This is a genomic window from Curtobacterium sp. MCBA15_005, from assembly GCF_001864855.1.
Classification (GTDB): Bacteria; Actinomycetota; Actinomycetes; order Actinomycetales; family Microbacteriaceae; genus Curtobacterium; species Curtobacterium flaccumfaciens.
In genome coordinates this window covers 57672-114240 of the sequence record NZ_MJGL01000002.1, presented here as the reverse complement: position 1 = coordinate 114240, position 56569 = coordinate 57672, and the positions used below count along the sequence as shown (strand labels likewise).

Below are 56569 nucleotides of genomic sequence, written 5' to 3'. Positions count from 1 at the left end.
GGCCTCGGCATCCTGCTCGCCTTCTCCTTCTTCGGCATGGGCATCGCCCGTTCGACCGCTCCCGGCGCGATCATCATCCAGTTCTTCGGTGGCATCCACGAGATCTACTTCCCGTACGTGCTGCAGAAGCCGGTCCTGTTCATCGCCGTCATCCTCGGTGGTGGCACCGGCGTGCTGACGAACGTCATCTTCAACTCGGGCCTGACCGCTCCGGCGTCTCCGGGCTCGATCATCGCGGTGCTCGGCAACACGCCCCGTGACAGCTTCGTCGGCGTCATCCTGTCGGTCGTGTTCTCGGCGGCGGTGACGTTCGCGGTCGCCGCGTTCTTCCTCCTCGCCACCCGCAAGCGCGACCGCGCCGCAGGCAACGACGGAGACATGAGCGCCGCCATGGCGAAGCTCCAGGCCAACAAGGGCCGCGACGTCAACGCGGCGACCGCCGGTCTGCTCGGCAACAACTCCCCGGCCAACGAGGAAGAGGCCGAGGCCTCCCTCGGCGGCGTCGGCTCGGCGAGCACGGCGACGGCGACGAAGGTCCAGAACCTGGTCTTCGCCTGCGACGCCGGCATGGGCTCGAGCGCGATGGGCGCCAGTGTCCTGCGCAACAAGATCAAGAAGGCGGGCATCGAAGGGGTCACGGTCTCCAACAAGGCGATCGCGAACCTGTCCGGTGACGAGGACCTGATCATCACGCAGGAAGAACTGACGGACCGCGCGAAGCAGAAGAACCCGAACGCGCAGCACGTGTCGGTCGGCAACTTCATGAACGCTCCGCAGTACGACCAGGTCGTCGAGCAGCTGAAGAACCAGTAACGCCACAACCAGTAACGAAGTGCAGTATCGGAGGGGACGGGGCTGACCCGTCCCCTCCATCTCGTCCTCAACACAAGGAGAACCCCCGATGCCCGTCCTGCAGGAGAGCCAGATCCGCATCCACACCGAGGACACCGCGCCGACCAAGTCGGAAGCGATGAAGGAGGCGGCCGAGATCCTCGAGGCTGCGGGCGCGGTCACGGCCGACTACTACCCGGCCATGCTCGAGCGTGAGAAGAGCGTGTCCACCTACATGGGCAACTTCCTCGCCATCCCGCACGGTACCAACGACGCGAAGGACGCCATCAAGTCGTCCGCCCTGTCGTTCATCCGCTACGCCAGCCCGATCGACTGGGACGGCAACCCCGTGCGCTTCGTCGTCGGCATCGCCGGCGTGAACAACGAGCACCTCGACATCCTGTCGAAGATCGCGATCGTGTTCTCCGACGAGGACGAGGTCCAGAAGCTCACCGACGCCGCCGACACCGCCGCGATCCTGTCGATCCTCGGCGAGGTCAACGAGTGAGCACCAGCACCGCCGTCCACTTCGGCGCCGGCAACATCGGCCGCGGCTTCGTCGGGCTCCTGCTCCACAAGGCCGGGTACGAGGTCGTCTTCGCCGACGTCGCCGCCCCGCTCATCGACGCCCTGGCCGCAGCCGACTCGTACACCGTGCACGAGGTCGGGGCCGGCGCCCAGGACCACGAGGTCACGAACTTCCGCGCACTGAACAGCGCGCAGGACGAGGACGGCGTGGTCGCCGAGATCGCGACCGCAGCGATCGTCACGTGCGCCGTGGGCCCGAACGTCCTGAGGTTCATCGCCCCGGTCATCGCGCGCGCGCTCGTCGCCCGTGACGCGGACGCCGCACCGATCGCCGTCATGGCGTGCGAGAACGCGCTGAACGCCACGGACCGGCTGCGCGAGTTCATCGTCGCTGCCCTGCCCGAGGACGGCCGCGACGCCGCCCTGGCCAAGGCCGTCTTCGCGAACACCGCCGTCGACCGCATCGTGCCCGCACAGCCCGAGGGCGGCGGACTCGACGTCACCGTCGAGACCTACTTCGAGTGGGCCATCGACCGCACGCCGTTCGGTGGGAACGAGCCGGAGATCCCCGGCGCGCACTACGTCGACGGCCTCGCCGCATCGATCGAGCGCAAGCTCTTCACGGTGAACACCGGGCACGCCACCGTCGCGTACCACGGCTTCGTCGCCGGGGCCGACAAGATCTCGGACGCCATCGCGATCCCCGCCGTGCGCTCCGAGCTCGAATCCGTGCTCGCCGAGACGAGCGACCTGCTCATCCGCCGGCACGAGCTCGACCCCGAGGTGCACCGCGCGTACGTGCAGGCGATCATCGGCCGGTTCGAGAACCCGCACCTGCCCGACACGGTGACCCGCGTCGGTCGCCAGCCGCTCCGCAAGCTGTCGCGCGACGAGCGGTTCGTCTCGCCCGCCGCCGCGCTGGCCGAGGACGGCACGGAGCCGACGGCGCTGCTGGACGCGATGGGTGCGGCACTCCGCTTCGACGTCGCGGACGACGAGCAGAGCGTCGAACTGCAGGCGCTGCTGGCGTCGGACGCGTCCGACGCGGACGTCGCCACGCAGATCACCGGTCTCGCTGCGGAGCACCCGCTGCACGCTGCGTTCACCGAGCGGATCCGGTCCGCGCGCGCCTGACGACGTCAGCACGGACGAACGGGAGGCCCGTCACCAGCTGGTGACGGGCCTCCCGTTCGTCCACCGGTCGCGGCTACCAGCCCAGGGCCGTGAGCAGACCGGACACCGTCGTGATCGTGGTGTCGCTGATCGCTCCCACCTGGACCCGACCGGGACGGCCGAGCGCGCGGTCGGCGCGCAGCACGAGGACCGCCGAGACCCCGGTGTCGCTCAGCCGACGGGTGTCCACCGGATCGTGCGCCGCGCCGCGGTCCACGAGCACCACGACCGATCGCCCGATGAGGGTCGGGTCCGGAGCATCGGCGATGGACGCGAGCGCTGCCCGGACGTCCGCCGCACCGTCGGCGGTGGCCCGCCCGACCACGACGAGGGAGTTCTCCGGCGTCGCCGCGAGGACGGCGGCAGGGCCGACGTGCGCCCCCATGTCGTGCACCGTCACGCGTGAGGTGGCCGGTTGCAGGGTGGGGAGTCGTGCGGCGAGCTCGCCACCGGAGTGGTCCGTCGCCTGGACCACCACGCCGAGACGTCCGCCGACCGCATCGGCGAGGAGTGCCGCGACGGTCGTCGTCCCGGTGCCGCCGGCGACCCCGGCGACGAGCACGGTCCGGGCGCGCTGCGCGGCTGCCCGCCGCGAGCCGGGCATGGGCGGCAGCGGAGCCGAGGTCGGGGGTGTGGTGCTCACGCGCCGTCCTCCACGAGGAGCTGGGCGTCGATCGACGCTGCGAAGGCCTGGACGATCGCCACACCGACCTCGCCCGTCGGCCCCCACGGAACCCAGGCCTCGGTCCACCAGACGGGCGCGGCGCGCGTCGCCCACGGGGCGAGTCGTGCGATCTCGGCGGGGTTCTCGACACGCTCGGGCATCTGGACACTCAGGACGGCCCGCCCGCGGTCGTCGACGATCTCGGTGACCACGCGGTCGAGCGTTCGCACCCGCAGATCCGGCGCGATCTGCGCTCCGGCCTCGACCAGTGCGAGCGACGAGGGAGCCGCAGCGGACAGGATGTTCACCTCACGGGGCATCGACGGCTCCCTTCGGGTCGAGCACGGTCGTCTGACCGGCGGGGTCGGCCTGCGCCGGGGCGACGGTCGTCGCCGTGGGGAAGTGGGCGACCTGCACGATGCGCGGGGGCGTCCCGCGTCGGACGAGACGCCCACGGCCGGGCGGGAACTGCTCCGCGTAGACCTTCGGGAACACCTGCCCCTCCGACCGTTCGCCGCTCAGCACGAGCCCGGTCGCACCCGAGTCGCGGATCGACTGGATCACGGTGTCGTACATCGCGCGAGCGGCACCGGCGACGGGCCGCGTGAGCACGACGTGGAGTCCGAGGTCACGCGCCGACGGCAGGTACGGCATGAGGGGCGCGAGCGGGTCGGTGCCGGCCGAGGCGACGATGTCGTAGTCGTCGACGAGCACCACGATGCGGGGCCGTGGTCCGGTGGACGTGCCGGCGGCGCGCTGCTCGAGCTCCGCGGCGATGGCCGCGGCGAGCCCCCGGGCGTCCCGGCCGTTCGCCGCGTGCCCGCCGAGGAAGTCGTCAGGCGTCCCGGCCGCAGCGCTGCCGCGGACGTCCATGAAGGCGAGGACGAGCTCGTCCGGCGTCGAACGTTCCATGAACCCGGCCGCCAGCCCCCGGAGGAGCGCGGTCTTGCCACTGGCCGTGTCACCGAACACCAGCAGGTGCTGGTCGACGGCGGGGTCGAAGGCCACGAAGTCCATCGTGTCCTGGCGGAGTGCGAACGGGACCGTCGTCGGGGTGTCGAGCGGGTCCGGGAGCTCGGCGGGGTCGAACGACTCCGGCAGCAGGCGGATCGGCGCGGCAGCCGGGCCGCCCCAGCTGTCGGCGACCCGCTGCGCGAGGGCGCCGAGCTCGTCGCCGACCACACCGTCCTCCACGTCGTCGAGCACCGGCAGGGCCACCTGGCCGAACAACTCGCCGTCGGTGAGGACTCGACCGGGCTCGCCGGACTTCAGGGTCGCCGCGGCGGCGCGGGCGATCGTGGAGTCTGCCGGGTCGTTGAGGCGCAGTTCGAACCGCTGGCCGATCAGTGGCTGGCTCGCGAGCCGGAGTTCGTTCCACCGGGTGAGCCCGAGGACGACGTGGATGCCGAAGCTGCCGCCGCGCTGGAGCAGGTCGGCGAAGGCGTCCTCGAGCTCCTCGAACTCGGTGCGCATCACGCCGAACCCGTCGACGAGGAGCACCACGTCCGCCGATCCCAGCTCGGGGACACGGCCGGCGGCGTGCCGGGTGCGGAGCATCGCGAGTGAGTCGATGCCGTGGTCGCGGAACACCCGTTCGCGCAGGCGGATCATCGCCTGCAGCTCCTCGACCAGCCGGAGCAGGCGGTTCCGGTCGGCACGCGTGGCGACACCGCCGACGTGCGGGAAGCCCTCGATGCGACCGAGGCCGCCGCCGGCGAGGTCCATCCCGTAGACGCTCACCTGCCGGGGCGTGGTGGTCAGCGCGATCGATGCGGCCAGCGTGCGGAGGAACGTGGTCCGGCCGGATCCGGGTGCTCCGATGACGGCGACGTGTCCGCCGCCCCGCGTGAGGTCCAGCATCCACGGCCGCTGTCGCTGCCGCGCGGGGTCGTCGAGCAGGCCGATCGGCACCGTGACCCCGTTCGGGTCGGAGACGGCGTTGGGGTCGAGGACGGCGCCGAGTGCGAGACGCGTCGGCAGCGGCGGCAGCCACACCGGCGTGGTGTCGCGGTCGCCGCGGTCGAGGCGTTCGACGGCCTCGTCGACGACGCTCCGCCCGACGTCGGGTGCCTCGAGCGTGACCTCACCGGGCGCGTCGTCCTCGGCCGCCAGCGTGTTGTAGACGGGCAGCTCGAACGGCTCGGGGGCGGTGTCCGCGGACGACGTGGTGACGGCCGACGCGGGAGCGGCGTCCTCGACCGGGCCGGACACGTAGCCGGATCGGAACCGCGTGTACACGCTCGTGTCCACCTTGAGGTAGCCGTAGCCGGGCACGGCGGGCAGGTGGAACGCGTCGCCCGTGTCGAGCACGACCTGGCTCTCGGCTTCGGAGAACGTGCGCAGGCCGAGCCGGTAGGACAGGTACGTGTCGAGGCCGCGGAGCTTGCCGGCTTCGATGCGCTGGCTCGACAGCAGCAGGTGCACGCCGATCGATCGTCCGATGCGCCCGATCATGAGGAGCAGGTCGACGAACTCGGGTTCCGCGGTGAGCAGCTCGCCGAACTCGTCGATGACGAGCACGAGGTGCGGCATCGGCGGCAGGTCCGGTCGCTGGGTGCGGAGTTCCCGGTAGTGCGTGATGGAGGGCGCCGATCCGGCGTCGCGCAGCATCTCCTGACGCCGTCGGACCTCGCCGGCGATCGACGCCCGAGCACGCCGGGTGAGCTGCGGGTCGTCGGCGAGGTTGTCGATGAGACCCGCGACGTGCGGGAGGCGGGCGAACGGGGCGAACGCGGCACCGCCCTTGTAGTCGACGAGGATCATCGCGAGGTCCTCCGGCGGGTGCGACACCGCGAGGCCGAGCACGAGGGTGCGGAGCATCTCGCTCTTGCCGGATCCGGTCGCACCGATGCAGATGCCGTGCGGCCCCATGCCGAGCTGCGCCGACTCCTTGAGGTCGAGCAGCAGCGGAGCGCCGAAGTCGTCGACACCGATCGGCACGCGCAGGAAGTCCCGCGGGGCTCGGGGGCGCCAGGTGCGGTCCGGGTCGATCGTGGCGACGTCGTCGACCCCGAGCAGGTCCGAGACGCCGATGGCTGCCGACGACTCGGCACGCTGCTCGGTGTCGGCGGACAGTCGGAGGGGTGCGAGCGCTCGCGCGACGGCGGTGACGAGGGGCGGGGCGACGGGGTCGCAGACGGCGAGCTGGACCGGAGCGGGCTCACCTTCCTCGACGTCGCGGGCGTCGACGATCTCGAGGAGCGTCGTGCGTGCACCGGATCCGGCGCCCGTGCCATGGTCGGCACCCGGGGCGTCCGACCTCGCAGTCACCCGTACCCGGACGTCCGACGGTTCGTGCAGCCGGTCGGCGACGAGGTGCACGACCGTGATCCGGAGGTCCTCCGGCCGGGTCTCGCCCTCGGGGAGTGCGAGCGGAACGGCGACGGCGCCGTGCTCGTCCGCGAACACCACCAGGCGCGGCAGGTCGCTGCGCTTGGCCGAGTCACCGGATCGACGGTACATCGCGGCGGTCCGGGCGCGTTCGCCCAGCTCGCCGGCGAGGGTGCGTGCGAGCGCCGGGACGTCCTCGGCGACCCGGCGCGCGCGCAGCGGCCCGTCGAAGGTGCGGTCCATCCGTGCGTGCGGGAGCAGGTCGAACCAGTCCCAGTCATCGGCGCGCGCCGCCGGGAACGCCGCGGCGAGGTGCAGGTCGTCCGGGGCGTGCAGCGCTGCGAGCTGCACGACGAGTGCCCGTGCGACCTCGAGCACGGCGTCGCGGTCGCCGACGACCGAGACGTCCCCGGCGCCGTCGAGTCGGACTGCGATGGGCATGGCGTGCACGGTGCCGTAGTGTTCGGCGACCTGCTCGAGCTCGGCGAGCATGAGCGGGTCGAGCGGCTGCACCGGGTTCTGGTCGGGCGGCACGGCGAGGTCGAGCCACCCCACGTCACCTGATCCGACGCGGACCCGCAGGAAGTCGCCGTGCGTGCGCCGCCGTTCCCAGAGGCGTGCCGGGTCACCGACGAGACGGGGGAGGGTGTCGGGCGAGGGGTCGACGTGCTCGGCGCGCTCGCGGACGGCGGTCGTGCGCGTCCGCAGGTCGCCGCGCAGTTCCTCGAGGTAGTCGAGGTACCGCTCGCGCTGCGTCCGCCGGTTCCGGACGGCGTTGCCCCGCTGGGTGAAGGCCATGCCGAGCCCGCCGACGAGGGCGACCACGAAGACCAGGGCGGCGACGACCATGAGCACCGGGTTGTTGCCCCGGAGCACGACCATCATCACGACCGACGAGATCGCACCGACGACCGGCAGCAGCGACTGCAGCGGGAGGCCGCCACTCGGCCCCTCCGGGAGCTGCGGTGGCGGGGCGAGTTGCTCGGCCTCGGGACGGACGAGCGGGGTGGAGACCCGGGCGGGCCGGTGCACGACGCGGTTCACCGGGCGACCTCCGGGGTCGTGCGGCTGGTGCGACGGTCGACCGCGGCGTCGACGAGCGCTGCCGTCAGGTGGATGAGCGCGATCCGCGAGGCCGTGGGGCGTTCGCCGCCCCCGGCGACGCTCGGGTCGCCCGGGATCGGGTGGACGGCGTGCCCGGGCCACCGGACGGCGGTGCGCGCGGCCCGGAGGCCAGCCCCCGTGGTGTCGACCGGGACGACCAGGACGCGCGTGTCCGGTGCGTGCCGCCGGACGGCGTCGGCGTGGGCGACGCCCTCCTCGATGGCGGGGCGGTCCGGGCCGGTGACGAGGGCGACGACGTGGGCATCGGCAGCCACGGCGCCGAGGTCGACGAACGGGCTCCTGGACCCCCAGTCCCCGACGACGACGTCGAAGAACCGCGCGATCGGTTCGACGGCGTCGGTCCACTCGGCGGGTGCGGCCTGTCGGCTCGGGAGGCGCGGGTCGCCGATCCGCAGCACGTGCAGTCCGGACGGGGTCACCGCCAGACCGTCGGTCGCGTCCCAGGACGTCCGGGCGGCGTCGCGGCGCTCGGACCGCGGCGTCGGGTCCGTCCGGTCGGCGCCGGCGTGGGTGGCGAACGAGCGCAGCCCGGCGGCACCGTCCACGCCGAGCACCCGTCCGGAGCGTCGACGGGCGAGTACGGTCGCCACGGCTGCCGCGGTCACGGAGCAGCCGGTGCCGCCCCGGAGCGAGGCGAACGCGATGCGCCGACTGGTGGGAACGGCCTGCCGGATGGCCCGGTGCGCATCGTCGAGCTCGCGTGCACCACCGGCCACGCTGCCGAAGAACGCCCGCCCGAGCGCGGGGACGACGTCGTCGAGGAGCCGCATGGTCAGAACGTCTCCAGGAGTGCGGCGAAGAGGCCGAAGGTGCCGAGCAGCAGCGGCAGTGCCACGACGACCGAGATCGTCTCGAGGACGTTGCCGAGCGACCGCAGGCGCGCTCGCTGGTGTGCGGCCGGCCGGACCCCGGCGAGCAGGGCTCCGAGCACCCCGAGGCCTGCGAGCGCGCCGAGCACCTGGAACGGTGCGGTGGTGGCGTGACCGAGGAGCCCGAGCACCGCGGCGACCACGACGGCGCTCCAGAGCAGCACGCCCTGCAGCGTCAGCGGGAAGGCGCGGGTGCGGAGTGCGGCGACGACGACCACCGCGGCGCCGAGCCCGACGGCCCAGGGGTCGCGGTCGGAGACGAGTGCGGCGCCGGCGAGGGCGATGGGGGCGGCCACCGCGGCGGTCGTCCAGTCGAGTGCTCGGTACGCGTCCTCGAGCGCCGTGACGACGCGGGCGCGAGCGACGGGCTCGCCGCCGCTCACACGGTCGTCGAGGCCGGTCAGTCCGGCGGAGGACATCGCGACCGAGGGCAGGAGCCCGCAGACGGCGATGGCTGCGATCCCGACCACGCCCCAGCCGGCGGTCTGCGGCGCCGGAGTGAGCCAGGTGAGCATGCCGAGCAGCGGGAGCACGACGCCGACGACGGCCGCGACGCCGATCGTCCGCGTGCGCTGTCCGACGCCGAGTCCGAGGCCGAGCGCGATCCACGCCCAGACGAGCACCAGGGCGGCGACCATCGCGGGTTGGTCGCCGTCCCGCCCGACGACCGGTCCGACGGCCAGCCCGATCGGCAGCGCGAGCCCGGTGGCCGCGGCCGTGAGGGCGATGCCGGTCCAGCGTGCCCCGGCACGACCCGCGACGAGCGCCGCGATCGCCAGGACCACGCCGCTGCCGACGAGCACGGACGGCAACAGTGCGGGGGAGACGGTCCCGCCGTCGAACGCGGCTCGGACCGAGGCGACGGTGAACGCGGCGACCACGAGGGTGCCCGCGACCGAGGCGGTGGCCCCGACGGCGGCGGCGGCGACGGACCAGCGTGCGGCGGTGCCCCAGCCGTCGCGACGACGGCCGAGCGAGTCCGCGACGGCGTCGGTGACGTCCGAGACCTCGGGCGGCGGTGGTGCGTCGGCGCGACGGACGAGGTGCAGGACCTCGCCGTCGGCGATCTCCTGTGTGGCGGCGTCCGCTGCCAGGGAGACCTCTTCACCGGTGACGCGCACGAGGGCGACGGGTTGCGCGCTGTCCGCGATCGGTTCGTCGAGGATGTCGACCAGCCGCGGCAGCAGTGCGGCGAACGGCTCGTCGGAGGCGACGACGACGTCTGCACGGCGGCCGACACCGACGACGGTCACGCGGGTGAAGTCGCTCAATTGGTCTCCTGCTGGGGTTGCGTGGTCGGCACCGGTCGCGGTGTCTGCTGCGCCTGTTGCTGGGCGGCCTGCTGCGCCAGCGCGTTCGTGACGAAGGAGTACCCGAGGCACCCGACCCCCACGACCGCGGCGAGCACCACGCTGCCGATGAACCGCTTGACGTTGTCGTTCACCAACCGGCGGTCGGCGAGGCGACCGAGCACGAACGCCTGCCGGAGTCGTCGGCGGTGCGTCGAGACGCTCTCCAGCAGGATCGAGTCACTGTTCCGCGGCACGCTGCACCTGCTCCCTCGTCCGGTCGTCCATCCCGACGGCGTCGGCGACGCGGTCGGGCCCGATGTGGTCGATGACGTCGGCCAGCTCGTCGACCGGGTTGCGGTCCTGCCGCCGCCCGAAGGGCAGCACGAGCGCCGGGATCCGAGGGCGTCCGGCGATGACGGCGCCGAAGCGGTCGCGCATCGCCTCGACGTCGAGGTCGAGCTGCCGGACGGCCGGCGCACCGAGGAGCATCGCGACCGGCAGCGGGGGCGGGGACAGTCGCGGCGCCTGCGCGAGGTCCGCGCGGCCCGGGCGCCGGAGCACCAGGGCGAAGAGCGGCAGCTGCGTCGTGGCGAGCCGCCCGAGCACCTGCGGGACGGCGGCGACCCGCATCTCGGAGACGGTGTCCCCGAGTGCCCCGACCGCGAGCAGCCCGGTGGTGAGCTCCTCGACGCCGTGCTCGGTGCGCTGCGCGGCGATCGTCACCGCGAGTGGCGCGTCGGGCGAACCGACGGCGAGGAACCGCGTGGAGTCGGGCATCCGCGAGCGAGCGGCCTCGGTGAGGGTGTGCCGGTCCCACGCCTGACCGGCGGGTTCGTGCGTCCCCCAGCCGGTCGGTGCCGCCCCGGCGAGCTCCGTCGCGAGGAGTTCGGTGGTGGCCCCGAGGACGGTCTCGTCCGCGGCCCGGTGCCGGACGGACACCGAGACGACGATGTGTTCCGCCGTCGGCGTCCAGGGGCGCAGGTACCCGACGGCGACGTCCTGCACCGAGGTCGGCGGGCCGGTCCGGAGCGCGTCCGTGAAGTCGTCGAGCCGTCCGCCGTCGAGTCCGTTCCGCAGGCCGTCGTCGCCGCGGACGACCCACGCCCCGCCGCAGTCGAGCAACGCCTGGCGGAAGGCCTCGGTCACGACGGACAGGCCGTCGGTCACCAGGATCGGGCGGGCGCCCCCGCGTGCCGCGGTGGCGAGCAGGTCCGCCTGGGCACGTCCGAGCCGCACGATCGCCGCGCGGGTCTCGTAGCGGATGCTGCCGTCGCCCGCCGAGTCGACGAGCGGGTGCGTCGCGCCCGGACGGTCGTCCTCGGCGGTGTCGTGTCGGAGCGGGTTCACGTCGTGGCCCCGATCCGGGCGACCACGAACGCGTGGTCGCCGATCCGGACCGTCGAACCGGCGGGCACGGGCAGGTCCACGCCGGGGACGAGGTCCTCGAACGAGGCGTCCGGACGGACCACCGAGGTGCCGTTGGTCGAACCGAGGTCACGGATCAGGACGACTCCGCCGGCCTGCACGAGTGCCACGTGCGTCTTCGAGAGCGTGCGCGACAGATCCGGCACCGCGACCGTGGCGATACCTGGCTCCGCCTCGGGGTTCCGGCCGATCACGCAGGTTCCGTCGAACCAGTGCACGGCGCCGGAGTCGAACCGCAGGACGACCGCGTCGGGCGGTACCGAGTCGTCGGCCACCGGTGCGGTCGGCGCGGGCACCGCCGCGAACCCGGCCGCGGGGGTGGGACCGAACCCCGCGCGACGGGTGGCGTCGAGACCAGCCTGCACGGCGCCTCCAGGCAGCGGCGCCGACCCCGGACGGACACCCGCCGACGCGGCGGCACCGAAGGCGGTGCCGAGCGCGGGCACGGCGGGGTCGAGCGGCTCGCGTCCGCGGTTCAGTGACGCGGTCAGCGTGCCCGTCGCCGCGGCCCAGGGGCCGGCTCCGGGCGCACGTCGGTGCCGACCGCCACCGAGCCGGGCGAGCTGTCGGACGGGCCCGGCGGGCAGCGCGTCGTCGACGTCGACGACGCGGGTACGGAGGAGCAGCCCGCCCGGCCCGCGGCCCGTCCTGGAGGCACGCATCACCACGATCGCGGTCGTCACGACGAGCCCGGCGACCGCTCCGGCGACGGCGGTGCCCACGGGGTCGGAGGAGGGGACCGCGGTGTGGGCGAGGAAGAGGAGGGCGGCGCCGGCGGCACCGCCGAGCAGGCAGACGACGACGTCCACCAGCCGGGCGAGGACGACAGCACCGGCCGGGGCCGTGGCGACGCCCTGCACGGCGTCGTACTCGGCGGAGCCGATCGTGCGCCCGAGGAGGGCACCGCAGTCGGTGCAGAAGCGCTGGCCCTGGCTCGTCGCGACCCCGCAGCGACCACAGGTCAGCACGGGTACCACGGACTCGACCACGATCGACGACATGCCCCACCTCCCCTCGGCAGGAACGATCATGTCAGAACCGGAGGGTGACGCGCGCGGCGGACGTGGTCTACGCTGCGTGTATTCGCTGTCACCCGTTCGGGGTGGGGGAACGACGGAGAGGATGCGCGATGAAGTTCGCGATGGGGGCTCAGGTCCTGACCAACCTGACCAAGCAGACGTCCGGTGCTTCCGGTGACCTGGGGACGCTCGTGCGCAAGCTGGCCGACTCGGCCGAGCCGCTGCAGGGTCGCTTCAACGGTGCCGGTCGACAGGCCTTCGACCGTTTCAAGGCCGAGACCGACACCATCGCCAACGAGCTGAACGGTGCGCTCGCGAGCGTGCTGCAGGGCATCTCGGGCATGGACCGTTCGTTCCAGGAAGGCGACCAGGACATGGCGCAGTCCACGAGCTCGCTCGAGGGCAGCTCGAACTTCGACGCGGCCCGCTTCAGCGGCCGCGCCTGACGGATCTTCGGGGAGAGGGAGAGAACACCATGAGCGGTGGCAACCAGGCAGATCGTCGCGACTACGACGTCGCGGCTTCGCAGAACGCACAGGACAACTTCAACGCCGTCGCGGCGCAGCTCGAGTCGCTCATCGCGCAGCGTGACTCGGACGTGAAGGCAGCCATGGCCGACTACCAGGCCGACGGCGTTTCGGACGAGTACCACGCCAAGGAACAGCGGTGGAACACCGTCGCCGGCGAGGTCAAGCAGATCATCGCGACGCTGCGCGCATCGCTGCAGTCGAACGACGAGTCGGCGCAGTCGGCCATCAGCAAGGCGAAGTCGGCCGTCGGCAACATCGGCTGACGTGGTCGACGGATGGCGGGTCGACCCCGCCGGGGTCGAGGCCGTGCTGACGGACGTGTCGACCAAGACCACGACCATGAACAACGCTCTGGGCGGATCCGCGGACGGATCGATCCAGGGCGTCGGAGAAGTCGTGCAAGACGCCGCGACGGCAGCACAGTCACCGGTGATCGGTGAGGCGCTCGCCGGGTTCTTCGAGCACCGGCAGGCCACACTGACGGGGATCCAGAACCGGATCCAGGCGTCGCTCTACGGCGCTGCCGGCGCGACACGTGCCATCGTCGACGGCGATGACGAGATGGGTGCTGCCACGGCACAGGCGAACGCCGTCACGGCGTCCACCAACGGCGACTTCCGCGCGTTCGACGGGATGTTCGACCGGTGACCGGCGTCGTCAAGACGGGAGCCATCCCGTACACGGACGTCCAGCTCGAGGCGATCACGAGCGGCGCCGCTTCGCTGCGGACCGTCGCGTCGGCCGTCCGCGACGGCACGGCCGACATCGTCACCGCCTGGAGCGGCATCTCCGGTTCCTACGAGGGCCCGAGCGATCAGGAACTCTTCGCGGTCATGACGCCCATCGGGCCCCAGGGCACGACGTTCGGCGACGACCTGGACGCCGCGGCGAAGGCGCTCGACACGTTCGTCGCCGAGGTCACACCGATCGTCGCTGCGCTCAAGGCGTACGTCACGCGTGCCGAGCAGCTGCACCGCGACGTCGACGCGTTCACCCCGAAGACCGCGACGACCGAGTACGGCAACAACGCGACCGTCGAGTCCTGGGACCAGGACGAGACCCTGACCGACGAGAACAACGCGATCATCAACGGCGTCACCGCCCAGGTGGTGGCGTACCAGGCTGCCGAGCGCACCTGCGCGAACACCATCCGCGGGCTGTCCGGCCTGCAACCGCTGCACGCGATGAGCGGCAGTGGCGCGGATGACGCCCTCGCCTACGGGTACGACAAACTGCCCGCCGGCACGAAGCTGCCGTGGGGGACCGCGTCGGAGCGGAAGGAATCGTGCTCCGAGAAGACCGTCGACTTCCTGCCGAACATGCTCACGGGCGTGGCCGTCGACGGCGTCTGGGGCACCGTGAAGGGACTCGGCACCCTCGTCGGTCTGGACGGCACGGGCTTCCACCTGGAGACCGCGGCGACGTCGTGGAGCGGAGTCCTCGCCCTCACCGGCTTCAACACGAAGACCATGCAGAAGGACCCCGACCTCCAGCGCGAGGCGTGGACCCAGCTGGGGAAGGCCACCGTCGGTTGGGACGAATGGGGCAGGGACCCCGGTCGCGCCGCCGGACAGGCGCTGTGGGGGATCGGCTCGATCGTCGTCCCGATCGTCGGGCAGGCGGGCAAGCTCGGCGCCGTCGGCAAGGTCGGCGAAGTCGCGGGGGCCGTCGGCAAGGCGGGGAAGTACCTCGATCTCGTCGATGCCGGCGCGTGGGTCTCGAAGGGCTTGACCAAGGTGCTGCCGAGGCTCGATGAGCTCAAGACGATCATGACCAAGGGTGTCGGTGACGACGCGGTCGGGTCGACCGGGCGCCTCGCCGACTTCAAGACCGGGCTCGGTGACTACCTGCACGGACGGCACGGCGACACCGACGTCGAGGTGCCGCCGGCTCGGACCGAGGCGGACACGGACGTGCGGGCGGGGAGCGACGCGAACGCGCGGGCCGACGGCGGCGACGCGACGGTGCACGCGCGGGAGCGGGAGCCGGCGCTCGTGGGGGCCGGTGGGCGCGGGGAGCACGGTGAGACGACGACAGGCGACGGCGGTTCGACGTCGGGGTCGCACGGCGGGGCAGGGCACGGGGGCGATTCGGCCGGGCACGGTGGGGACTCGGCCGGGCACGACGGTTCCGGGCACGGCACGGGCGCCGACAACGGCACCGGCGGCACTTCCCCGGACGGCTCGCACGATCAGGGCACGGTTTCGGAGGCCTACTCGCACGTCGCGCTCGATTCCGAGGGCAAGAACGTCGGTCCTTTGGTGGCCGAGAGTAGTCTGTCGCCCGAGCAGTTGCACGACTACCTCGAATCTCAGTGGCCGCGCGACGGCGCACTGGCACGAGAGTTCGAGTCGTCCGGTGTGTGGCCGCACGACGTCCAGATCCCGAAGGGCCCGGAAGTCCTCACCCCAGACGGCAAGATCAACTGGGACGGCGTCGACAACGACGGTTTCGCCTCGAGGGGCGACGGGACGGTCGACCGTGCTCCTTACGATCCGCCCGTCGGATCTGTGCTCGACCGATACGGACCTCCGGACGGACGCTTCACGTCGCCAGTCCCCGACGGGGGCCCGTACCCGTACGATGAACGCGGTCTGCCCTACTTGGAGGACGCCAACCAGTACCACCAGTACGAGGTCGTCCACGACGTCGGCGATCTACGGGGCGCGTACGACGCTTTGGACGGGGACCACAAGGAACTCGTTAACGCACTGCTCCAGCAGCGCAACAAGACGGCGGACGACCTCGGATCCCTCGGTGCGTATCGTGGTGAGATCGCAGCAGTCGGTCGCTTCGGCTCTCCGGGCGGCGGAGTGCAGGTACAACTGCCGCTGCCGGTCGAGATCCTCCAGGTCCTCGGCGTACTCCGCGAAATTCCTCTGCACTGAGAACAGGACGAACTCATGGATGACATCGACGTGATGCGCGAACTCGCCGTCGCCGAGGCCGCGGGCGTTCCCTTTTGCTGGATGCGGCGGCCCTCCAACGATGTGAACACCCCGTGCATCTACGAGACAGCAGACGGATGGCGGGTCTCCACGACGAATGAACGGAGCACCGAGGAATCTGTCGACGACTATTCGGACCGCTCCGCGGCCGTCGACGATTTCGTGAGCCGCGTACAAGGGTCCGTACGGTACAAGGAGCTCCGCAAGAAGCTCCTCGGGCACTAGCGCAGGTCTGATGCCCGTTCTGACTGGGCCTGGTCGAGGACCCTTCTGACAGCCGGACGGTCGTCTGCAGATTGAGATCGTTTCCGTCACCGACCTCAAGAGATTGAGAATCCTGAGTTGACCGACAGTGAACCAGGCGAGTTCGCCGACCTCCAGTACCTCGAGGACGTCCTGCTGCGTGCCGGAAACGACCTCGTCACGTGTGAACCGCGAAGGGTGCAGTTCGGCGATCACGAGACACTGCAGCGGTACTCGGTGTCAGGCACGTCGGTCGAGGAGTGGCGTGGAGACCGGGGGCGTGGCGCCCTGACCGGCACACGGTTCGGGTCGGCCACGGACGCGGAATTGTGGATCGTCGCGGACGCGAGTGGGTACATTCGCGAAGCTCGTGGCCTGCCGATCGCAGATTGGCTTCCCGACCAAGAGCACGAACTCCCCGAAGGGTTCACTATGGAGCAAAACGGCGCCGGTGTTCTCCTCACCTGGAGCGCATCGGGAACGGAACACCGAGTCCGTTTCGGCGGCGCTCTCCCGGAGGCCCATGCGGTGCAGTTCTCGGCCGTGGCACGGGTGCCGCTGAACCAGATCGAAGAGTGCGCGCTCCAGCTCGACGCCCGCTCGGCGTTCGCGGCCGCGGCGTCCGCTGCTTCGCGCTGAACGACTCCGTCGTGCCGCTGATCCATCGGACTACGCCGCAATACCGTGCCTCGAGGTGCTCGTGGTCCTCTTGCGCAGTGCTGGGCATGAGCGGGGCGTCACCGAGCCGACGCTCGTGGAGTTCGGCGATCACGAGACGTTGGAGCGTTACGTCGTGCAGGACTCGGAAGTCCTGGGATGGCGAGGCGACCGAGGCTCGGGAGACTGGACAGATGTCGTGTTCAGAGACGGAGACGGTGACGATGCTGCGCGTCGAATCGCGTCCTCTGCCGCTGGTGTCACCCGAGATCGAGCTGACCTCGAACGCGCCCACTGGCTGCATTGATCACCCCCAGGAGCTTCCCGCTGGCATGACGTCGACGGTCGAGTCCACGTTGAACGTGCTCCGGTGGACGGCGCACGGCGCCCCGCACCGTGCCTGGTTCGGGAGGGGTCGTTTCGTTGCCGTTCGCAACGGTGGCGCGTGTTCCCGTGGACCGCATCGAGCAGTGCGCGCTCGAGACCGGTTCCCGGCGAGCATTCGCCGAGCCTGCGCTTCCCGATTGACTCCGGTCTCTCGGCACGAGGCGCGGCCGTCCGTTCAGTCCTGAACGACGATCCTCTGCAGCGCGCCACTGACGAGCAGATCGCGGATCGTCTCCGCACCCTCCGCGATCGAGAAGCGGACCGCGCCGCCGGGCTGCCCGAACCAGGGGAGTGTGATCTGGGCGTGAACGAGGACGTTCTCCGTCGTCACGTACGGGTGGACGGTCGACGGGAGCGACAGCGCGGTCGGCGGAAGCGCTCGCGATTCGAACGAGGCGGCGTACGGGTTGAGCAGCCATCCGTCGGGCCCACCGACTCGGTCCACGGGGATTCCTGGGGGCAGCTGGATGAGGACCTGTCCGCCGCTGGACCGGATCTGGTCGGCCAGTTCGGGAAGGTAGCGCTCAGACGAGTCTCGGAGCCTAACGAGTTCTCTGCGTGAGATCGTCCTGGGCGCCGGAATGGACCTGTTCAAGGAGAACTTCTCGCGACTTCATCCAGAGGTGGCCCCGTCCGCGCTCGACGCGCTCGAGTGGAAGTTCTCCTGGGATTGGCGCTGAACCGACGACGTGCGGCTGTCGCTGGGGTCAGTGCCTCCTGCGAGCCCATTCGTGCCCGCCCTTCGCGAGGTCCATGTACCAGTTGTACAAGTTGTTCTGTTCCTCGAGCAGCTCCGCGTAGAGCGCCCGAGCTCCAGGATCAGTCGACAGCGCGAGGTACTCCTCGTTGTCGAGGATCGCACCGATGCCGGTACGGACGTCGTGGTAGGCGCCATACTGGTCGCTGACGTCGACGTACGAACGCATCTCCTCGAGGTACCCCTCGAGGATCGGGAGGTATTTCCCTCCGGCAAGACGCTTCTCGGCACGCTGCTGTTCGTTACGGAAGACACGAAGGGCCCCGCGCGCGACACCGTCGATGAACAACTGCGATGCCCGCGACGTCGGATCGGTGGCCCCCGTCGCCAGGGTCTTCGCGAAGCCGCTCGAGGCGGAATCGGTGCCGAACGCGAGCTTCCTCGCCGCAGCGCTCGGCTGCTCCGTGATCAACATCCGCAACGCACGATCCGACCCGAACTCCTGCCAGGCGGGGAACGTCGAGCGGCGCTCGGTCGACGTGGGCGTCGTCGCGATCCACCAGCGCAGCACGGCTCGGATCCGGTCTTCGTCGTCCACGCGGGTGAGGGCGCTGTCGAAGGCGTCGTACCAGCCGTGCAGGAGCTCGAGGAGGAGTGCGCCGTCGTGCCGGAAGGTCAGCGCGAGGCCCGTCGGTCGTTCGTGGCTCGTCACGCCAGCAGGCTACCGGCGTACCGTCGCCCGCATGACGAAGCACTGGGTGGCCCCACGGTTCGGCGGCAGCGAAGTCCTCGAGTACGTCGACACCGAGGTGACGGCGCCCGCCTCCGGCGAGGTCACCATCGCCGTCCGCGCCGCCGGCATGAACCCGGCGGACACCAAGCACACCCGCCAGGGCGACCCCGCGGACCTGCCCATCGCCGTCGGGTACGAGGTCGCCGGCGTCCTGTCCGCCGTCGGCCCCGACACGCAGATCGGGTCCGGCGGGGGAGCGGTCGGCGACGAGGTCCTGGCGTTCCGCATCAGCGGCGGCTGGGCGGAGTCGGTCACGGTGCCCGCGGCCGACGTCTTCGCGAAGCCCGCGTCGCTCGGCTTCCCGGAGGCCGCCAACCTGCTCCTCGCCGGCTCGACCGCCGCCGACATGCTCCGCGTCACCCGTGCCGAGGGGCGCGACACCGTCCTGGTGCACGGCGCCTCGGGCGCGGTCGGCGTCAGCCTGCTCCAGCAGCTGCGGCTGCTCGGCACCCGCGTCATCGGCACCGCGTCGGAACGTGGTGCGGACGTCGTGCGACGCTTCGGTGGCGAGTGGGTCGCGTACGGCGACGGCCTGGAGGCGCGTGTCCGTGACCTCGCACCCTCCGGCATCGACGTGGCACTGGACTGCGTCGGCACCGACGAGGCCGTCGACGTCTCGCTCGCGTTGGTCGCGGACCGGTCACGCATCGTCACGATCGCCGCGCAGGCGCGGGCTGCATCGGACGGCATCGCCGCGGTGGGCGGCGCGCAGCCGGCCAGCAAGGCGTTCCGTGACTCGGTGCGGCAGCGGCTCATCGACCTCGCTGGCGCCGGACAGCTCGAGGTCCCGGTGGCGCGGACCTTCCCGCTGGCGGAGGCGAAGGCGGCGGCGGAGCTGCTGGAGTCCGGGCACCCCGGGGGTAAGCTCGCGCTCCTGCCCTGACCGCACGGTCGGGTCAGATGCACGGTCGGGGCCAGAGTCGTTCGCACGGATGACGCTCGCCGGCTCGGGGGAGTGCCACACTCTGTGTGGACCGACAGCCCCGCCGGAAGGAACCCGCCGATGAGCGACCAGTACCCGCCCCGGGACCCGTACGGCCAGTCCGCGCAGCCCGGTCCGGGGCGGCCGAGTGGCGGCAGGTCCGCGCCGCCGCTCTGGGCGCCCTGGTACGGCATCCCGTTCCCTCAGGCCTTCGTGCGCTTCTGGAAGAAGTACGTGCGGTTCGACGGCCGGGCCAGCCAGTCGGAGTACTGGTTCTGGGCGCTCTGGTACCTGATCGGTTCGGCGGCCGCGGGCATCATCGGCAACGGGTTCAACGTGCTGCCGTTCATCGACGACGGTTCCGACGGTCTCGGCAGCCTCTGGAGCCTGGCCTGCGCGCTCGGCTTCATCGCGTTGACCGTGCGGCGGCTGCACGACGTGAACCTCAGCGGCCTGCTCGCCCTCTTGTTCGTCATCCCGCCGATCGGCATCCTGTTCTCGCTGATCGTCGGCCTGATGTCGTCGAACCCGCAGGGGCAGCAGTACGACCGCCCACAGCAGGGCTGACGCGCGGTACCGGTTCTGACGGCCTCTCAGGAGTTCTGGTTGACTCGACCGTGAACATCAGCCAACACTCGAGGGGGACCACGTGAGCGACCAGTACCCGCAGGATCCGAACAACCAGCCGAACGCCCAGTTCGGCGGCACACCCCAGTACGGCGGCGCACCGCAGTACGGCCAGCAGCCGCCGACCGGACCGAACGGCGAACCGCCGCTCTGGGCACCGTGGTACGGGATCTCCTTCGGCAAGGCCGTCGGCCGCTTCTTCAAGAAGTACGCGACGTTCAGCGGTCGGGCCAGCCGGAGCGAGTTCTGGTGGTGGTACCTGGCGAACGGGATCGTCACCATCGTCCTCAGCATCCTGTACGGCATCGGCTTCGCGACCTCCGAGCGCTCGACCGTGTCGATGTCGTCCTCGACGTCCACCAGCGTCCAGTCGACCGTCACCGAGCCGTCGGCGTTGTTCGTCATCTCGGGCATCCTGTTCCTGCTCTGGGGCCTCGCGATCATCGTCCCGACGCTCGCCCTCGGCTGGCGCCGCCTGCACGACGCGAACCTGACGGGCGCGCTGTGGATCATCGCGATCTTCGTCGGCATCGTCGGCATCGTCTTCGGCCTGCTTCCCTCGAACCCGCAGGGTGCGCGCTTCGACCGTCCGCAGGGCGCCCGATGACCGAGAGCACGCAGCAGTGGGCGCCCCCGCAGCAGCCCGGTCAGCAGACCGACGCCGCGGGGACGCCGCCGCGATGGGCCCCGTGGTACGGAATCTCGTTCCCGAAGGCAGTTGCGCGCTTCTTCGCGAAGTACGCCACGTTCAGCGGCCGTGCGAGCCGGAGTGAGTTCTGGTGGTGGTTCCTGGCGAACACGATCGTCACCGGGGCACTCGTGGCCATCGGCACCGTCATCCGCCTCACCACGCTCAACAGCCGGACCGTCGACTACTACGGCAACGAGATCACCGTGGTCGACCCGGTCCCGCCGGTCTTCTGGGTCGTGCTCGTCCTGCTGGCACTCTGGGGCCTCGCGACCCTGGTGCCGTCGCTCGCCCTCGGCTGGCGACGCCTGCACGATGCGAACCTCTCCGGGGCGCTCTGGATCATCGCGCTGTTCATCGGCGTCGTCGGCATCGTCTTCGGCCTGCTGCCGTCGAACCCGCAGGGCGCACGGTACGACCGGCCCGGGACGAACCGATGAGCAACGGCGGGACGCCCCAGTGGGGCCAGCCGGACGGCGACCAGTCGCAGGGGCAGCCCGGCTACGGGCAGCAGCCCCAGAACGGGCAGCAGCCTGGGTACGGGCAGCAGCCGCAGTACGGGCAGCAGCCGGGCTCCGGACAGCAGCCGTACGCGCAGCCGTACGCCGACCCGTACCCGCAGTTCGCGCAGCCGATCCCGCTCGGTCCGGACGGCGTCCCGCCGCTCTGGGCGCCCTGGTACGGCATCGGGTTCCTCGATGCGTTCACCCGGTTCTTCAAGAAGTACGCCCGGTTCGACGGCCGCGCCAGCCGGAGTGAGTTCTGGTACGCGGTGCTCGCGAACGCCATCGTGACCATCGTGCTGTTCGGCGGGTTCTACGCCGTCCTCTTCGCGACGGTCGGGGCGAACGGCGCCGTCGACGAGTACGGCACCCCCACGGGGAGCAGCGCGCCGTCGCCGTTCGCCTTCGTGCTGCTCGGGCTCTACTTCCTCTGGTGGCTCGCCACGATCGTGCCGGGCATCGCCCTGGGCTGGCGTCGCGTGCACGATGCGAACCTGGCAGGCCCGTTCTGGCTCATCGCGCTTTTCGTCAGCGCCGCCGCGATCGTGTTCGGCTGCCTGCCGTCGAGCCCGGCCGGCGCGCAGTACGACCGCCCCGACCTGCGGTAGTTCCGCGGACCAGAACAGCCCGCCCCACGCGTCGAGCGTGGGGCGGGCTGTTCGTGTGTCGGAGGGCTCAGACCACCCGGAGACGGACGAGCGCACCGTCGACGACCAGGTCACGCACGGTGGCCGACGGGTCGGCGATCTGGAAGCGCAAGGCACCGCCAGGCTGCTCGAACCACGGCTGGACGAAGCGGACGTTCACCAGGAACGGCCGGTCGACGACGTACCGGTGGGTCTCCGGCGACGAGGTCACGTGCGGGGGCAGCGACCGGCTGGGCAGCGGGGTGTCGAGCGGGTGCAGCAGGTAGCCGTCCGGGCCACCGATGCGGTCGACGGGGACACCGGCCGGGATCTGGATGGTCAGCCCCTGCTCGCCGGCCTGCGCGACCTGCTGCGCGAGCTGCGGGTAGGTCGACGCTGCGCGGTCGCGGAGCCCCTCGAGCTCGTGGCGGGGGATGTCGCGCGGCTCCGGGAACGGACGGTTCAGGAACCGGCGCAGCATTTCTACCGCGTCGTCCTCGCCCGTGGCCTGCGCGAGACGACGAGCCGTGCCGTAGTCGACGACCTCGAGCGCGTAGCCGGAGGCGTCGGTCTGGACGATGCGGAGCGCCCCCTCGACCGGCGGTTCGTGCAGGGTCTCGCCGGGGAGCTGCACGTACCGGGTCGTGTAGCCGAGCTGGTCGAGGATGGGGCGGGTGTCCGCGAACGTCATGGTCGGGAGCCTATCGGTCGGCGTGGTGCTGGGCCTTGGACGGAGCCGGGACTACGCCCGGCCGCGCATGATCGCTTGCTTGACCTCGGAGATCGCCTTCGTCACCTGGATGCCACGGGGGCACGCGTCGGTGCAGTTGAAGGTCGTGCGGCAGCGCCAGACGCCTTCCTTGTCGTTGAGGATGTCGAGGCGGACGTTCGCGGCGTCGTCGCGGGAGTCGAAGATGAACCGGTGTGCGTTCACGATCGCGGCGGGGCCGAAGTACTGCCCGTCGGTCCAGAACACCGGGCAGGACGACGTGCACGCGGCGCAGAGGATGCACTTCGTGGTGTCGTCGAAGCGGGCACGGTCGGCGACGGACTGCACGCGCTCCTTGCCGGGCGTCGGGGCCGACGAGGACTGCAGGAACGGCTGCACCTCGCGGTAGCTCTGGAAGAAGGGCTCCATGTCGACGACGAGGTCCTTCTCGAGCGGCAGGCCCTTGATCGCCTCGACGTAGATCGGCTTCGAGACGTCGAGGTCCTTGATCAGGGTCTTGCACGCCAGGCGGTTGCGACCGTTGATGCGCATGGCGTCGGACCCGCAGACGCCGTGTGCGCACGAGCGGCGGAAGGTCAGGGACCCGTCCTGCTCCCACTTGATCTTGTGCAGGGCGTCGAGGATGCGGTCGGTCGGCAGCATCATGACGTCGAAGTCCTGCCAGCGCGGCTCGTCGTCGACGTCGGGATCGAAGCGACGGACGATGACCGTGACGGAGAAGGATCCGGGAGGAGCGTCCTGCACGGTGTCGGTGCGGGGTGCGTCGGAGACCAGGGTGTCGGTCATCTCAGTACTTCCTCTCCATCGGCTGGTACCGCGTGATGACGACGGGCTTCCAGTCGAGCGTGATGTGGTCGTCGGCGAGTGACGAGTGCGGGTCGCCCGTCAGGTACGCCATGGTGTGCTGCATGTAGTTCTCGTCGTCGCGCTTCGGGTAGTCGTCGCGCATGTGGCCGCCACGGCTCTCCTTGCGGTTGCGCGCGGAGTAGACGACGACCTCGGCCAGGTCGAGCAGGAACCCGAGCTCGACGGCCTCGAGCAGGTCGGTGTTGAACCGTTTGCCCTTGTCCTGCACGGAGACCTGCATGAAGCGGTTGCGGAGCGTGTGCAGGGTCTCGGTGACGCGGGCGAGCGACTCGTCCGTGCGGAACACCTGCGCGTTCTTGTCCATCTCCTCCTGCAGTTCCTTGCGGAGCGCGGAGACGCGCTCGGTACCGGTCGAGGCACGGAGCTGGTCGAGCATGCCGCGGACGCCGGCAGCCGGGTCTTCCGGCAGGGGGAGGAACTCGGCGGTCTGGACCCACTCGGCGGCGTTGTTGCCGGAGCGCTTGCCGAAGACGTTGATGTCGAGCAGCGAGTTGGTGCCGAGGCGGTTGGAGCCGTGCACGGAGACGCAGGCGCACTCGCCGGCGGCGTACAGGCCCGGGACGACGGTGGTGTTGTCGTACAGGACCTCGGCCTTGACGTTCGTCGGGATCCCGCCCATCGCGTAGTGCGCGGTCGGCATGACGGGCACCGGCTCGACGACGGGGTCGACGCCGAGGTACGTGCGGGCGAACTCGGTGATGTCCGGCAGCTTCGTCTCGAGGACCTCGGCGCCCAGGTGCGTGCAGTCGAGCAGCACGTAGTCCTTGTTCGGTCCGGCACCCCGGCCCTCGGCGACTTCCTGCACCATGCAGCGCGCGACGATGTCACGCGGTGCGAGGTCCTTGATGGTGGGGGCGTACCGCTCCATGAAGCGCTCACCCGAGGCGTTCCGGAGGATCGCGCCCTCGCCGCGGGCGCCCTCGGTCAGCAGGATGCCGAGCCCGGCGAGCCCGGTCGGGTGGAACTGGAAGAACTCCATGTCCTCGAGCGGCAGGCCCTTGCGCCACACGATGCCGACGCCGTCGCCGGTCAGGGTGTGCGCGTTCGAGGTGGTCTTGTACATCTTGCCGAAGCCGCCGGTCGCGAAGATCATCGCCTTGGCGTGGAAGACGTGCAGCTCACCGGTCGCGAGCTCGAACGCGACGACGCCGGCGGGCTGCTGGCGGGTGACACCGTCGTCACCGACGACGTCGACCATGATGAGGTCGAGCGCGTAGAACTCGTTGTAGAACTCGACGCCGAGCTTCACGCAGTTCTGGAACAGCGTCTGCAGGATCATGTGCCCGGTGCGGTCGGCGGCGTAGCAGGCCCGGCGGACCGGGGATTTGCCGTGGTCGCGGGTGTGGCCACCGAAACGGCGCTGGTCGATCTTGCCCTCGGGCGTGCGGTTGAACGGCAGGCCCATGTTCTCGAGGTCGATGACGGCGTCGATCGCCTCTTTCGCCAGGATCTCGGCGGCGTCCTGGTCGACCAGGTAGTCGCCGCCCTTGATCGTGTCGAAGGTGTGCCACTCCCACGAGTCCTCTTCGACGTTCGCGAGGGCCGCGGCCATCCCGCCCTGTGCCGCACCGGTGTGCGACCGGGTGGGGTAGAGCTTCGAGATGACGGCCGTCTTCGCCTTCGGGCCGGCTTCGATCGCGGCTCGCATGCCCGCGCCTCCGGCGCCGATGATGACGATGTCGAACTGGTGGTGGTGGACGGTGGTCTCGGTCACAGGGGTCTTTCCGTAGACGGTGGGAACGCGGGCAGCAACGGTGGTGGTGCTACTGCGCGGGGCAGAAGGACGGCAGGTCGGCGGCAGCGGCGCCAGCGGGGCACGGGTCGAAGGTCCAGCAGACGAGGAGCCCGAGCACGATCAGCACGACGCAGGCGGCCAGGATCGCGACGAGGAGGGTCTTGCGGATGCCGGGCTTCGACACGTAGTCGTTGACGATCGTGCGCATGCCGTTCGAGCCGTGGATGAGGGCGAGGACCAGCATGAGCGAGTCCCAGACCTGCCAGAAGGGGTTGGCCCACTTGCCGGCGACGAAGGCGAAGTCGATCTGCTTGACGCCCTCGCCCGCCACCATGTTGACGAAGAGGTGGCCGAAGATCAGCACGACGAGCAGCACGCCCGAGGCGCGCATGTAGATCCAGCCCCACTTCTCCCAGTTGGTGGTGCTGCGGGCGGCTGCGGCCGAGCGGGGAGGTTCGACGATCTGCGTGGTCATGTTCGTGCCCCTCAGTTGAAGTCCGCGACGAGGTTCATGAGCTGGCGGGGCAGGAAGCCCGCGATCGCCACCGCCCACAGGACCATGACGATCCAGAACATGGCCCGCTGGTACTTCGGGCCCTTCGACCAGAAGTCGATCAGGATGATCCGCAGGCCGTTGAAGGCGTGGAACACGATGGCCATGACGAGCGCGATCTCGCCGAGGTTCATGATCGGGGTCTTGTACGTGCCGATGACCGCGTTGTACGCCTCGGGTGAGAGCCGCACGAGCGCCGTGTCGAGGATGTGCACGAGCAGGAAGAAGTAGATCGCGACGCCGGTGATGCGGTGGAGAACCCACGACCACATCCCGATCGAACCGCGGTAGAGCGTGCCCTGTGGCGTCCGAGAAGCCCGCGGGGCTTCAATCGAGACGTCGGGCACCGCGGTCGCCGTACCCCCGCCGGTGTGCTCAGCCATGAGCTCGTCCTTCCATAGGACGGGCTCGCCCGATCGGCGAGCCCTTGCCGTTCGTGTTCGTGTGGAACACGACCCATCCTATGCGCGGGCGCTGACCTTCTCGTCCCGACCGGCCCGGAGGCCCCGTCCGACGGGCGGCGCGCCGATGGTGCGGGCCGTGTCGTGGTGGTCGAGGAGCTGGTCGCCGACGGCCTCCCAGGTGGTTCCCTCGACCCGGAGTCGACCGGCGGAACCCATCCGCTCCGCCAGCGCGCGGTCGTGGTGCAGCCGCAGGACCGCGTGCCGCAGGGCCTGCGGGGCATCGGCGTCGTAGAGCTCGCCGTCGAGCCCCGGGGCGACCAGGTCGAGCGGGCCGCCGGACGCCGGCGCGATCACGGGCAGGCCGGAGGCGTGGGCCTCCTGCAGGGTCTGCCCGAAGGTCTCGGCCGGACCGGTGTGCACGAACAGGTCGAGCGCCGCGTACGCGTCGGCGAGGGCGTCGCCGCGCAGGGGGCCGGTGAAGGTGACGTCGAGGTGCCGGAGCCGACGTTCGAGCATCGCCCGCGACGGACCTCCTCCGGCAACGACGACCCGGATGCCGGGAACACCGCCGAGTTCGGCGAGCCGCTCGACCTCCTTCTCCGGGGCCAGGCGCCCGACGTAGCCGACGATGGTCTCACCGTTCGGGGCCAGGCGGCGGCGGAGTGCCCGCACGTGCCCGGTCGACCGGCGCGCGGGGTGGAACAGCTCGGTGTCGACGCCGCGACCCCAGCGGGCGACGCGGGGCACGCCCTCATCGGCGAGCATCGCGGCCGTCGCGCTCGACGGGGCGAGCGTCAGCGAGGCCCCGGCGTGGATGCGTCCGAGGATCTTCCGCACCAACGGGACGGTCGCGGTCAGGCCGTTGCGGCGGGCGAACCCGGCCACGTCGGTCTGGAAGACGGCGACGGAGGGGATGCCGAGCCTCCCGGCTGCCGTGATCGCGCGCCCACCCAACAGGAACGGACTCGCGGCGTGGAGCACGTCGGCGCCGGAGGCGGCGAGGATCGTGTCGAGCACCGGGTGGGGGAGCGCCACCGGGAACTGCCGGTAGGCGACGGCGGGGATGCGGTGGACGTCGAAGGAGCGGTAGCGCTCGACGGCGCTGCGCGACCGGAACTGCGCGAGGCCGGGGGTGTCCGGGGCGATCACGACCGCGCGGTGACCCCGTCGTTCCAGGTGGTCGAGGACCGCCAGGACACTGGTGGTCACGCCGTTGAGGGTGGGCAGGAAGCTCTCGGTCACGACGGCGACGGTCCGGGGGGACGTGCCGCGCTCCACGCTGCGTGCGCTCATGGTGCTGCCCATGCTCCGGGCGTGACGTGACCCGGCGGGGCCGACGACGTGAACGGGACGCGCGCGCCGGGTGAACAACGCTGCGGGAGCCCGCATGCGGGAATCGTGCGGAGACCACCCAGGATCCGCCCGGTGGGACCGGTACGGTGAGCGCGTGGCTGACGCTCTCGAAGACTTCTACGCGATCATCCCCGCAGGGGGCATCGGATCGCGCCTGTGGCCGTTGTCGCGCGCGGACGCACCCAAGTTCCTGCACGACCTGACGGGTTCCGGCACCTCGCTGCTGCGGCAGACCTGGGACCGCCTGGCGCCGCTCGCCGGCGACCAGCGGATCATGGTCGTCACCGGCCGCGCGCACCGGGTCGCGGTGGAGTCGCAGCTGCCCGGCGTCGAGGACCACAACGTGGTGCTCGAGAGCGAGCCGAAGGACTCCACGGCCGCCATCGGCCTGGCCGCGGCGATCCTGGTGCGCCGCGAGCCCGACGTCGTCATCGGCTCGTTCGCCGCCGACCACGTCATCGGGGACGCCCGCGGCTTCCGTCGTTCGGTGCGCGAGGCCGTCGCCGTCGCCCGCGCCGGCTACGTCACGACCATCGGCATCACCCCGACGGAACCCGCGATCGGCTTCGGGTACATCAACGCCGACACCGCCGCGCTCGACATCGAGGGTGCCCCGACCGCACACGCGGTGAAGTCGTTCGTCGAGAAGCCCGACCTCGACACCGCCCGCTCGTACGTCGAGCAGGGCAACTACCTCTGGAACGCCGGCATGTTCATCGCCCGCGCCGACGTGCTGCTCGCCGAGATCGGCCGGACGAAGCCCGAGCTGCTGGCCGGCATCAACGAGCTCGCCGACGCCTGGGACACCTCGGCCCGCGGCGCCGTCGTCGACGCCGTCTGGCCGATGCTCGAGAAGATCGCGATCGACTACACGGTCGCCGAACCCGCCGCCGCGGCCGGACGCATGGCCGTCGTCCCCGGTGACTTCGACTGGGACGACGTGGGGGACTTCGCCTCCCTCGCCAAGCTGCAGTCCGGCGGTCGGCCGAACAACCTCGCCGTGCTCGGGGACGGTGCCCGCATCCTGGCGGACTCGTCGAGCGGCATCGTGATCTCGCACAGTCAGCGACTCATCTCGCTCATCGGCGTCGAGGACATCGTCGTCGTGGACACCCCGGACGCCCTGCTCGTCACCACCAGCGCGAACGCGCAGCGGGTGAAGGGTGTGGTGGATGCCCTGAAGATCAGTGGCAGGGGCGACGTCCTGTAGCGCTGAGCATCGGCCATCTGGCCGGTGATGTGTCAGGTGTAGGGTCGCTGGGGAGCGACATGGGGAGGAAACGGGGGCGATGGCGGACATCGAGTTCGAGGCGGGGGACGCGAAGGTGCTGGCGAAGGCGGTGCGGTCGGCGGCCGACACCCTGCGGGGCCAGAGTGGGACCCGCTCAGCGTCAGCTGAGGCGGCGCTCGCCGACTTCGCGGGGTCGTACGCGGATCGCTTCAACGACGCGGTTGTGATCGAGGCCGAGGACCGGGGCAGGCTTGTCGGTGTGCTGACCGACTTGGCGTCCGCCGTTGATCGCGCGGTCGAGCTCGCCGAGCAGGAGCGCGAGCGTGTGCGGGCGCACGCCGCCTGGAAGCTCCGAGACGCCGACCGCCAGCGCGCCGCCAATGAGGCGTTGGCCGGACCGTTCTCCGGCGTCGCGATCGGGGTGTGGGACACGTTCGTGGACCGGGAACCCTCGGATGAGCCACTTCGTCCACCCGTCGTCGACGCCGAGTTCCGTGGACGCGAGCGTGCGCGGTACGGGAACGGCCCGAGCGGGGGCAAGAGCTCCGCTGATCCGGCCGCGTTACGGGGCTTCGTGTCCGCTGTGGCGGGCCTCGACACCGCGGCGTCGGCGGAGGCAACGCGGGTGCGTTCGGCGTGGTTGTCGTTCCGGTCATCGTGCGCCTGGGTGCAGGTCGACCGTGGCAGCATGCCGGTCGGATTCGAGCGGTACGTGGCCGAGAACGACGAAGACAGGTCCTGGATCACGAAGACTGCTCAGGCATTCGAAGATGCTGGTGGCGGCGGTGCGCTGTCCGACGCTGTGCTCGACATCGCAGCCATGGGGCGGGAGGCACCCGCTGTCCAGAGACTGCTGGCTGATCACCTGACGCCGGCCCAGGTCGCGGCGAGGTGGGCTTCGCTCGGTCTGACCAAGTCTGACGCCGACGCCCTCCGAGCGTTCCCGACGTCGGTGTTGTCCGAGCTCGGCAACCTGGAGGGCATCCCGTATTGGGCGCGGAGCACCGCCAACGTCGTGGTGCTGAACCAGCGGCTGGGTGACGTCGAGCTCGAGATCGAGACGCTGCAGGGCCGGGTCGCCTCCGCTGGGGAAGGCGCGAGCGCGATGGCGCGGCGGCTGGCGTCGCTTCAAGAAGAGATGAAATCGTTGCGGAACATCAACGCGACGATGGCGAAGGCGGGCACGGACAGCCCTCGGTACCTCATCGCGCTCACCGACGACCAGCCGCCGCTGGCCGCCGTCTCGATCGGAGATCTCGACACGGCCGACTCCGTGACGTGGGCGGTGCCCGGGATGGACACCACGACCGCGGACATGAGTTCGTGGACCTCGGCAGCGCAGAACATCTACGACCAGCAGTTGCGTCGTGGCGACCCTGCTGGTCGAGCGGTGATCGCCTGGATCGGGTATGACGCTCCGAACCCAGCGGACGTCTTGCTCATGGGGAAGGCCGAGCGGGGTGGCGAGAACCTCGCCGCGTCGATCCGAGGGCTGGACGCCGTGCGTGCTGGGCGGATGCCGGAGACGAACATCGTCGGGCACTCCTACGGCACGACAACAGCGGCGGTTGCCCTGTCGAAGAGGGGCGTCCACGTCGACCGGTTCGTGGCACTCGGTTCGGCGGGTTTGCCAGACGAGGTCACTTCGGCGAACGATCTGCACGCTGGACGCGTCTACGCGTCGCAGGCCAAGGATGCGCCGGTGGGACAGACCGGCAAGGGCGACGAGTGGGCTTCCTTCGGACGAGATCACAGCGTCGGGCATCGCGTAGACCCCACATCGGAAGCCTTCGATGCGACGGTGTTCGGCGCCGACGGCACGACGACGAAGGGTGGCGAGAAGTTGGGCTCGGTCCTGCATCACGACCCGCTGAACAGCGACCGACGGGGGTATCTCGACCGCGGCACCGAGACGCTGCACAACGTCGGACTCGCGATCAATGGTCGCGATTACGAACTGACTGCGGCCCGAGCCAGATGAACGCACGGAACGACTGAGGAGAACGATGATCGTCGCAACGCCCGTCCGGAGCGTGGCAGGGTGCGCTCTCGCATTCGTGATGGTGATCGCGGTGCTCGCCGGTTGCGCCCGGCACCCAGAGGAGAGGAAGGCGTACGTGGACCCTGACACCGCGAAACAGCAGATGATCGACGCCATCGACGACGTCACTGGACGTCTGGGCGGCGAGTGGAAGGCGCGAACTGGGCCCGACTACGCCGAGAGTTGCAACTTGTCCGGCGGGGAGAAGGGGGCGCACTGGGTGTACCTCACCGGCCGGACTTCCAAGGTCGGTTCGGAGGACCCGGAACCGGACGCGAAGAAGGTGCTCGACCGCTGGGAATCCCAGGGCATGGAAGTCGAGCGTTGGGCTGACCCCGACGGGCCCGCGGTCGTCGGCCGCGGCGGTGGTTCGATCGACTCCATCAACCTGTACGCATTTCCGGGCCACTACACCGTCGAAGCCATCTCGCTCTGTTTCCCGGGTGACGCCGACAGCTTGTGACACACCGACGTGACGTGGGATGCGGCTTTGTCGGCTCCGTGCTCCTGGTCGGCATGCTGCTGGTGGGGCCGACCGGTTGCGCCGCGCAGAGGACCGGCACCGGTTCATCTGAGCGGGCGGAGCGCCAGGTGAGTGAGAACGCCGCGAAGCGACAGATGGTCGAAGCGGTCGATGACGCAACAGAGCGACTCGGCGGTGAATGGAAAGCACGCACCGGGCCGGACTACGCGGAAGGCTGCGTTCTCGCGGACGGCGAGCGAGGTGCACACTGGCGCTACCTCACCGGGAGCACGCTGGCCGGGCGACCCGATGCCGACGCCGCCCGGGTAACCGAGCACTGGGAACGTCAGGGGATGCGGGTCACCCAGCGTGATTCGAGCGACGGGCCCGCCATCTTCGGCGACGGCGCAGGGAAGGTCACCTCGATCAGCGTCTACGCCCACTCGGGGAACTACACCGTCCAGGCCGTCTCACTGTGCTTCCCGGGCGATGCCGACGAACTCTGACCTCCAGAGATCCGCCCCGCCGGCAGCGTCCTGTAGCGCTCCACCGACAAACCCCTCGAACTGGGGGTCTGCGTGCGACCCTGCGTTACGGGCGCGTTTCGGCGGGGTCGCGATCCCGTAACCGATCCGCAGGACCCCCGCAACGGGTCCTGTACCGGCCCGACGGTCGTGTACTGTCGCCACGATCGCCCGGAACGCACGTGGTCCGGGCACGCTCCCCGGAGGAACCAACCCGTGACATCTCGTACCCGACAGGTCGTCCTCAGCGGCCTCGCGCTCGCCGGCACCGTCGCCGTCCTGGCCGGCTGCGCCTCGGCGCCGTCCACCACCGACTCGGCGAAGAAGACCGACTTCCGCCCCTGCATGGTCTCCGACGCCGGTGGGTTCGACGACAAGTCGTTCAACCAGCTCGGCTACGAGGGCATGAAGGACGCCGCCAAGGACCTCGGTGCCACCTACAAGGAGGCCGAGTCGAAGGACGCCACCGTCTACGACTCGAACATCGAGCAGCTCATCGGCCAGAACTGCAACCTCGTCGTGACCGTCGGCTTCAACCTGGCCGACGCCACGAAGAAGCAGGCCGCTGCGAACCCCGACACCGACTTCGCGATCATCGACGACAACTCGATCGACGCGAAGAACGTCAAGCCGATCACGTTCGACACCTCGCAGGCGGCGTTCCTCGCCGGCTACGCGGCGGCGTCCTACTCGAAGACCGGCGTCGTCGGCACCTTCGGTGGCATGCAGATCCCGACCGTCACCATCTTCATGGACGGCTTCGCGGACGGCGTGAAGTACTACAACGAGCAGAAGGACAAGGACGTCAAGGTCGTCGGCTGGAACGTCGACACCGGCAAGGGCTCCTTCACCGGTGGCTTCGAGGCCGGCACGCAGGCCAAGTCCGTCGCGCAGACGCTCCTCGACCAGGACGCCGACGTGATCCTGCCCGTCGGTGGCCCGATCTACCAGTCCGCCGCCGAGGCCATCAAGGACGCCGACAACGGTTCCGTCCTGATCGGTGCGGACAGCGACCTCTACGAGGCCGACCCCCGCTACAAGGACATCGCCTTCACCTCGGTCGAGAAGGGCATGCGCCCGGCCGTGAAGGACGTCGTCGAGCAGGCGGCTGACGACAAGTTCTCGAAGGACCCGTACGTGGGCACCCTCGAGAACGACGGCGTCGGCATCGCGCCGTTCCACGACTTCGAGTCCAAGGTCGACAAGGGCCTGCAGGGCGAGCTCGACGACGTGAAGGCCGGCATCATCGACGGCTCGATCAAGGTCAAGACCCAGTCCTGACCCGGTGAACGCGGGCGGGGGATCATCCCTCGCCCGCGTTCTCGTGCGCCCGGGTGGCGCACACCACATCGTGCATCCGCGGGGTGCACGCGACACCGTGCGCCCGCGTGGCGCGCGCGAGACAGAAATAGACTCCCGAACATGAAGCTCGAACTCCGCGGCATCACCAAGCGGTTCGGCGCCCTGGTCGCCAACGACCACATCTCGCTCACCGTCGAGCCGGGTGAGGTCCACTGCCTCCTGGGTGAGAACGGCGCCGGCAAGTCCACCCTGATGAACGTCCTGTACGGCCTGTACGACGCCGACGAGGGCGAGATCCTGCTCGACGACGTGGTGCAGGACTTCGACGGCCCCGGTGACGCCATGCGCGCCGGCATCGGCATGGTGCACCAGCACTTCATGCTCGTGCCCGTGTTCACCGTCGCCGAGAACGTCATGCTGGGCCAGGAGCAGACCACCTTCGGCGGGCGGCTCGACCTGGCCGGTGCCCGCAAGCGTGTGCAGGAGATCTCCGACCGCTTCGGGTTCGACGTCGACCCCGACGCCAAGGTCGAGGACCTGCCCGTCGGCGTGCAGCAGCGCGTCGAGATCATCAAGGCGCTGTCCCGCGACGCCTCCGTGCTGGTGTTCGACGAGCCGACGGCCGTCCTCACCCCGCAGGAGACCGACGAGCTGATGGGCATCATGCGCCAGCTCCGCGAAGCCGGCACCGCGATCGTCTTCATCACCCACAAGCTCCGCGAGGTGCGCGAGGTCGCCGACCGCATCACGGTCATCCGTCTCGGCAAGGTCGTCGGCGAAGCCTCGCCGACCGCCACGAACAACGAGCTGGCCGCGCTGATGGTCGGCCGTGCCGTCTCGCTCGTGGTCGAGAAGGAACCCTCGACCGGTGGCGACGACGCCCTGGTCGTCGAGCACCTCACCGTCACCGACCCCTCCGGCATCGTGCTCGTCGACGACGTCTCCTTCACGGTGCGTCGCGGCGAGGTCCTGGCGATCGCCGGGGTGCAGGGCAACGGCCAGACCGAGCTCACCGAGGCGATCATCGGCCTCGAGCCCGCCCACGCCGGCCGGATCACCCTGGACGGCAAGGAGCTCACCGGCCGGAGCGTCAAGCAGGTGCTCGACGCGGGCGTCGGCTTCGTCCCCGAGGACCGCAAGGAGGACGGCCTGGTCGGCGAGTTCACCATCGCCGAGAACCTGATGCTCGACCGGGCCGACCACGCCGAGTTCGTCCGCGCCGGCACGATCCGGTCGGCGGAACGCGACGCCTTCGCCGACGAGAAGATCGCCGAGTTCGACATCCGCACCCCCGGCCGCACCACCGCGGCCGGTCGGCTGTCCGGCGGGAACCAGCAGAAGATCGTCCTGGCGCGCGAACTGAGCCGTGAACTGCGGCTGTTCGTCGCCGCGCAGCCCACCCGCGGCATCGACGTGGGCTCGATCGAGTTCGTCCACAAGCGCATCGTCGCCACTCGCGACACCGGGGTGCCGGTCATCGTCGTCTCCACCGAGCTCGACGAGGTCGTCGCCCTGGCCGACCGCATCGCCGTGATGTACCGCGGCGGCATCGTCGGCATCGTCCCCGCGACCACCCCCCGCGACGTCCTCGGCCTCATGATGGCCGGGGAGATCCCCGAAGGAACGGAGCTGGCCGCATGACCGGTTCGGCCGGCGAGATCCACGCCACACCCACGACCGGAACGGAGCTGGCAGCGTGACCACCCCACCGCCAGACAACACGCAGCAGCCGACCTCGGCTGCGCACGGCACCGCGGACGCCCCGCTCACCGACGACCGTCTGCAGGAGGTCGAGTCGACCCCGCACCTGATGACGGACTCGGCAGAGGACACCGAGCGCCGCAACGGCGCCGGTGGTGACCGCTGGCAGGCCGCCCTGCAGGGGATCCTGAACGGCTCCGTGCTCGTCACGGTGCTCGCCGTCGTCCTCGCGCTGGTCGCCTGCGGCATCCTCATCGCCGTGACGGACGAGAACGTCCGTGCCACGGCCGGGTACTTCTTCGCCCGCCCGACGGACATGCTCCAGGCGGTCGGCACCGCGGTCGGCGGCGCGTACGCCTCGCTGTTCCAGGGCTCGGTGTTCAACTTCGGCGCGGACTCGTTCCAGCAGGCGATCGGGCCCCTCACGCGCTCCGTCGACTACTCGGTGCCGCTCATCGCCGCCGGACTCGGGATCGCGCTGTCGTTCCGCGCCGGGCTGTTCAACATCGGCGGCCAGGGGCAGATCCTGATGGGCGCCGCTGCCGCCGGGTGGGTCGGGTTCTCGTTCGACGGGCCCGCCGCGATCCACATCCCGCTCACGATCCTCGCCGGCATCGTCGGCGGCGCGGTCTGGGGTGGCATCGTCGGGGTGCTCAAGGCCCGGACGGGTGCGAACGAGGTGGTCGTCACGATCATGCTCAACTACGTCGCGCTCTACCTGGTCAGCTACCTGCTCCGCACCCCGGGCCTGCTGCAGGCCCCGGGCAGCAGCAACCCGATCTCGCCCGCCACGAAGGAGAGCGCCCTGCTGCCGCAGCTCTTCGGCGTGCGGTACGGCGTGGACCTCGGGTTCATCGTCGCGATCATCGCGGTCGTCGTCGTCTGGTGGCTCGTCAACAAGTCGTCGCTCGGCTTCCGGTTCCGCACCATCGGTGAGAACCCCCGTGCCGCCCGCGTGGCCGGCATGAGCGTCCCGTCGCTGACCATCTGGGTGATGCTGATCTCCGGTGCCCTGGTCGGCATCGCCGGCGCCTACCAGGTGCAGGGCGCCGTCACCTCGGGCTTCACCTCGGGCATCGACGCCGGCATCGGCTTCGACGCCATCACCGTGGCCCTGCTCGGCCGCTCCAAGCCCTGGGGTGTGTTCTGGGCGGCCATCCTGTTCGGCGTGCTGAAGAACGGTGGCTACGCCATGCAGGCCGCCAACGGCATCCCGATCGACATCGTCGGGGTCATCCAGGCCCTCATCGTCCTCTTCATCGCGGCGCCGCCGCTCGTCCGCGCGATCTTCCGGATCCCGCAGCCGGGTGCACGCAAGCGCACGAAGACGAGCAAGACCAGCAAGAAGGCGGTCGCCGCATGAGCACCATCAGCCCCACCGCGGCCCCCGCGTCGCCGCTCGCGGCCCGTCCGGTCGAGACCACCAGGAGCTGGAAGCTCCCGATCGGGTACGGCGTGTTCACGCTCATCGCGATCGTGTTGTTCGGCCTGCTGCCGCGTTCCGGCACCACCACGTTCCGCCTCGCGAACGCCGGTGACTTCTTCGCGCTGCCGAACGTCCCGCTGCCCGCGCTCGGGACAGGCATCGTCGTCATCGTCCTGCTCGCGATCCTGACCGTGTACGCGTTCATCGAGACGCGGGCACTCCGCCGGGTCCCGCTGTGGGTCACGTCGGTGTTCGCGGTCGTCTTCGTCATCGGGTTCCTGACCTGGGCCGCAGCCGGTTCGTCCCTGCCGATCCCCGGCCTGCTGCTCGGCGCGCTGAGCCTGAGCGTCCCGCTCGTGTTCGGTGCCCTCGGCGGCGTCATCTCCGAGCGGGTCGGCGTGGTGAACATCGCGATCGAGGGTCAGTTCCTCGCCGGTGCGTTCAGCTCCGCGATGGTCGCCTCGATCACCGGGTCGCCCTGGGTCGGCCTCGTCGCCGCGCTCGTCGCCGGCATGCTCGTGTCGTTCGTCCTCGCGGCGTTCAGCATCAAGTACCTGGTCGACCAGGTCATCGTCGGTGTCGTCATCAACGCGTTCATCTCCGGCCTGACCGGCTTCCTGTACTCGCAGGTGCTCTCCCCGAACGAGGAGACCCTGAACATCGGCATCCGGTTCCCGAAGGTCGAGATCCCGCTGCTGCACCAGATCCCGGTCATCGGTCCGGTGTTCTTCGAGCAGACGGTCGTCGTCTACCTGGCCTACATCGCCGTGGCCGTCGTCACCTTCGGCCTGTTCAAGACCCGCTGGGGCCTGCGCCTCCGCGCGGTCGGCGAGCACCCGCAGGCCGCCGACACGGTGGGCATCAACGTCACGAGCACCCGGTTCTGGAACGTCTCCCTCGCCGGCGCGATCGCCGGTCTCGGTGGGGCGTACTTCACCCTCGACGCGGTCGGGCCGTTCACGAAGGACATGACCGCGGGCGCTGGCTACATCGCGCTGGCCGCCGTGATCTTCGGCCGGTGGGACCCGATCAAGGCGACGCTCGCGGCGCTGCTGTTCGGCTTCGCGTCGAACCTGCAGAACACGCTCGGAGCGATCGACTCACCCGTGCCCAGCGAGTTCCTGCTGATGCTGCCGTACGTGGTGACGATCTTCGCCGTGGCCGGCCTGGTCGGGCAGTCGCGCGGCCCCGCCGCGTCCGGCAAGCCCTACATCAAGAGCTGACGGCCTGGAGGCACGACACATGACCGACACGCAGCAACCAGGTGACCAGGCGGTCACCGCCACGGACCCGACGGACGCCGCCACGGGCCTCCCGGTCGACGACGTGGACTGGGGCGTCCTGCGGGACGCCGCCACGGCCGCGATGCGGCGCGCCTACGCGCCGTACTCGTCGTTCCCGGTGGGCGCCGCCGCGCTCACCGACGACGGCCGGATCGTCTCCGGCTGCAACATCGAGAACGCGAGCTACGGGGTGACGCTCTGCGCGGAGTGCTCCCTCGTGTCGCAGCTGCACATGACCGGCGGCGGCAAGCTCGTCGCGTTCACGTGCGTCGACGGCGACGGGGCGACCCTGATGCCGTGCGGCCGCTGCCGCCAGCTGCTGTTCGAGCACTCGACCGAGGGCATGCTCCTCGAGACGCTCTCCGGCATCCGCACCATCGACGAGGTCCTGCCGGACGCCTTCGGGCCGCGCACCCTCGCCACGTACCAGCAGGAGCACTGACATGGCCGTCGAACCGTTCGACACCGTCGACCTCATCCGCACGAAGCGCTCCGGCGGCGCCCTGAGCACCGCCGAGGTCGACTGGCTCGTCGACGCGTACACCCGCGGCTACGTCGAGGACCCGCAGATGGCCGCGATGGCGATGGCGATCTTCCTGAACGGGATGGAGCGGCGCGAGATCAAGGACCTCACGCTCGCGATGATCGCGTCGGGGGAGCGGATGTCGTTCTCGTCGCTCGGCAAGACGACGGTCGACAAGCACTCCACGGGCGGGGTCGGCGACAAGATCACCCTGCCGCTGGCACCCCTGGTGGCGTCGTTCGGCGTCGCGGTGCCGCAGCTGTCCGGCCGCGGACTCGGCCACACCGGCGGCACGCTCGACAAGCTCGAGTCGATCCCCGGGTGGCAGGCGTCCATCTCGAACGACCGCATGATGCAGGTGCTGCAGGACGTCGGCGCGGTCATCTGCGCCGCCGGGGCCGGCCTGGCCCCCGCGGACAAGAAGCTCTACGCGCTCCGCGACATCACCGGCACGGTCGAGTGCATCCCGCTCATCGCGTCGAGCATCATGTCGAAGAAGATCGCCGAGGGCACCGGTGCGCTCGTGCTCGACGTCAAGTTCGGGTCCGGCGCGTTCATGCCGACCTACGAGGCGTCCAGGGAGCTCGCGCAGACCATGGTCGACCTCGGCAACGACGCCGGGGTCGCGACCTCGGCGCTGCTGACCGACATGGAGGTCCCGCTCGGGCTGACGATCGGCAACGCGCTCGAGGTGCGGGAGTCGGTCGAGGTGCTCGCCGGCGGTGGCCCCGCCGACGTCGTCGAGCTGACCGTGGCGCTCGCGACCGAGATGCTCACGCTGGCCGGACTGCCCGACGCCGACCCCGCAGCGGCGCTCGCGGACGGCCGCGCCATGGACACCTGGCGTCGGATGATCGAGGCGCAGGGCGGGGACCCGTCCGCCGCGTTGCCCGTGGCCCGCGAACAGCACGTCGTCACCGCTGGGACGTCGGGGGTCCTCACGCAGCAGGACGCACTGCCGTTCGGGGTCTCGGCCTGGCGGCTCGGGGCCGGTCGTGCCCGCGCGCAGGACCCGGTGCAGGCCGGTGCGGGCATCGAGCTCCACGTCAAGCCGGGGGACATCGTGACCGAGGGCCAGCCGCTCTGGACGCTGCACTCCGACGACGCGTCGCGGATCCCGCGCGCACTCGAGTCGCTCGAGGGTGCGTGGACCATCGGCCCGGCGGGCTCCGCTGCCGCTGCACGTGGGCCGATCGTGCGCGAGCGCATCGGGTCCTGAACCCGGCCACCCGACCGACCGGAGGCTCCCTGCACACCTGTGGGGAGCCTCCAGTGTCTTCCGTTGTGGGTTGTGCACAGGTGCCTGCGCGGCGGCGGTGACCACCGATAGCCTGGGGGCATGAGCGCCGACGCCCCGACCTACCGCCTGCCCGACGCCGGGGCGGTCATCAACGACCTGCCGAAGGTCTCGCTGCACGACCACCTCGACGGCGGCCTGCGTCCCGCGACCATCATCGAGCTCGCAGCGGCGGCGGGTGTGTCGCTCCCCACCACCGACCCGGCCGAGCTCGGGCAGTGGTTCGCCGACCAGTCGAACTCCGGCTCGCTGGTCGAGTACCTGAAGACGTTCGACGTCACCACGTCGGTGATGCAGACCGCGCCGCAGCTCACCCGGATCGCCCGCGAGTTCGTCGAGGACCTGGTCGCCGACGGCGTCGTCTACGGCGAGGTCCGCTGGGCGCCGGAGCAGCACCTGCAGGGCGGACTGACCCTCGACCAGACGGTCGAGGCAGTACAGGCCGGCATCGAGGAAGCCGTCGACGCCGCCGGTGGGCGCATCCGCGTCGGCCAGCTCGTCACCGCGATGCGGCACGCCGACCGGTCGCTCGAGATCGCGGAGCTCGCCGTCCGGCACCGTGACGCCGGGGTCGTCGGCTTCGACATCGCCGGTGCCGAAGCCGGGTTCCCCGCCTCGAACCACCGCGCCGCCTTCGACTACCTGGCCTCCGAACTGTTCCCCGTCACCGTGCACGCGGGCGAGGCCGACGGGCTCGCGTCCATCCGGTCCGCGCTCGTCGACGGCCGGGCGCTCCGCCTCGGGCACGGCGTCCGCATCTTCGAGGACGTCGCCCTGTCCGACGCCGGGGACGGCTCGACGCTGGCCTCCCTGGGCGAGGTCGCCTCGTGGGTCCGTGACCGCGAGATCCCGCTCGAGGTCTCGCCGTCTTCCAACCTGCAGACCGGTGCGATCGCCGCGTGGGGCGACGACCTCGCCGACCACCCGTTCGACGTGCTCTACCAGCTCGGCTTCCGCGTCACGGTGAACACCGACAACCGCCTGATGAGCGGGACCTCGCTGTCGAAGGAGCTCGCGCTGCTCGCGGGCACGTTCGGCTACGACCTCGACGACCTGGCCGCGTTCCAGATCAACGCCGCGCTCGGGTCGTTCCTGCCGCTCGAGGACCGCGAGGAGATCATCGCCACCATCACGGCCGGGTACCAGGAGGCCTGACGCATGGGACTGCCACCGCTGCCGGACACCGCCGTCCTCCTCGGTGCGGACGCGCCCGCGTGGCGTGACGCGATGCGCCTGGTCGGCGGTGCGCTCGTCGCCTCGGGCGCCACCACCGACGAGTACACCGACGCCATGATCGGCATGGTGGAGGAGCACGGGCCGTACATCGTCATCTCGCCGGGGCTCGCGTTCGCGCACGCCCGGCCGGGTGGCGCCGTCGTGCGGGACGGACTCGCCATCGTGACGCTGGCTGCTCCGGTGGCGTTCGGCCACCCGCACAACGACCCCGTCCGTGTGGTGCTCGGGCTCGCGGTGGCCGAGGTCGGCACCCACCTGGAGTCGATCGGCGAGATCGCGAACCTGTTCAACGACGCCACCGTGACCGGGCGGATCGCGGCGGCGACCACCGCGGACGAGGTCCGCACGATCATGGGGGTCTCCGCGTGAAGATCGTGACCATCTGCGGCGCCGGCATCGGGTCGAGCGGCATCCTCAAGGTGAACGCCGAGAAGGCACTCGACGCCCTCGGGCTGTCGGCGTCCGTCGTCGCGGCGGACGTCGCGTCCGTGCGGGACGTCTCCGACGACGCCAACGTGATCCTGACGAGTCAGGAGTTCGTCGAGGCGATCGGCGACACCTACGCCGAGGTCATCGTCATCGCGAACCACTTCGACCAGGGCGAGATCACGGCGGCGGTGGACCGGGCGCTCGGCGAGCACTGAGCGTGCAGTCCGCCCTTTAGAGTTGGGGCATGAGCACCGAGAACCCGCTGAACGACCCCGCTGCCGACCCGTTCGAGGTCGCGCGGGCAGCCGCAGCTGCCATCGCCGAACAGTCCGGCATCGAGCGGCACGACATCGCCCTGACCCTCGGCTCGGGCTGGGGCAAGGCCGCCGACATCATCGGTGAGACCGTGTCCGAGATCCCGGCCGAGCAGGTCCCCGGCTTCAGCGCCTCGGCCGTCCCTGGACACTCCGGCACGATCCGGTCGATCCGCCTCGCCGACGGCCGCCACGCGCTCGTCATCGGTGCCCGCACTCACTACTACGAGGGCCACGGGGTCCGTCGGGTCGTGCACAGCGTCCGCACGGCCGCGGCGACCGGTGCCTCGATCATGGTGCTGACCAACGGTGCCGGCGGCATCAAGGAGCACTGGACCCCGGGCACCCCGGTGCTCATCAGCGACCACATCAACCTGACCGCGGACAGCCCGCTCGAGGGCGCGACGTTCATCGACCTCACCGACCTGTACTCGGCGCGGCTGCGCGAGCTGGCCCGGACGGTCGACCCGTCGCTCGACGAGGGTGTCTACACGCAGTTCCGCGGCCCGCACTACGAGACCCCGGCCGAGGTCCAGATGGCGAAGACCATCGGCGGGCACATCGTCGGCATGTCCACGGCGCTCGAGGCCATCGCCGCCCGTCAGGCCGGCATGGAGGTCCTCGGGTTCTCGCTCATCACGAACCTCGCCGCGGGCATCCAGAAGACCCCGTTGTCGCACACCGAGGTGCTCGAGGCCGGCAAGCAGGCCGAGCCGGTGATCGCCGACCTGCTCGCACGCGTGGTCGCCGCACTCGGGCAGCCGGCATCGTGAAGCTCGACCTCGACCAGGTGCTCGGCACCGCGCGGGCGTGGCTGGCGCAGGACCCCGACCCGGAGACCCGCGACGAGCTGGCTGCGGCGATCGACGCGGCGGCCGACGGTGATGGTCCCGCTGTCCGGGCGCTCGCCGAGCGGTTCGACGGCCGGCTGCAGTTCGGCACCGCCGGACTCCGCGCGGAGCTCGGCTGGGGCCCGCTGCGCATGAACCGGGTCGTCGTGACCCAGGCTGCTGCGGGGCTCGCACGGTTCCTCATCGACACCGGGCGCTCGCGCAGCGTCGCGATCGGGTACGACGGCCGGGTGAACTCGGACGTCTTCGCACGTGATTCGGCCGAGGTCATGCGCGGCCTCGGGCTCGAGGTCACCCTGCTGCCCTCGGCCCTGCCGACGCCGGTGCTCGCGTTCGCCGTCCGGCACCTCGACGTCGGTGCCGGCGTCATGGTCACCGCGAGCCACAACCCGCCCCGGGACAACGGGTACAAGGTCTACCTCGGTCAGGACGACGACGGCTCGCAGATCGTCCCGCCCGTCGACGGCGAGATCGCGGACGCCATCGACGCCGTCGCCGCAGGGTCCGTCACGGACCTGCCGCGCGGTACGGACTACACCGTGGCGACGTCGGCCCTGGTCGACGCCTACGTGGCCGCGACGGCCGCCATCGTGCCCGCTCCCGCACTCGCGGGCGATGCGCAGCCGAAGGTCGTCTACACGGCCATGCACGGCGTCGGGTGGGAGACCGCCCGCGCGGTGTTCGCGGCGGCCGGGTTCGCCGAGCCAGCGGTCGTGCCGGAGCAGATCGAGCCGGACGGTGCGTTCCCGACGGTGTCGTTCCCGAACCCCGAGGAGCCCGGCGCGATGGACCTCGCGATCGCCCGCGGTCTCGCCGTCGGCGCCGACCTGGTGATCGCGAACGACCCCGACGCCGACCGGCTCGCACTCGCGATCCCGGACGGATCCGGTTCCTACCGTCGACTGTCGGGCAACGAGGTCGGCTGGCTGCTCGGGTGGCGGGCAGCCGCTCGGGCGTCGGAGTCCGGCGCGACCGGCACCCTCGCCGCGTCGATCGTCTCGTCGCCGGCGTTGGCCCGGGTGGCCGCGCGCCACGGGCTGGAGTACCGCGACACCCTGACCGGCTTCAAGTGGGTGTCGCGCGTGCCCGAGCTGCTGTTCGGGTACGAAGAGGCCCTGGGCTACCTGGTCGACCCGTCGGTCGTGCGGGACAAGGACGGCATCTCGGCTGCGCTGGAGCTGCTGTCCCTCGCCGACGAGCTCGCCGCGTCGGGCTCGACCATCGCCGACCACCTCGAGGCCTTCGCCGCCGAGTTCGGCGCGTTCGCCTCGGGGCAGGTCGCGACCCGCGTCGACGACCTGTCGCGCATCGGCGAGATCATGGCGTCGCTCCGGGCCACGCCGCCGACGGCGCTCGGTGAGCTCGACGTGCACACGGTGACGGACTACGCCGACGGGGTGGCGGGCTTCCCGCCCTCGGACATCCTGCGCTACGACCTGTCCGGCGACGCCCGGGTGATCGTCCGCCCGAGCGGCACCGAGCCCAAGGTGAAGGTGTACATCGACACGGTCGCGGACACCCCCGCCGAGGCCCAGCGCCTGGTCGACGCCCTCGCCGCCGCGGTGCGCCCCCTGGTGTCGTAGGGCGTCGGTCCGCAAAACACCGGTGTTCCGGCCCGTCGCACAACCAAAGTGACCTCGAACCGCTCCCGCGCGCGGTTCGAGGTCACTTTGGTTGTGCGCGGTGCTGCGATGCCGAGTTCTCCCCAGCCAGTCCCGACGCGTGCTCCGTGCACATGTTCGTCGAGGAGCCCTCGGAGGGCAGCACGCCTGCGTGACGATGCCCGCATGACACGACTCACGATCATGCGCGGAGGATCGGCGGACACCAGCGGCCGGACCGGGCTGGTCCACCGCCAGCAATCCGACACGGGCCGCCTCGTCCGACTGACTCCTGGCCGCTTCGTCGACGCCGATGACTGGCGCCGCGCGACGCCCGGGGAACGGCACATCGCACGGGTCAAGGCCGTGCACGACCGGATCGCCGATCGGCTCGTGGTCTCGCACGCCTCGGCGGCCGCGCTCCACGGTCTGCCCTGGCGCGGTGAGTTCCCCGAGGTGGTCGAGGTGATCGATCCGCACCGGACGACGTCCCAGTCGCTCACCCACGTCCGGAAACGCCCGGGCAAGGGACGCGAACTGCGGACCCGGACGATGGTCACGAACGGGCGGCGACTGACGGACATGGTGAGCACGGTCGCTGACCTGGCGATCTCCTACGAGCTCCGGATCGCGGTACCGGCCATCGACGTCGCCCTGCAGTGCGGCGTCACCGAACAGGAGATCCGCGACGAACTCGAGCGACGCAGCGCGGTGCACGGACGGCACCGGGCACAGGTGGCGCTCGACCTCGCGGACGCCGCCAGTGGTTCACCGGGCGAATCCGTCGCCCGTGTGGCGCTCGACGAAGTCGGAGCTCCTCGGCCCGTCCTGCAGCAGGTCTTCCACGACAGTGCGGGGTTCATCGGCCGGGTCGACTTCTGGTTCCCCGAGCAGGGTGTGGTCCTCGAGTTCGACGGGCGGTCGAAGTACGTCGATCCGGCGCTCCGGGCAGCGGGCCGCTCGGCGGCCGACGTCGTGGTGGACGAGAAACGGCGGGAAGACCGGCTCCGGCGTCATCCCGAGGTCCGGGGCGTCGGGCGGTTCGGCTGGGCCGAGGCGAACGACGCCGAGGCGTTGCGGGCCGTCCTGCACGCCGTCGGGCTGCCGACGAGCATCCGTGCCTTCCACCATCTCCGATGACCGTGCCTGTGGCATCCCGCGGCACAACCAAAGTCACCCCGAACCGCGCAATGATCGGGTTCGAGGTGACTTTGGTTGTGCGACGCTGCCGCGCGGCGCGGCGAGAAGGACAGCCCGGGCTACGCGAGCTCGAGCAGCACGTGACCGGACGAGACCGTCTGGCCGACCGGGGCGTTCAGGCCGGTGACGACGCCGTCCTTGTGGGCCTGCACGGGCTGCTCCATCTTCATGGCCTCGAGCACGACGAGCAGGTCGCCCTTCACCACGGTGTCACCCTCGGCGACCGCGAGCTTCACCACGGTGGCCTGCATCGGCGACGCGACGGACGACCCGGACTTCGCCAGGCCCCCGCGGACGGCCGACGAGCGGCGCTTCGGGGGAGCGGTGGGGCCGGCGGGACGACGACCGGCGAGACCGGCACCGGCAGCACCGCCACCGACGATCGACGGCATGGTGACCTCGATGCGCTTGCCCTGCACCTCGACGACGACGCTCTCGCGCGCAGCCGGGGCCGGAAGTTCCTCGGGGGAGCCGCTCCACGCCGGGATCTCGTTGACGAAGTCGGTCTCGATCCACTGCGTGTAAATGCTGAAGGGCTCGTCGTCGGCCGTCGCGAACGCCGGGTCCGACACCACGGCACGGTGGAAGGGGAGCACGGTCGGCAGGCCCGTGACCTCGAACTCGGCGAGTGCACGGCGCGAACGCTCCAGCGCCTCGGCACGGGTGGCGCCGGTGACGATCAGCTTCGCGAGCATCGAGTCGAACGAGCCGGACACGACGTCACCGGAGACGACGCCCGAGTCGACACGCACGCCGGGGCCGGACGGTGCGTTGAAGGCGTGCACGGGGCCGGGCGCGGGGAAGAAGTTGCGACCCGGGTCCTCGCCGTTGATGCGGAACTCAAACGAGTGTCCCCGCGGCGTGGGGTCCGAGTAGTCGAGCACGCCGCCCTCGGCGATGCGGAACTGCTCGCGCACCAGGTCGATGCCGGTGACCTCTTCGGAGACGCAGTGCTCGACCTGCAGGCGGGTGTTCACCTCGAGGAACGACACGGTGCCGTCGGCGCCGATGAGGAACTCGCAGGTGCCGGCACCGACGTAGCCGACCTCGCGCAGGATCGCCTTCGACGACTCGTACAGCGCGGTCTGCTGCTCGGGCGTCAGGTAGGGCGCCGGGGCTTCCTCGACGAGCTTCTGGTGGCGTCGCTGCAGGGAGCAGTCGCGGGTGGAGACCACGACGACGTTGCCGTGCTCGTCCGCCAGGCACTGGGTCTCGACGTGGCGCGGCTTGTCCAGGTACTTCTCGACGAAGCACTCGCCCCGACCGAACGCGGCGATCGCCTCACGCGTGGCGGACTCGAAGAGCTCCTCGACCGAGGCACGGTCGCGGACGACCTTCAGACCACGACCGCCACCGCCGAACGCCGCCTTGATCGCGACGGGCAGACCGACCTGGTCGACGAAGTCGAAGACCTCGGAGACGTCCTGCACGGGCTCGATGGTGCCGGGGGCGAGCGGCGCGCCGACCTTCTCGGCGACGTGGCGCGCGGAGACCTTGTCACCGAGGCGCTCGATCGATTCCGGCGACGGGCCGATCCAGACGAGCCCGGCATCGATGACGGCGCGGGCGAAGTCGGCGTTCTCGGCGAGGAACCCGTAGCCCGGGTGCACGGCGTCCGCGCCGGAGCGGCGGGCGACCGAGATGATCTTGTCGATGACGAGGTACGTGTCGGCGCTCGTGGTGCCGTTCAGCGCGTAGGCCTCGTCGGCGAGGCGGGCGTGCAGGGCATCGCGGTCCTGGTCGGCGTAGACGGCGACCGATGCCTTGCCCGCGTCGCGGACCGCGCGGATGATGCGGACGGCGATCTCGCCGCGGTTCGCGATGAGGACCTTGCTGATACGGGGCATGACACATCAGCGTATTCGTGCGGCGGGAGTGCGTTTTGACTGGCACCTACAAAGAACCACCCGGAACAGGTGCGGATGTCTACAGTGCCCACAGGTCGTGCCAGGCGATGCCGAAGCCCCGGAGGAGCATCGATCGCAGCACCGGCAGCGACATCCCGATCACGGCGGACGGTGCGCCGTCGATCCGCGTGATGTACGCCGCGGCACGGCCGTCGATGGTGAAGGCACCCGCGACCTCGAGCGGCTCGCCCGTCCCGACGTACGCGTCGATCTCGTCGACGGACACGTCGTCGGCGAAGGTCAGCACCGCGCTGTCGACCGCGACCACGCGGTCGCCACCGGCGGCCAGCGCCGACCCGCCGGGCGCGACGGCACCCAGCTGCGGGACGCCGGCGGTGGACGTGACCAGGGACCGGACGGGAGGCACGGTGCGGGCCGGTGCCGCGCCTCCAGGCCGTCCCGTGGCCGGTTCCGGGTCCCGGTGCCGGTCGTCGCGTCGTCGATCGATCACGCAGTGTCCGCTCCACAGCGTCCCGCCGCCGGCGGCGAGCATCTGTCGCCAGCGCTCCCGGGCGACCGCGGGGTCGTGCGGCTTGCCGTACAGCTGTCCGTCGACCTCGAACGCGGAGTCCCCGCCGAACACGACCCCGTCGACCGGTGACCCGGCGACCGCGGAGTCGGCGACTGCGGACGCCTTGGCGATGGCGAGCAGCGAGACGAGCTCCGGTCCGGTCAGGGCACGGCCGAGCGATGCCGCGGCGGCGGCGTCGACGGCGTCCTCGTCGACGCCGGGGGACACGAGCACGGGTTCGATCCCGGACTGGGCGAGGAGTGCTCGGCGGGCGGGGGATGTACTCGCGAGGTACAGACGCATGGGACCATCTCACCATGGGTGAATCCGTCGGCACGCTGCTCGAACTCGACGTCACCGGGATCGCCCACGGCGGCATCTCGGTGGCACGACACGAAGGACGGGTGGTCTTCGTCTCGGACGCGATCCCCGGGGAGCGCGTCGTCGCCCGGGTGACCGAGGACCGCAAGAAGTCGTTCTGGCGCGCCGACACGGTCAGCGTCATCACGCCGAGCGAGCACCGCGTCGACCACGTCTGGCCCGAGGCCGCGCTCGAGCGTGACCCCGAGACGCGCCCGGGCGGTGCCGAGTTCGGTCACATCGCCCTCGCACACCAGCGCACGCTCAAGCACGACGTCCTCGTCGACTCGTTCGCGCGGTTCGCACGGATGGACCTCGCCGAGGTGCTCGGCCACGACGTCGTCGTCGAGGCCGCGCCCGGCGACGACGCGGCGAACGGCCTCGGCTGGCGCACCCGCGTCCGGCTGCACGTCGACGAGCAGGGCACCGCCGGCCCGTTCGCGGCCCGCTCCCACTCCGTCATCCCGGTGACCGGCCTGCCGCTCGCGACCGCCGTCGTGCAGCAGAGCGCCCCGCTCGGCCGCGGTGCGCTGCCGGGCTCCTCGGTCATCGACGTCCTCGCGCCGAGTGGCTCCGAGGGTGCGCGGCTCGTCATCGACGACCAGAAGCCCACCGTGGTGACCGAGGTCGTCGGGGAGCGCACGTTCCAGGTCGACGACAACGGGTTCTGGCAGGTGCACCGCGCCGCGGCGACCGTGCTCACCGAGGCCGTGCAGGACCTGGTCGACCGCGACCGCCTCGACCCCGAGGGCACCCACCTGGACCTGTACGGCGGTGTCGGCCTGCTCGCCGCCGCCCTCGGCGACCTGGTCGGCCCGAAGGCGCGCATCACGAGCGTCGAGAGCGCCGCCCGTGCCACCGAGCACGCGCAGGAGAACCTGTCCGAGTGGCTCGGCGCCCGCGCCGAGACCGGCCGCGTGGACCGCTGGCTGACGAACACGGTGGCGAACGCCTCGCGCGCCGAGAAGGACCGCTTCCGCGCCGGCACGATCGTGCTCGACCCGCCCCGCGCCGGTGCCGGTCGTGACGTGGTCGTGCAGATCGCCGCGCTCCAGCCGGAGCAGGTCGTCTACGTGGCGTGCGACCCGGTGGCGCTGGCCCGCGACGTCGCGACGTTCGCCGACCTCGGTTACCGGCTCGAAGCACTGCGGGCCTTCGACCTGTTCCCGCACACCCACCACCTGGAAGCCGTCGCGCGCCTGGTCCCCGCACGCTGAGGTCCGGTGGTCGCGCGAGGCCGGGTCCTTGCGTGTCGGGGTGTCCACCAAACGGCGGACCGGCCAGCGTGGCGCAGCCCAGAAGCCCCGCACCTGAGTCCGGGCTGGGTATCCTGGGTCGTTGATGGCACTCCGGTTTCAGGGGCCGGCGTCGCGCATCGGAACGAGAGGCCACTGTGGCAGCAGGAACGACAACCACCAGCACCGAGACGTCAGGGGCGGCCACCAGGCCGGTCCGGGTCGCGATCGTCGACGACCACGAGTCCGTCCGACTCGGGATCCAGGCGGCGTGCCAGAACGAGGGGTTCGAGGTGGTGCTCACCGCCGCCAGCGTCCCCGAGTACGTCCAGAACCTCGACGGGCGAGAGGTCGACGTCGTCGTCCTCGACCTGTCCCTCGGTGACGGCTCGACCGTGACCGAGAACGTCAAGGGCGTGCAGGGGACGGGATCGGCGGTGCTCGTGCACTCCATCGCGGACCGTGTCGCCAACGTGCGTGAGGCGCTCGCAGCAGGGGCTGCAGGCGTCATCCCGAAGTCCTCGGCCACCAAGACCGTGATGGCCGCGGTCGCCACCGTCGCACGCGGTGACGTGCTCAACAACCTCGAGTGGGCGAGCGCCATCGACGCCGACCGCGACTTCGCGAAGGCGCAGCTCGGCCGCCGCGAGCGCGAGATCCTGCACCTCTACGCCTCGGGTCTCCCGCTCAAGCTCGCCGCCCAGCAGCTCGGCATCGGCTACTCGACGGCCCGTGAGTACCTCGACCGGATCCGTGTGAAGTACGTCGAGGTCGGTCGCCCGGCCCCGACGAAGGTCGACCTGCTGCGTCGAGCCGTCGAGGACGGGATCCTCCCCGGACTCGACTCGGGCATCGACCCCGACGGCGACGGTCGCTGACACGGATGGCGACCGCGGCTGAGTCGGCGCGGACGGTCGTCGAACCGGCGCCGTTCGGCGCCGATCCGGCGCGCAGCGTCCGTGCCTCGATCACGCAGGCGTCGGTCGAGCGCGCGTTCGCGATCCTCCTCGCGATGGCGGCGATCGGCCTCGGCATCGTCGACGCGCCCGCGGTCCTGCAGCAGTTGCCGTACCTCGACCCGTTCTGGGGGCCGACGCTGATGCTCGCCCTCGCGGCGTCGTTCGTGTTCATCGGGGTCTCGGCCTTCGTGCAGCGGGTCGCGCAGCTGGCGCAGATCGTCTGCGCGCTGCTGTTCCTCGTCGTGCTCGTGACGTGGACGGCGACCGTGCAGGAGCCCATCCCGTCGGCGCAGCAGCCGTGGCCGTGGTGGTTCTGCACGGTCGGCTGCACGGCGGCGGCGATGGGCTTCGCCACGTGGCGTGCGACGGTCTACACCGCGCTCGTGCCGGCGGTGTACGTCGTCATCCGGCTCAGCCCGCTCGGCGGCGACGTCGGGGTCCTCGCCGTCCTGCTCGACGGCGTCTACACGGCGCTGCTCAGCGGTGCGGTGCTCGTCATCGCCGTGGTGCTGCGGCGTGCGGCCACGTCGGTCGACACGGCGCAGTCCACGGCCGTGCGGCGGTACTCGCTCGCCATCCGGGAACACGCCACCGAGGTCGAGCGGGTCCAGGTGGACGCCATCGTGCACGACAGCGTGCTCACGACGCTGCTCTCCGCCGCCCGCGCCGACACGCTCGAGGCCAAGACCCTCGCCGCGCGGATGGCCCGGAACGCGATCGACCACCTCGAGGCAGCGGCCACCGACGGTCCCGGCGACGTCGCGCCGGTCGCCCTCGGGGAACTCCGGGCGCGCATCCGCGAGGGGGTGGGTGCGTTGCCCGCCCCGGTGCGCCTCGTCCCGACGCCGACCGGGTCGGTCCGCCTGCCCGCGTCGGTCGCCGACGCGCTGGCCTCGGCGGCGCTGCAGGCCGCGGTGAACAGCGTGCAGCACGCCGGCGACGCTGACGTCTCGCGCTGGGTCCGCATCGAGCAGCAGGGCCAGGGGGTGCTCGTCGAGGTCGGTGACGACGGCCGCGGGTTCGACGTCGCGGCCATACCCGCCGAACGGCTCGGTGTCCGTCGCTCCATCGTGGAGCGGGTCGCGACCGTCGACGGTCGCGCCGAGGTGCACACTGCACCGGGCGAGGGCACCCGCATCGTGCTGACGTGGTCGCCGGCCGCGAGGACGACCGCATGAAGGTCTCCCTGCCGGCGAGCATCGCCCTGGGCCTGGCGTCGCTGTTCTCCGTCTACCACCTGGTCCTCGCCGCGGCCACGCTGCCGCGCGTCGACCAGGTCGCCCCGATCATCGCCTGCATGGTCCTGTACGCCGCGGCCACCGGCCTCGCACTGTTCGTCCCCGGCAGGGTCCTGCCGGTCTGGACGGCCTGCTTCTCCCTCGCCACCGCGATCGTAATGCCGGTGATCGCCGCCCCCGTCCTCGTCGAGGGTCGCGGTCCTGGGTCCGCCACCTGGTGGATCGCAGCCATCGGCACGCTCATGGTGGTGCTCGTCGTGCGCGGCCGCGGACCCTTCGCATGGGCCGGCGTGCTGTTCCTGACCGTGTACACCGTCGCCTGGGCCGGTCTCGGCTCGCTCGGTGGGCTCGGCGTGGTCGGCAGCGTCGCCTGGGTCGCGATCGCCACGGTCTTCGCCGCCGCGATGAGCCGCGCCATCCGGAACACCCGTGAGCTCGTCCTCGCCGAGCAGGAGACCGCGGACTGGCAGGCCGCGCAGGACGCCCACGTGTTCGAGCGGCAGTTCCGGCTGAGCCAGACCACCCGGATGGCCCTGCCGATGCTGCAGCGCATCATCGACTCCTGCGGCGACCTCGACGACGCCGACCGTGCCGAGTGCCTGCACCTCGAGCAGGCCATCCGCGACGAGATCCGGGGCCGGTCCCTGTTGTCCGACGACGTCCGCGACGAGGTGATGCGCCTGCGTCGCCGCGGCGCGACCGTGCAGCTGCACGACGACGGCGGGCTCGACGACCTGGACGCCCCGGACATCCGCCGCATCCACGCCCGCGTCGCCGAGGCGCTCCGGCAGGCCCGCGACGCCGACAACGTCATCGTGCGGACGGTTGGCGAGGGGTCCGACTCCGCGGTGACGGTCGTCGGACTCCGCCTCGACGGCGCGGCCAGCGAGTCCGCGGCGCTCGGAGCGGGGCTGGACGACGACGACGGTGACGAGGACGATTCCGTCGCACTCTGGCTGGAGATCCCGCGGCACGAGCCGGCGTAGCGCGCGCTGAGCGCGGCACGCGCGCGCGTTCCGCGACGATGCACCACTTGGTCGACAGGTGGTTCGTCGCGAACGTGGTGCGGACGGCGCTGCGGGCGATCATGGTGCGCCGGGCGTGCGGGCGGCGCTGGACGCGATGGGGGACAGCCGGGAGGCCCGTGGCGGCCCCGGCACGGGCCTCCCGGCCGTCACGTGGTGCGTCGGGCCGGAGCGCGCACGGGGGGGCGACCATGTCGTTGTCGTACGACGTCGACGGTGTCGCTCTGACGCGTGCGCAACTGTTGCGAACGCGCGGAAGCGACCGTGTCGGTGTCGTACGACGTCGACGGTGTCGTTCCGCGTCGGCATCGGCCCCGCCCCGACAGCCGCTGCAGCACCCGCCCGCAGCCGCCACACGCCCCGGAAACGGGGAACGGGCCGGTCGGATACCGACCGGCCCGTTCACGACCCGAGGCTGAGCGACAACCCGAATGTCGCCCTGCCTCGCAGCGGGCGGTGGCTTCGTACCCTAGTCGGCCACCGTCCTGCGATGTCTTTCGTTGAAGGACACCGAACACCAACTACTATGCCCACGCACGAGCTGCATGTCAGTCGTCATTATGGGGGACAATTCCGGCAGTTCCGGTCCGTATTCGCTGATCGTGTCCCCCGAGTGAGGGGATACCGACCGGGAAGTGCGCCCTGCAACCGTTCCGGTCGCGTGCGCACCAGGGGTACATCAGCGGAGCGATCGGCCCCAGGCACCCGGCCCGTGGTCGAGCGGGCGGCGCAGTCCGCGGGCCGCGGCGTCCCACCCCGTGCGGGGCTCGACGACCACGGCGGCGCGTCCGGCCGCTGCGGCTTCGTCGGCCTGCCGCTGCAGGACGGCCACCACGGCGGCGAGCTCCTCGGGCGTGGGGTCGCCGGAGACCACCCGGACGTCCGCCACCGAGGCGGGTTCGTCCGAGGGCACGGCTGCTGCGTGTCGGCCCATCAGAGCGGGATGTTCCCGTGCTTCTTCGGGGGCAGCGTGGCGCGCTTGCCCCGCAGCGACCGGAGGGCCTTGATCACCGACACCCGGGTGGCGTGCGGCTGGATGATGCCGTCGAGCTCACCGCGCTCGGCCGCCAGGTAGGGCGACGCGACGTTGTACGTGTACTCGTTCGCGAGCTTCGTGCGGACCGCGGCGACGTCCTCGCCGGACTCCTCGGCGCGCTTGATCTCGGCGCGGTACAGGATGTTGACGGCACCCTGGCCACCCATGACGGCGATCTCGGCGGTCGGCCACGCCAGGTTGATGTCGGCACCGAGCTGCTTCGAGCCCATCACGATGTACGCGCCGCCGTAGGCCTTCCGGGTGATGACGGTGACGAGCGGGACGGTGGCCTCGGCGTAGGCGTACAGCAGCTTCGCGCCGCGGCGGATGACGCCGGTCCACTCCTGGTCGGTGCCGGGCAGGTAGCCGGGCACGTCCACCAGGGTCAGGATCGGGATGCCGAACGCGTCGCAGAACCGCACGAAGCGGGCGGCCTTCTCGCCGGCGTCGATGTTCAGCGTGCCGGCCATCGCCTGCGGCTGGTTCGCGATGATGCCGACCGTGCGGCCCTCGACCCGGCCGAAGCCGATCAGGATGTTCGGCGCGAAGAGCGGCTGGACCTCGAGGAACTCACCGTCGTCGACGATGTGCTCGATGATCGTGGTGACGTCGTACGGCTGGTTCGTCGAGTCCGGGATCACGAGGTCGAGCTCGTGGTCGGCGTCGGTGGTCTCGAGCTCCGGGGCGACGTCGTAGGCCGGCGGGTCGGACAGGTTGTTGTCCGGCAGGAACCCGATGAGCGAGCGCGCGTAGTCGAGCGCGTCGGTCTCGTCCTCGGCCAGGTAGTGGGCCACGCCGGAGACCGCGTTGTGCGTCTGGGCGCCACCGAGCTCCTCGAAGCCGACGTCCTCGCCCGTGACGGTCTTGATGACGTCCGGACCGGTGACGAACATGTGGCTGGTCTTGTCGACCATGATGACGAAGTCGGTGAGGGCGGGGGAGTACACCGCACCGCCGGCCGCCGGGCCCATCACGATGGAGAGCTGCGGGATGACGCCGGAGGCCTGGGTGTTCAGGCGGAAGATCTCGCCGTACTTGCCGAGCGCGACGACGCCTTCCTGGATGCGGGCGCCGCCGGAGTCGAGGATGCCGATGATCGGCACGCCCGTCTTCAGCGCGTGCTGCATGACCTTGATGATCTTCTCGCCGGCGACCTCGCCGAGGGACCCGCCGAAGACCGTGAAGTCCTGGGCGTAGACCGCGACGTTGCGGCCGTGGATCGTGCCGACACCGGTGACGACCGCGTCACCGTAGGGGCGCTTGGCGTCCATGCCGAACGACGTGGTGCGGTGGCGCACGAACTCGTCGAACTCCACGAAGGAGTTCGGATCGAGCAGCTGCTCGATGCGTTCGCGCGCGGTGCCCTTGCCCTTCGCGTGCTGCTTGGCGATGGCGGATTCGCCCGCGGCGGTCACGGCCTCGTGGTACCGGTCGCGGAGGTCGGCCAGCCGGCCGGCCGTCGTCGACAGATCGGGGGTGTCTCCTGAAGTCACCCGCTCACCCTACCGGCGGGTGGGACGCTGCCGGTTGGAGGACCCCCACGGTTCCTGCCCGTACATTTGCGTGCATGTCCACATCCCCGTCGCCGTCGTTCCCCGTCACCAGCGAGGCGGTCCGGTCGGCGGGCGCGACGATCACCACTCCCGCCGAGACCGGGTCCACCAACGCGGACCTGCTCGCCGCCGCCCCGGAGCAGCAGCACGGCAGTGTCCTCGCGACCCTGCACCAGACCGCGGGCCGGGGTCGGCTCGACCGCACCTGGACCGCTCCGGCCGGTGAGACGCTCGCCGCCAGCGTGCTCGTCCGGGCGGACCTGGACGACCACGACCGCGGCTGGCTGCCGCTGGTCGCCGGCGCGGCGATGCGCGACGCGATCGCGTCGGTCCTGCCCGCCGGCGCGGACGTCGTGGTGAAGTGGCCGAACGACGTGCAGGTCGCCGGGGACAAGGTGTGTGGGATCCTCTGCCAGGTCGCCGCCGACGGCAGCGTCGTGGTCGGGGCAGGCGTGAACCTGACGATCCCGGCTGATCGGCTGCCCACCCCGACGTCCACCTCGCTCCTGCTCGCCGGCGCGGTCGACGACGCACCCGCCCTGGCCGACGCAGTCCTGTCCGCCTTCCTGCGGTCCGTCCTGGAGGCGGTGGCCGGCCTGGTCACGGGGGGTCCCGCCGCCGAGACGGTCCGGTCCCACGTCCGCGCGGCGTGCGGCACCATCGGTCGCCGCATCCGCCTCGAGCTGCCGGACGGCACCGTCGAGGAGGCCGATGCGACCGGCATCGACGACGCCGGTCGCATCACGATCCGGGACCAGGCGGGGCGCACCAGGGGCGTCGCGGTGGGAGACGTCACCCACCTGCGGTATGCATGACGGCATGACCGCCGAGCCCCCGCCCGAACGTGTCGTCGCGCGCCTGCGACCGCACGCTCGTCGGCTGGTGCGCCCGGCGGTGTTCGTCGTGCTCGTCACCGCGGCCGGGGGGTTCGGCTTCGGCGTGTTCCAGGCGCAGCTGGCGTGGCTGAACGCCGTCGTCGCGCTCGTCGTCGTGGTGCTCGTCGTGTTCGGCGGCGCCGTCCCGCTGTTCCGCTGGATGTCGGAGCGGTACGTCGTCACCACCCGTCGCCTGGTCGTGGTCAACGGACTCGGCACGCGGACGCGGCGGGAGCTCCTGCACTCCCGCGGCTACGACGTCACCGTGCGGCGCCGCGGGCTGCAGGGGCTGTTCCGCTCCGGCGACGTGCTCGTGTTCCCCGGGGACGACCCGGCGGTGGTCCTCGCCGACGTGCCGCACGCCGACCTCGTCGTCGCCGTCCTGCACGACCTGGTGGAGGCGTACGAGGCCAGGCGCCGGCACCGTGAGCCGGACTGGGACGAGATCGTCGGCGGTCCGGACCGTCCGCCGTGGGGTGACGTGCGGGCCTGACCCCGGCCGGTGCGGGCGTCGCCGCGGGCGTCGCTGCGGCGCCGTGATGAGAGTTCGGCGAGAAACCGGTACCGTCTTCGACGTGCGTATCTCAGTGATCGGCTGCGGCTACCTCGGTGCCGTGCACGCCGCCTCCATGGCCAAACTCGGACACGAGGTCGTCGCCGTGGACGTCGACCCCACCAAGATCGAGCGGCTCGCTGCGGGCGAGGCCCCCTTCTTCGAGCCGGGCCTGCCCGAGATCCTGACCGAGGCCCTCGAGTCCGGTCGGATCCGCTTCACCACCGACATGGCCGAGGTCGCCGGCGCCCGCGTGCACTTCCTCGCCGTCGGCACCCCGCAGGGTCCGACCGGTGCCGCAGACCTGACCTACGTGGACGCTGCCGTCGCCGCGCTCACCCCGCACCTGTCCGCGGGCGAGTTCGTCGTCGGCAAG

57 protein-coding genes (2 of these 57 only partly in view) are annotated in these 56569 nt (G+C 71.0%); 37 read left to right on the top strand and 20 right to left on the bottom strand.

What is annotated here, in order from left to right:
• The 3 genes from BIU89_RS01095 to BIU89_RS01085 all read left to right on the top strand — a co-directional run.
• Nucleotides 1-813, top strand: the 3' portion of a protein-coding gene (locus BIU89_RS01095) for a PTS mannitol transporter subunit IICB (protein ID WP_027466425.1). The gene continues 735 nt to the left of window position 1, outside the view; the window shows 813 of its 1548 coding nt (coding positions 736-1548); the start codon falls outside the window, past its left edge; it ends in the stop codon at nucleotides 811-813.
• A gap of 88 nt (nucleotides 814-901) precedes the next feature.
• Nucleotides 902-1339, top strand: coding sequence for a PTS sugar transporter subunit IIA (locus BIU89_RS01090; RefSeq protein ID WP_071244331.1), 438 nt, complete (start codon nucleotides 902-904; stop codon nucleotides 1337-1339).
• On the top strand, nucleotides 1336-2493 hold the full coding sequence (locus BIU89_RS01085; protein ID WP_071244328.1) for a mannitol-1-phosphate 5-dehydrogenase: 1158 nt from the start codon (nucleotides 1336-1338) through the stop codon (nucleotides 2491-2493). The genes BIU89_RS01090 and BIU89_RS01085 overlap by 4 nt, the downstream gene beginning before the upstream one ends.
• A 73-nt stretch (nucleotides 2494-2566) precedes the next feature.
• Here the strand turns inward: BIU89_RS01085 and BIU89_RS01080 are convergent, their stop codons facing one another.
• The 8 genes from BIU89_RS01080 to BIU89_RS01045 are packed head-to-tail and all read right to left on the bottom strand — an operon-like array spanning nucleotide 2567 to nucleotide 12268.
• Complete coding sequence (locus tag BIU89_RS01080) at nucleotides 2567-3175, bottom strand: hypothetical protein (RefSeq protein ID WP_139178715.1); 609 nt, start codon at nucleotides 3173-3175, stop codon at nucleotides 2567-2569.
• Complete coding sequence (locus BIU89_RS01075; RefSeq protein ID WP_071244323.1) at nucleotides 3172-3516, bottom strand: hypothetical protein; 345 nt, start codon at nucleotides 3514-3516, stop codon at nucleotides 3172-3174. Before BIU89_RS01075 ends, BIU89_RS01080 begins: the two co-directional genes overlap by 4 nt.
• Nucleotides 3506-7570, bottom strand: coding sequence for a type VII secretion protein EccCa (eccCa, locus tag BIU89_RS01070; RefSeq protein ID WP_071244320.1), 4065 nt, complete (start codon nucleotides 7568-7570; stop codon nucleotides 3506-3508). Before eccCa ends, BIU89_RS01075 begins: the two co-directional genes overlap by 11 nt.
• A complete protein-coding gene (locus tag BIU89_RS01065; protein ID WP_027466430.1) occupies nucleotides 7567-8421 on the bottom strand; it encodes a hypothetical protein in 855 nt (284 codons plus the stop codon). Before BIU89_RS01065 ends, eccCa begins: the two co-directional genes overlap by 4 nt.
• 2 nt (nucleotides 8422-8423) lie before the next feature.
• Nucleotides 8424-9791 carry an EsaB/YukD family protein gene (locus BIU89_RS01060; RefSeq protein WP_071244317.1) on the bottom strand — a complete coding sequence of 456 codons (1368 nt, stop codon included), beginning with the start codon at nucleotides 9789-9791 and terminating at the stop codon, nucleotides 8424-8426.
• Complete coding sequence (locus BIU89_RS01055; protein WP_051596901.1) at nucleotides 9788-10066, bottom strand: hypothetical protein; 279 nt, start codon at nucleotides 10064-10066, stop codon at nucleotides 9788-9790. The genes BIU89_RS01060 and BIU89_RS01055 overlap by 4 nt, the downstream gene beginning before the upstream one ends.
• On the bottom strand, nucleotides 10050-11159 hold the full coding sequence (locus BIU89_RS01050; protein ID WP_071244314.1) for a DUF6177 family protein: 1110 nt from the start codon (nucleotides 11157-11159) through the stop codon (nucleotides 10050-10052). The genes BIU89_RS01055 and BIU89_RS01050 overlap by 17 nt, the downstream gene beginning before the upstream one ends.
• Nucleotides 11156-12268, bottom strand: a complete 1113-nt coding sequence (locus BIU89_RS01045) for an FHA domain-containing protein (RefSeq protein WP_139178713.1) — start codon at nucleotides 12266-12268, stop codon at nucleotides 11156-11158. Before BIU89_RS01045 ends, BIU89_RS01050 begins: the two co-directional genes overlap by 4 nt.
• 98 nt (nucleotides 12269-12366) lie before the next feature.
• Here BIU89_RS01045 and BIU89_RS01040 point away from each other — a divergent pair, with 98 nt between their 5' ends.
• The 6 genes from BIU89_RS01040 (at nucleotide 12367) to BIU89_RS01015 (ending at nucleotide 16616) form a co-directional block, all read left to right on the top strand.
• Nucleotides 12367-12702, top strand: a complete 336-nt coding sequence (locus BIU89_RS01040) for a WXG100 family type VII secretion target (protein WP_027466433.1) — start codon at nucleotides 12367-12369, stop codon at nucleotides 12700-12702.
• Nucleotides 12703-12731: 29 nt separating this feature from the next.
• Nucleotides 12732-13049, top strand: a complete 318-nt coding sequence (locus tag BIU89_RS01035) for a pore-forming ESAT-6 family protein (RefSeq protein WP_027466434.1) — start codon at nucleotides 12732-12734, stop codon at nucleotides 13047-13049.
• A 1-nt stretch (nucleotide 13050) separates the two neighbouring features.
• Nucleotides 13051-13434 carry a DUF6507 family protein gene (locus tag BIU89_RS01030; RefSeq protein WP_051596903.1) on the top strand — a complete coding sequence of 128 codons (384 nt, stop codon included), beginning with the start codon at nucleotides 13051-13053 and terminating at the stop codon, nucleotides 13432-13434.
• The gene (locus BIU89_RS01025) at nucleotides 13431-15674 is read left to right on the top strand and encodes a TNT domain-containing protein (protein WP_071244309.1); all 2244 of its coding nucleotides are present in this window, start codon (nucleotides 13431-13433) and stop codon (nucleotides 15672-15674) included. The genes BIU89_RS01030 and BIU89_RS01025 overlap by 4 nt, the downstream gene beginning before the upstream one ends.
• Before the next feature lie 15 nt (nucleotides 15675-15689).
• On the top strand, nucleotides 15690-15959 hold the full coding sequence (locus BIU89_RS01020) for a hypothetical protein (protein WP_027466436.1): 270 nt from the start codon (nucleotides 15690-15692) through the stop codon (nucleotides 15957-15959).
• A 117-nt stretch (nucleotides 15960-16076) separates the two neighbouring features.
• Complete coding sequence (locus tag BIU89_RS01015; protein WP_071244306.1) at nucleotides 16077-16616, top strand: hypothetical protein; 540 nt, start codon at nucleotides 16077-16079, stop codon at nucleotides 16614-16616.
• A 580-nt stretch (nucleotides 16617-17196) separates the two neighbouring features.
• Here the strand turns inward: BIU89_RS01015 and BIU89_RS17595 are convergent.
• Nucleotides 17197-17616 (bottom strand): TNT domain-containing protein, encoded by a 420-nt coding sequence (locus BIU89_RS17595; RefSeq protein ID WP_083404093.1) that lies wholly within the window; start codon nucleotides 17614-17616, stop codon nucleotides 17197-17199.
• Nucleotides 17617-17728: 112 nt separating this feature from the next.
• Nucleotides 17729-18430, bottom strand: coding sequence for a hypothetical protein (locus BIU89_RS01005; RefSeq protein ID WP_071244297.1), 702 nt, complete (start codon nucleotides 18428-18430; stop codon nucleotides 17729-17731).
• 31 nt (nucleotides 18431-18461) lie between these two features.
• Here BIU89_RS01005 and BIU89_RS01000 point away from each other — a divergent pair, with 31 nt between their 5' ends.
• The 5 genes from BIU89_RS01000 (at nucleotide 18462) to BIU89_RS00980 (ending at nucleotide 21859) form a co-directional block, all read left to right on the top strand.
• Complete coding sequence (locus BIU89_RS01000; protein WP_071244294.1) at nucleotides 18462-19394, top strand: NADP-dependent oxidoreductase; 933 nt, start codon at nucleotides 18462-18464, stop codon at nucleotides 19392-19394.
• A 120-nt stretch (nucleotides 19395-19514) separates the two neighbouring features.
• Entirely contained in the window at nucleotides 19515-20000 is a 486-nt protein-coding gene (locus BIU89_RS00995) for a DUF805 domain-containing protein (protein ID WP_071244293.1), read from the top strand.
• Nucleotides 20001-20082: 82 nt separating this feature from the next.
• A complete protein-coding gene (locus BIU89_RS00990; RefSeq protein WP_083404092.1) occupies nucleotides 20083-20667 on the top strand; it encodes a DUF805 domain-containing protein in 585 nt (194 codons plus the stop codon).
• Nucleotides 20664-21188, top strand: coding sequence for a DUF805 domain-containing protein (locus BIU89_RS00985; protein WP_071244290.1), 525 nt, complete (start codon nucleotides 20664-20666; stop codon nucleotides 21186-21188). The genes BIU89_RS00990 and BIU89_RS00985 overlap by 4 nt, the downstream gene beginning before the upstream one ends.
• A complete protein-coding gene (locus BIU89_RS00980; RefSeq protein ID WP_083404091.1) occupies nucleotides 21185-21859 on the top strand; it encodes a DUF805 domain-containing protein in 675 nt (224 codons plus the stop codon). Before BIU89_RS00985 ends, BIU89_RS00980 begins: the two co-directional genes overlap by 4 nt.
• Nucleotides 21860-21926: 67 nt before the next feature.
• Here the strand turns inward: BIU89_RS00980 and BIU89_RS00975 are convergent, their stop codons facing one another.
• From BIU89_RS00975 to BIU89_RS00950, 6 genes are all read right to left on the bottom strand, one after another.
• Nucleotides 21927-22568: a TNT domain-containing protein gene (locus BIU89_RS00975; protein ID WP_071244287.1), complete on the bottom strand. Its 642-nt coding sequence runs from the start codon at nucleotides 22566-22568 to the stop codon at nucleotides 21927-21929.
• A gap of 51 nt (nucleotides 22569-22619) precedes the next feature.
• Nucleotides 22620-23393 carry a succinate dehydrogenase iron-sulfur subunit gene (locus tag BIU89_RS00970; protein WP_071244286.1) on the bottom strand — a complete coding sequence of 258 codons (774 nt, stop codon included), beginning with the start codon at nucleotides 23391-23393 and terminating at the stop codon, nucleotides 22620-22622.
• A gap of 1 nt (nucleotide 23394) precedes the next feature.
• Nucleotides 23395-25188: a succinate dehydrogenase flavoprotein subunit gene (sdhA, locus tag BIU89_RS00965; RefSeq protein WP_027466445.1), complete on the bottom strand. Its 1794-nt coding sequence runs from the start codon at nucleotides 25186-25188 to the stop codon at nucleotides 23395-23397.
• A 49-nt stretch (nucleotides 25189-25237) separates the two neighbouring features.
• Nucleotides 25238-25684, bottom strand: coding sequence for a succinate dehydrogenase, hydrophobic membrane anchor protein (sdhD, locus tag BIU89_RS00960; protein WP_027466446.1), 447 nt, complete (start codon nucleotides 25682-25684; stop codon nucleotides 25238-25240).
• 11 nt (nucleotides 25685-25695) lie between these two features.
• Nucleotides 25696-26145, bottom strand: coding sequence for a succinate dehydrogenase, cytochrome b556 subunit (gene sdhC / locus BIU89_RS00955; RefSeq protein WP_017888739.1), 450 nt, complete (start codon nucleotides 26143-26145; stop codon nucleotides 25696-25698).
• A 78-nt stretch (nucleotides 26146-26223) separates the two neighbouring features.
• Nucleotides 26224-27459 carry a glycosyltransferase family 4 protein gene (locus BIU89_RS00950; protein ID WP_232750000.1) on the bottom strand — a complete coding sequence of 412 codons (1236 nt, stop codon included), beginning with the start codon at nucleotides 27457-27459 and terminating at the stop codon, nucleotides 26224-26226.
• A gap of 154 nt (nucleotides 27460-27613) precedes the next feature.
• Between BIU89_RS00950 and BIU89_RS00945 the strand changes: the two genes are divergently transcribed.
• The 16 genes from BIU89_RS00945 to BIU89_RS00870 all read left to right on the top strand — a co-directional run bounded on the left by BIU89_RS00945 (nucleotide 27614) and on the right by BIU89_RS00870 (nucleotide 44881).
• Nucleotides 27614-28729, top strand: a complete 1116-nt coding sequence (locus BIU89_RS00945) for a mannose-1-phosphate guanylyltransferase (RefSeq protein WP_071244281.1) — start codon at nucleotides 27614-27616, stop codon at nucleotides 28727-28729.
• A 79-nt stretch (nucleotides 28730-28808) separates the two neighbouring features.
• Nucleotides 28809-30731 carry an alpha/beta hydrolase gene (locus tag BIU89_RS00940; protein ID WP_071244278.1) on the top strand — a complete coding sequence of 641 codons (1923 nt, stop codon included), beginning with the start codon at nucleotides 28809-28811 and terminating at the stop codon, nucleotides 30729-30731.
• Between the two features lie 25 nt (nucleotides 30732-30756).
• Entirely contained in the window at nucleotides 30757-31254 is a 498-nt protein-coding gene (locus tag BIU89_RS00935) for a hypothetical protein (protein WP_071244275.1), read from the top strand.
• Nucleotides 31255-31292: 38 nt separating this feature from the next.
• Entirely contained in the window at nucleotides 31293-31760 is a 468-nt protein-coding gene (locus BIU89_RS00930; protein WP_071244273.1) for a hypothetical protein, read from the top strand.
• Nucleotides 31761-31994: 234 nt separating this feature from the next.
• Complete coding sequence (locus tag BIU89_RS00925; RefSeq protein WP_027466452.1) at nucleotides 31995-33059, top strand: BMP family lipoprotein; 1065 nt, start codon at nucleotides 31995-31997, stop codon at nucleotides 33057-33059.
• 141 nt (nucleotides 33060-33200) lie between these two features.
• Nucleotides 33201-34721, top strand: coding sequence for an ABC transporter ATP-binding protein (locus BIU89_RS00920; RefSeq protein WP_071244271.1), 1521 nt, complete (start codon nucleotides 33201-33203; stop codon nucleotides 34719-34721).
• Nucleotides 34722-34776: 55 nt separating this feature from the next.
• On the top strand, nucleotides 34777-36144 hold the full coding sequence (locus BIU89_RS00915; RefSeq protein ID WP_027466454.1) for an ABC transporter permease: 1368 nt from the start codon (nucleotides 34777-34779) through the stop codon (nucleotides 36142-36144).
• Complete coding sequence (locus BIU89_RS00910) at nucleotides 36141-37430, top strand: ABC transporter permease (protein ID WP_027466455.1); 1290 nt, start codon at nucleotides 36141-36143, stop codon at nucleotides 37428-37430. The genes BIU89_RS00915 and BIU89_RS00910 overlap by 4 nt, the downstream gene beginning before the upstream one ends.
• Before the next feature lie 19 nt (nucleotides 37431-37449).
• Entirely contained in the window at nucleotides 37450-37932 is a 483-nt protein-coding gene (locus tag BIU89_RS00905; RefSeq protein ID WP_071244268.1) for a cytidine deaminase, read from the top strand.
• A 1-nt stretch (nucleotide 37933) separates the two neighbouring features.
• On the top strand, nucleotides 37934-39232 hold the full coding sequence (locus BIU89_RS00900) for a thymidine phosphorylase (RefSeq protein WP_071244266.1): 1299 nt from the start codon (nucleotides 37934-37936) through the stop codon (nucleotides 39230-39232).
• Between the two features lie 120 nt (nucleotides 39233-39352).
• Nucleotides 39353-40465 (top strand): adenosine deaminase, encoded by a 1113-nt coding sequence (locus BIU89_RS00895; RefSeq protein WP_071244264.1) that lies wholly within the window; start codon nucleotides 39353-39355, stop codon nucleotides 40463-40465.
• Nucleotides 40466-40468: 3 nt separating this feature from the next.
• A complete protein-coding gene (locus BIU89_RS00890) occupies nucleotides 40469-40915 on the top strand; it encodes a PTS sugar transporter subunit IIA (RefSeq protein WP_027466459.1) in 447 nt (148 codons plus the stop codon).
• Nucleotides 40912-41190 carry a PTS sugar transporter subunit IIB gene (locus BIU89_RS00885; protein WP_027466460.1) on the top strand — a complete coding sequence of 93 codons (279 nt, stop codon included), beginning with the start codon at nucleotides 40912-40914 and terminating at the stop codon, nucleotides 41188-41190. Before BIU89_RS00890 ends, BIU89_RS00885 begins: the two co-directional genes overlap by 4 nt.
• A 29-nt stretch (nucleotides 41191-41219) precedes the next feature.
• Nucleotides 41220-42062 carry a purine-nucleoside phosphorylase gene (locus BIU89_RS00880; protein ID WP_071244261.1) on the top strand — a complete coding sequence of 281 codons (843 nt, stop codon included), beginning with the start codon at nucleotides 41220-41222 and terminating at the stop codon, nucleotides 42060-42062.
• Nucleotides 42059-43723 carry a phospho-sugar mutase gene (locus BIU89_RS00875; protein WP_071244258.1) on the top strand — a complete coding sequence of 555 codons (1665 nt, stop codon included), beginning with the start codon at nucleotides 42059-42061 and terminating at the stop codon, nucleotides 43721-43723. The genes BIU89_RS00880 and BIU89_RS00875 overlap by 4 nt, the downstream gene beginning before the upstream one ends.
• 204 nt (nucleotides 43724-43927) lie before the next feature.
• Nucleotides 43928-44881 (top strand): hypothetical protein, encoded by a 954-nt coding sequence (locus BIU89_RS00870; protein WP_071244257.1) that lies wholly within the window; start codon nucleotides 43928-43930, stop codon nucleotides 44879-44881.
• Between the two features lie 119 nt (nucleotides 44882-45000).
• Here the strand turns inward: BIU89_RS00870 and BIU89_RS00865 are convergent, their stop codons facing one another.
• Complete coding sequence (locus BIU89_RS00865; protein WP_071244255.1) at nucleotides 45001-46788, bottom strand: acetyl/propionyl/methylcrotonyl-CoA carboxylase subunit alpha; 1788 nt, start codon at nucleotides 46786-46788, stop codon at nucleotides 45001-45003.
• 79 nt (nucleotides 46789-46867) lie between these two features.
• Nucleotides 46868-47662 carry a Maf family protein gene (locus BIU89_RS00860; RefSeq protein ID WP_071244253.1) on the bottom strand — a complete coding sequence of 265 codons (795 nt, stop codon included), beginning with the start codon at nucleotides 47660-47662 and terminating at the stop codon, nucleotides 46868-46870.
• Nucleotides 47663-47676: 14 nt separating this feature from the next.
• Between BIU89_RS00860 and BIU89_RS00855 the strand changes: the two genes are divergently transcribed.
• From BIU89_RS00855 to BIU89_RS00840, 4 genes are all read left to right on the top strand, one after another.
• Nucleotides 47677-48936: a class I SAM-dependent RNA methyltransferase gene (locus tag BIU89_RS00855; protein ID WP_027466465.1), complete on the top strand. Its 1260-nt coding sequence runs from the start codon at nucleotides 47677-47679 to the stop codon at nucleotides 48934-48936.
• A gap of 176 nt (nucleotides 48937-49112) precedes the next feature.
• Nucleotides 49113-49832, top strand: a complete 720-nt coding sequence (locus tag BIU89_RS00850; protein WP_017888757.1) for a response regulator transcription factor — start codon at nucleotides 49113-49115, stop codon at nucleotides 49830-49832.
• Nucleotides 49833-49837: 5 nt separating this feature from the next.
• Nucleotides 49838-51091 (top strand): sensor histidine kinase, encoded by a 1254-nt coding sequence (locus tag BIU89_RS00845; protein WP_071244250.1) that lies wholly within the window; start codon nucleotides 49838-49840, stop codon nucleotides 51089-51091.
• Nucleotides 51088-52137 carry a hypothetical protein gene (locus BIU89_RS00840; RefSeq protein ID WP_027466467.1) on the top strand — a complete coding sequence of 350 codons (1050 nt, stop codon included), beginning with the start codon at nucleotides 51088-51090 and terminating at the stop codon, nucleotides 52135-52137. Before BIU89_RS00845 ends, BIU89_RS00840 begins: the two co-directional genes overlap by 4 nt.
• 718 nt (nucleotides 52138-52855) lie before the next feature.
• On the opposite strand, the gene BIU89_RS00835 is transcribed toward BIU89_RS00840, so the two are convergent.
• Nucleotides 52856-53110 carry an acyl-CoA carboxylase subunit epsilon gene (locus BIU89_RS00835; protein ID WP_051596908.1) on the bottom strand — a complete coding sequence of 85 codons (255 nt, stop codon included), beginning with the start codon at nucleotides 53108-53110 and terminating at the stop codon, nucleotides 52856-52858.
• Nucleotides 53110-54705: an acyl-CoA carboxylase subunit beta gene (locus tag BIU89_RS00830; protein ID WP_027466469.1), complete on the bottom strand. Its 1596-nt coding sequence runs from the start codon at nucleotides 54703-54705 to the stop codon at nucleotides 53110-53112. The genes BIU89_RS00835 and BIU89_RS00830 overlap by 1 nt, the downstream gene beginning before the upstream one ends.
• Nucleotides 54706-54779: 74 nt before the next feature.
• Between BIU89_RS00830 and BIU89_RS00825 the strand changes: the two genes are divergently transcribed.
• The 3 genes from BIU89_RS00825 to BIU89_RS00815 form a co-directional block, all read left to right on the top strand.
• A complete protein-coding gene (locus tag BIU89_RS00825) occupies nucleotides 54780-55580 on the top strand; it encodes a biotin--[acetyl-CoA-carboxylase] ligase (protein ID WP_083404090.1) in 801 nt (266 codons plus the stop codon).
• Nucleotides 55581-55584: 4 nt separating this feature from the next.
• Nucleotides 55585-56133 carry a PH domain-containing protein gene (locus BIU89_RS00820; RefSeq protein ID WP_071244247.1) on the top strand — a complete coding sequence of 183 codons (549 nt, stop codon included), beginning with the start codon at nucleotides 55585-55587 and terminating at the stop codon, nucleotides 56131-56133.
• A gap of 82 nt (nucleotides 56134-56215) precedes the next feature.
• Nucleotides 56216-56569 carry the 5' end (the start) of a UDP-glucose dehydrogenase family protein gene (locus tag BIU89_RS00815; protein ID WP_071244242.1) on the top strand. Its footprint extends 954 nt past the window's final position, so 354 of the gene's 1308 nt are visible here — the first part of the coding sequence; the start codon lies at nucleotides 56216-56218; its stop codon lies beyond the right edge, outside the window.

Coding starts and splice junctions, on each gene's coding strand:
- BIU89_RS01000 (WP_071244294.1), top strand. CDS start 18,462: ATGACGAAGCACTGGGTGGCCCCACGGTTCGGCGGCAGCGAAGTCCTC.
- BIU89_RS00910 (WP_027466455.1), top strand. CDS start 36,141: ATGAGCACCATCAGCCCCACCGCGGCCCCCGCGTCGCCGCTCGCGGCC.
- BIU89_RS01090 (WP_071244331.1), top strand. CDS start 902: ATGCCCGTCCTGCAGGAGAGCCAGATCCGCATCCACACCGAGGACACC.
- BIU89_RS00855 (WP_027466465.1), top strand. CDS start 47,677: ATGGGTGAATCCGTCGGCACGCTGCTCGAACTCGACGTCACCGGGATC.
- BIU89_RS00985 (WP_071244290.1), top strand. CDS start 20,664: ATGACCGAGAGCACGCAGCAGTGGGCGCCCCCGCAGCAGCCCGGTCAG.
- BIU89_RS00905 (WP_071244268.1), top strand. CDS start 37,450: ATGACCGACACGCAGCAACCAGGTGACCAGGCGGTCACCGCCACGGAC.
- BIU89_RS00900 (WP_071244266.1), top strand. CDS start 37,934: ATGGCCGTCGAACCGTTCGACACCGTCGACCTCATCCGCACGAAGCGC.
- BIU89_RS00825 (WP_083404090.1), top strand. CDS start 54,780: ATGTCCACATCCCCGTCGCCGTCGTTCCCCGTCACCAGCGAGGCGGTC.
- BIU89_RS01040 (WP_027466433.1), top strand. CDS start 12,367: ATGAAGTTCGCGATGGGGGCTCAGGTCCTGACCAACCTGACCAAGCAG.
- BIU89_RS00950 (WP_232750000.1), bottom strand. CDS start 27,459: ATGAGCGCACGCAGCGTGGAGCGCGGCACGTCCCCCCGGACCGTCGCC.
- BIU89_RS00920 (WP_071244271.1), top strand. CDS start 33,201: ATGAAGCTCGAACTCCGCGGCATCACCAAGCGGTTCGGCGCCCTGGTC.
- BIU89_RS00870 (WP_071244257.1), top strand. CDS start 43,928: ATGACACGACTCACGATCATGCGCGGAGGATCGGCGGACACCAGCGGC.
- BIU89_RS00845 (WP_071244250.1), top strand. CDS start 49,838: ATGGCGACCGCGGCTGAGTCGGCGCGGACGGTCGTCGAACCGGCGCCG.
- sdhC (WP_017888739.1), bottom strand. CDS start 26,145: ATGGCTGAGCACACCGGCGGGGGTACGGCGACCGCGGTGCCCGACGTC.
- BIU89_RS00895 (WP_071244264.1), top strand. CDS start 39,353: ATGAGCGCCGACGCCCCGACCTACCGCCTGCCCGACGCCGGGGCGGTC.
- sdhD (WP_027466446.1), bottom strand. CDS start 25,684: ATGACCACGCAGATCGTCGAACCTCCCCGCTCGGCCGCAGCCGCCCGC.
- BIU89_RS00980 (WP_083404091.1), top strand. CDS start 21,185: ATGAGCAACGGCGGGACGCCCCAGTGGGGCCAGCCGGACGGCGACCAG.
- BIU89_RS00840 (WP_027466467.1), top strand. CDS start 51,088: ATGAAGGTCTCCCTGCCGGCGAGCATCGCCCTGGGCCTGGCGTCGCTG.
- BIU89_RS01035 (WP_027466434.1), top strand. CDS start 12,732: ATGAGCGGTGGCAACCAGGCAGATCGTCGCGACTACGACGTCGCGGCT.
- BIU89_RS00995 (WP_071244293.1), top strand. CDS start 19,515: ATGAGCGACCAGTACCCGCCCCGGGACCCGTACGGCCAGTCCGCGCAG.
- BIU89_RS00970 (WP_071244286.1), bottom strand. CDS start 23,393: ATGACCGACACCCTGGTCTCCGACGCACCCCGCACCGACACCGTGCAG.
- BIU89_RS00865 (WP_071244255.1), bottom strand. CDS start 46,788: ATGCCCCGTATCAGCAAGGTCCTCATCGCGAACCGCGGCGAGATCGCC.
- BIU89_RS01020 (WP_027466436.1), top strand. CDS start 15,690: ATGGATGACATCGACGTGATGCGCGAACTCGCCGTCGCCGAGGCCGCG.
- BIU89_RS01075 (WP_071244323.1), bottom strand. CDS start 3,516: ATGCCCCGTGAGGTGAACATCCTGTCCGCTGCGGCTCCCTCGTCGCTC.
- BIU89_RS00890 (WP_027466459.1), top strand. CDS start 40,469: ATGGGACTGCCACCGCTGCCGGACACCGCCGTCCTCCTCGGTGCGGAC.
- BIU89_RS00860 (WP_071244253.1), bottom strand. CDS start 47,662: ATGCGTCTGTACCTCGCGAGTACATCCCCCGCCCGCCGAGCACTCCTC.
- BIU89_RS00935 (WP_071244275.1), top strand. CDS start 30,757: ATGATCGTCGCAACGCCCGTCCGGAGCGTGGCAGGGTGCGCTCTCGCA.
- BIU89_RS00975 (WP_071244287.1), bottom strand. CDS start 22,568: ATGACGTTCGCGGACACCCGCCCCATCCTCGACCAGCTCGGCTACACG.
- BIU89_RS01045 (WP_139178713.1), bottom strand. CDS start 12,268: ATGATCGTTCCTGCCGAGGGGAGGTGGGGCATGTCGTCGATCGTGGTC.
- BIU89_RS01065 (WP_027466430.1), bottom strand. CDS start 8,421: ATGCGGCTCCTCGACGACGTCGTCCCCGCGCTCGGGCGGGCGTTCTTC.
- BIU89_RS00835 (WP_051596908.1), bottom strand. CDS start 53,110: ATGGGCCGACACGCAGCAGCCGTGCCCTCGGACGAACCCGCCTCGGTG.
- BIU89_RS00820 (WP_071244247.1), top strand. CDS start 55,585: ATGACCGCCGAGCCCCCGCCCGAACGTGTCGTCGCGCGCCTGCGACCG.
- BIU89_RS00880 (WP_071244261.1), top strand. CDS start 41,220: ATGAGCACCGAGAACCCGCTGAACGACCCCGCTGCCGACCCGTTCGAG.
- BIU89_RS00940 (WP_071244278.1), top strand. CDS start 28,809: ATGGCGGACATCGAGTTCGAGGCGGGGGACGCGAAGGTGCTGGCGAAG.